Here is a 56,766-nt window from a genome sequence, read left to right on the forward strand (position 1 = left end):
GGGTTCCACCTGGCTATGGGCTCGCGCACTCAGCAGACCTCGCACGTTCTCGGCGATGATCAGCCGAGGGCGGAGGATGCTCGCGGCGTAGACCATCTGGGACCACATCCCCGAACGGTTGTCCGGGCGCAGGCCTGCCCGCTTGCCCGCTGCGCTCAAGTCCTGGCAGGGGAACCCGCCGAGGAGCACGGCGACGCGCTCGACCTGCTCCCAGTCCACGGCCGCGATGTCACCGAGGTTGGGCACGCCGGGAAACCGGTGCGAGAGCACCGCCGAGGCGTCTGGGTCGTTCTCGACGTGCCACGCGACGGTGCCGCCGAGTACCGCCTGCACGCCAAGGTCGAGCCCTCCGAAACCAGAGAACAACGACCCGATCGCCGGCCCGTCGTCGGACCAGCCCGCCGAGATAAGCCGGATTATGTCGGCAAGTTTCGCGCTCGCGAACCCGTCGACGAACGGGTGCGAAACCGGCCTTTCTGACCCCCGATAATCGAAACTTACCGGCGGCCAGTCCTCGTGCCGAGCAGCGTCGGCGAGGTCATCCTGTCTCACCGAAGTTGGCGCCGGGCCTGGTGAATCCGGCGCAGCCGCACGGCGTCTCACCGAACCTGGCGAGGCGTCGTCGTCGCGCTGCGGCGATGCCAGGTTTGGTGAGACCGGGCTCGCGTGCGCGCGGAGCGGCCCGCGACCGGTCGGTGCCGCCGCCCCAAAATCCTTGTGCGTGTCCATCTCGTCCCCCAGGTGGTCAGTCATCGCGCGGCCGTGAACGCCTCGGCGAGCCGGGCGTCGTGCGCGGGTTGCTTGGTGAGCGGCTTGCCGCCCGGTCCGGTGCAGCGGACGCCCGGTTGGGCCTTGCACCACGGGCAGGCCACGGCGAGGTACACGCGGCGGGCCTCGGCCTCGGCCTCGACGTGCTCGGGATCGGCGCCACGGGCGAGGGCGAGCGCGGCGGTGACGCGGGCGACGCCGGAGCGGATCGACCGCACGAGGTCCTCGGGCCGTTGCTCGATGGCACGGGCGCGCAGCGCGGCGCTGTGCTCGCGCTCGGCGTTCTCGCGCCGCGCGTTGCGCCACGACTCGACGATGTCGGCGGGCATCACGGTTTCGGTGCTGCGCCGGTAGTGCTCGCGCAGCGCCGGCTCGGCGGCGGAGTACGGCACGTCGTCGAGCACGTGCGCCCATGTCCGCACCTGCATCGTGCTTCCGGCGCTGATCTTGTTGTCGAGCGTCGACGCGATACCGAGCAGCCGGGCGACCTCGGCGGCGTTCATCGCCGAGCCCCATCGAGCATGAGCAGCTCGCCGTCGACGACCGGCCCGTCGTCCTGGCCCTCGTGCTCGAACTCGGCCGCGAGCGCAAACCACCCGGCGGCCTTGGCGTCCCGCTTGGACAGCCCAGCGGGCACGGCCGTCGCCTCGACGTGTCGAGCGCGGACGGCGTCGGCGTACAGGTGCGGCAGCAGACCGGGCGCGGCGCCGGGGCGGCCGTGCCACAGATCGAGCGCGGCCGTGACGGTGTCCGGGTCGGCGCGGTCGGCGAGCAGTCCGTCGACATGCTTGCCGAGCGCCCGCACGGTCTTCGTCGGGTATGGGGCACCGACCGAGCTGTGCCACCCGGCGGTGAGCCGGTAGGCCTCCGGTCGTACGGCGGTCGCGGCGAGAGTGGCCGCGGTGACCCCGGCGCCTCGCGTGCGTGTGCGCGCGTGACGCTTTTCTTGAGTTGGTAGTGAGTCTGGGTGACTACTCCCCTTACCCCCTACCCCCGCGTTTGACGGGAACCCTTCGGGGAAGGGTTCGGCGAACCCTTCCGACGGGCGTTCATCAGCAGTGGGAGCGGACGAGTTCGAACGTGAGCTCGTGGGTTCCGTCTGGTGGTAGGTGGATGTGCCGTCGAGGGTGTCAGCGACCGCGTCGGCGTGCACATGGTCGAGGCGGCGCAGCTCGTCGGCGAGCACAGCGCGCAGCCTCGGCGACTCGACCGCGAGGGCGAACCGGAAAGCGGCCTTAAGGACGTTGGGTTGCTTGGCTACGCCGTCCTTGCGCATGAACGCCCGCACGAGCACCTCGTCGGTGTCGGCGTCGACCAGTGCGAAGCGGGCACGGTCCAGCTCGGCGAGCGCGGCCTCGATGTCGGCGACGTCGGTCGCCGAGCAGCCGCGCGCCCACCTGCTCACCGTGAGCGGCAGAACTCCAGCCTGGTTGATGGTCGGCTGTGAGAGCAGCAGGAAGTACAGCCGTTGAGCCTCGGGCGAGAGGGCGCGGAAGTCGTCGTCACGCCAAATCGCGGTCAGGATGCGTGCGTGTTCGCGGCTCACGCAGACGCACCTCGCACGTGCCGCTCGGGCACCGTTGAGCCGGCGGACACGGTGATTGGGCCGGCGGTCGGGTCGGTTGTGGCTGCTCGGCGGCGCAGGATGCGCGTCACCTCGGCGGCCTCGGCGGCCTGCAACTGGTCGAGCGGACGGCGGCCGACGAGAGCGGCCTCGACGGCGAGCGCGTCGAGCAGCCTCGGCCCGGCGGGCACGCCGGTAGAGCTGACGGTCACGGTGAATCCCCCAGGAAGCGGCGAGCGCGGGCGTGCGCCATCGCGCCCGCCGCAAGATGACGACGGACTTCGGTGTTGTGGGGTGTGGGCGGCTACGCGGCCGAGGCGGCCGGGTTCGCTACCCAGACGCGGTTGCGGCTCGCTCGCCGACTACGGCGTCGGCTGCGGTACTCGCCGCAGGGCACGATTAGGCGTCGGGCGGCCCAGTTGCCGATCAGGCTCGGCAGCACGTTCGGCGAGTGCGGCTCGATCCCCGTAGGGACACCACGGCGGATGTCCTCGGCGGTGAATGGCTGACCCGAGGCGACCAACTCGTCGAGCACGATCTCGGCGGCCTCGCGGTAGCGGCGGTGCGCGGCCACGGCGGCGGCGAGGTTGGCCTCTTGTCCGCGTTTGCGGTCGGCGAGGCCGAGCTGAAGCTGATCAGTCACGAGGTACCTCCCATCGCGGCGGGTTGTGGTCGAGGTAGCGAGCCCACTCGCCGAGGTCGGCGAGCAGGCGGTGATGCCGGGCAATTTCGGCGGCGCGCTCGGCAGGGGCGAGCCCGGCGAGCACAGGACAGGTCGGGCACTCGGGGCAGCAGGGCACGCAGTCGACGGCCGCGCAGCAGCCGCCGGGGCGGTGGTCGCCGCAGCACGCGACGACCACCCCGGCAGCAACAAGACCAGCGGTCACGCAGCACCTGCCTGCATAGGTGATGGGCGCAGTGATGGCGCCGCACCGTTGCGACCAGGCACCCGGATCGCCACCGACTCACCGTCGACCAGTGCGCGCCGGTGCCGTCCGAGCGCGTCGAGCACCTCGGACGTTGCTCGCAGCTTCACGGCCTCGGCGCGCTTGTGGTCTGCGACCGCAGCCCGGTACTGCTCGGCGAGCCCTGCCTCGATCTCGACCTCGGTGTCGTCGATCTCGGGATGCAGTTCCCGCACCGCCCGATGCGTCGCGGCGTGCTCGTCGATCTCCGGTCGCACACCACGGTCGACCGAGTCGAGGAACTCACGGGCGGCGGCGCGCAGCGTCTCAGCCTCGGTGAGGTTCCACTCGACGAGGTACTCGCGGAACTCAAGGTTCGTGGTCAGCACCGCGACGTGTGCACGATTCAGGCCGAGCGTGTCGAGCTGCCACATGACCTGACACCGGACGTAGTCCGGCACCTCATCGGTGCCGCGCCTGCCCCACTCGAACAGGTCGGCAGCGGTCTTGACCTTGAGCAGCGATCGCTCGGCGAGCCCGGTCAGCATTCGGTCGGGCGTCGCGAGTTGCCACGGCCGTTGACGGTTTGCCCACATGCCCGTGCGGCGCACGCGGTACTCGGGATGCTGCTCCGCGAACCACTCGGCGACGACGGACTCAAGCCGATGACCACGGCGCATCGCGTCATTGCTCGGCGCCGCAGCGATGAGGCCCCTTTTCCTATTCCACAGAGAGAATGTCGATTCATACGGCGACATATTCATGACTGCGGCGATCTCTGAACCCCCCAGGCCCATCGACCGAACTGCGTTCCATTCACGAGAACCAGGCTCGAACGAGCCAACACGTACAGCGGAAGCCTTCATGCGGCAGCTCCATTGTCCGTCCCGTCGACCTCGAACACGTCCTCAAACGAAACGTGGAGCCTGCTCAAGGTGGCGGCGATTAAGGAGTTGCCCGGCAGCTGCTCTCCGTCTAGCACGCGACCAACGGTCGACTGCGACACACCAAGACGCTTGGCGAGCGCGTACCTCGATTTGAGCCCTTGTGCAATCCCGATTCTCTCCAGCGCGTCCGGGCGGACACGCACTTGCGCAGACATTCAACCCCCCAGGTCGATTCGTGCACGGAACGTTCCCGTTCACGATCACGACCCTACGTGCGCATCTGGACAGGGCTCAACGATTGCGTTAACGGAAGCACCTGACGAAACAGACCGAGGACGCACGTACTCGCGTAGGGGACTACGCCGAACGGGTCGAACTGGGTGCCGCACTGTCTGTGTCGCAGCGGTGACGCCCGGCAGGGTATTGCCGCAGCGTAACTGTAGGCAGCCCGCTTGGTTGAAGCGTCAAAGATCATGTGACGCAACGAGAAGATCGTGACTGCGGTGCAGATTCTGAAGATCCACTACAAGTCGTCTGCGTTCGAATGACTACATTGTGCTTACTTGCGTGCGCGGCACGGTTAGTCAACCCTTGGCGGGAATCTTGTTCCTTTGTAGTGGCTACATCGGACAGATACAGTGATGCAAAACACAGAGCCGATCCGTTTACGATCGGCGGCGTGCGTGCTGCGTCCCGCTTGGATGCCGACGCTAATTGTTGCCATCGCTAACCAATATGTGACGTTAGGTCGGTGCCCGAGCATTCCTCATGCGGGTTCATTTGGTCCGTGTAGTCACGATGGGCCGTGGTTCTTCGTGGCGCGAGGCGGGTCTTTCGGTCGACTCTGGGGGGTGTTTGAAGATCCACATCTCACCCCTCACACATGCCACTTGCGCTTGTCTGTATGCTGGCGTTTGACCAGGTAAGTACAGCGCTAGTGCTGGTACGCCTTGTAAGCGAAAGGTTAGGGGTTCGATTCCCCTCGCCGGCTCTTATCCGACGAGGGTTCGCCCAGGTGGGCGGGCCCTCGTCTCAATTCAACGTGACAGTTCGTCAGCTTTTGCGAACGAGTCCGGTAAAGCCCGCGACACTCAGTGTTGCGAAGCTCCATCCCAGGATCTGGATGACCCAGCCTGCTCCGGTCGCCCACTGCCCGGCTGGTCCGTTCGCCAGTTCGCACCTCGGTGTGCCGCCGAGCTTCACGAGCGGGATGGCGAGATCCGCCGCAAGACTGATTCTGTTCACCGGTGAACAGGCGTCCGGTCCGCGGTCTTTGGCCGGTGTCAGGCCGTTATAGGCATTCGTTGTCCACACGAGACAGAGCGCCAGGACGAACGTGATGAGCAGTCCGGCTACCGCTCTCGAGGGCTTGTAGCCGTAGCCGAGGGTAACTCCAAGGAACCAGTGCCACAGCTTGTTGCCCGGGTCGCCGCGGCGGCGGAGGTCCCGTTGCTGGGCGATCAACACCTTGCGGGCGGTGTGCTCGTGTCCGGCGGCGCGGTGCACGGCCGCAAGTTGCTGGTACGGCTGGGCGTGGTAGTTGAACGAGTGGTCGCGCAACATCGTGAGCCACGCGCCGGTGTCGTCGGGCGGATCCGGATAGGTCAGGCCGTCGACCGAGGCGGTGAAGATCTCGGCTTCGAGCAGTTCGGGAACGTCGAGCGCGAGCGCGTCCCCGACCTTGGTGCCCAGCAGAGCGAGCTCGTAGCCGGCGCCGTGGTTGATCAGTTTCCCGGGACGGAACACGAGTTCGCCGCTGACACGGGTGTCGCTGAACTCCACGGCGGGCATCGGACTGTGCGCCTCGACCTCCGCGTCGCTGAAGGTGACGCTCGCGCCGATCGACGTCTTGTGCACCAAGAGTGCCTGGCCGTCGCCGTTGCGCACCCTGCCGCTGACGATCAGGCCCGCTCCGATCTTCGTGTCGACCATGCGGACAGTGCCGGCCTGCGCGCTCTCGGAGAGCGCGTCGAAGCCTTCGGAGAGCCGCACCTCCTGCCGGAACTCCGCGCCGTCGAGGCAGAGCGAGGTGTCCGCGGCGCCGCGCAGCACCGCTCCTCGCATCCGCAGGCCACCGGCTGTGGCGTCGATCAGCTGCATCGCGGCGCCCTCGCCCGCTCTGATGAAGCTCAGGCTGAGCTGGACGACTCCGCCGATCTTCGCGTTGTTGGCGCGCAAGGCCTCGCCCGAGGCGTTGTCGATCACCGCCCCTTCCAGCTGGAGGTCGCCACCGATGTCGCAGCTGTCGAGCCAGAGTGTGCCGTCGACGAACATTCCGTCGGCCTGTACGTGACCTCTCACGCGCAGGCCGTTGCCGTAGAACATCCGCACACTCGTGCCGTGAAGGAACAACGTGCCGTCGATGTGCGCGTTGTCGAGGTCGAGAACGCCCGTGCAGCGGGCCTCCCTCAGGCCGAAGTAGCGCACCCGCATGCCTTCCGCGTGCAGCCCGGGCATCGTGGAGCCGTCGAAGGTCAACGAGTGCAGGGTGGCGTCGCAGAACCACATCGGTGCTTCGATCACGCTGTCGTCCAGCTCCAGCGACGTCGACGTCTCGAGGTTGCTCAGGTCGAGCTCGCCGGTGATCCGCGCCCCGCGCACCCTGATCCCTCGCGGATCGAGGCCATCCGCCCGCAGCAGGTCGCGGATGACCTGGCCGCGCAGCACGTTGTCGTGGCGGCGGCCGAGGTGGAGGATCTCGCCCGCTTCCGCGGCGCGTTTCATGTCCTGCTCTGTCTCACTAGGACGTGACATTGTGGGCACCATGTCCTACCTCGCGGATAGCGCGCGCTACGACCAGATGACTTACCGGCGGACTGGCCGCAGCGGTCTCAAGCTGCCGGCGATCTCGCTCGGTCTGTGGCACAACTTCGGCGGCGACCGGCCGTACGAGCTCGGCCGCGGCATCGCGCGGCGGGCGTTCGACCTCGGTGTCACGCACTTCGACCTCGCCAACAACTACGGTCCGCCGTACGGCTCGGCGGAGGTGACGTTCGGGCAGATCCTGAAGGATGATCTCAGGCCGTACCGGGACGAGCTGGTCATTTCGACCAAGGCCGGTTACGACATGTGGGCCGGGCCGTACGGGGAGTGGGGCAGCCGCAAGTACCTGCTGTCGTCGCTCGACCAGTCGCTGACCCGGATGGGCCTGGACTACGTCGACATCTTCTACTCGCACCGGTTCGACCCGGAGACTCCGCTCGAGGAGACGATGGGCGCGCTGGTCAGCGCGGTGCAGCAGGGCAAGGCGCTCTACGTCGGCATCTCGTCGTACTCGCCGGCCAAGACCCGTGAGGCGGCTGAGCTGCTCAGGTCCGCGGGCGTGCCGTTGCTGATCCACCAGCCGAGCTACTCGATGCTCAACCGCTGGATCGAGCCGGAGCTGCTGGACACCCTGGAGGAGGTCGGCGCGGGCTGCATCGCGTTCTCGCCGCTCGCGCAGGGCATGCTGACGGACCGCTACCTCAACGGCGTGCCGGCGGACTCCCGTGCGGCGCAGAACAAGTCGCTGTCGACGGACCTGCTGAGCGACGAGAACCTCGCTCGGATCCGGGCGCTGAACGACATCGCCGCGTCGCGTGGCCAGTCGCTGGCGCAGCTCGCGCTCACGTGGACGATCCGCGACTCGCGCGTCACGTCGGCGTTGATCGGTGCGTCGTCCGTCGACCAGCTGGAGCAGAACCTCGCGGCACTGCAGGCGCCGCCGCTGACCGACGACGAGCTCGCCGAGATCGACAAGCACGCCGTCGAGTCGGGCATCGACCTCTGGGCCACCAGCTCCCAGTCGGAGTGAGTTCGGGCGTCTGCAAGTACCGCCAACTCGGAGTTGGTGGTACTTGCAGACGCCGAAGAGCTAGAGCAGCCGGCGAGGGAGCCGGATCGTGAACGTCGTGGAGCCTGGGCGGCTGGTCAGGTTGATCGTGCCGCCGTGGGCGTGCACGAGGGACTGCACGACGGCGAGGCCGAGGCCGCTGCCGCCGCGTTGGCGGGTCCGGGAGTTGTCGACGCGGTAGAAGCGGTCGAAGATCCGCTCCTGGTCGGTCTCCGTGATGCCGGGGCCGGTGTCGCTCACCTGCACGACCGCCCAGCCGTCCTCGGCCCGCACGCGCACCGACACCGCGGTTCCGGCGGGCGTGTGCACGGCCGCGTTGGTCAGCAGGTTGTCGAGCACCTGCCGCAACCGCGTGGCGTCCGCGCGCATGGTCACCGTGTCGGCGTCGATCTCCAACGAGTGCGACGGACGGGCTGCGCGGAAGGCGTCTCCTGCCGCCTCGGCGACCTGCGCCAGGTCCAGCTCCTCCGGGCGCAACGGCGGTTCGGACTCCGCGGAATCCAGGCGTGCCAACAACAACAGGTCGTCGAGCAGCACGCTCATCCGCGATGCCTCCGACCGCAGCTTCTCCAGGTGCTTCTCGCGTTCGCCCGGTTCGTTGGCCGCCGCGTACCGGAAGAGGTCCGCATAGCCGCGCAACGACGTCAGCGGCGTGCGCAGCTCGTGTGACGCGTCGGCGATGAACCGCCGCAGTCGTTGCTCTGCGGCCGTGCGCGCGGCCAAAGAAGTGTCGATGTGCGCGAGCATCTTGTTGAACGCCTCGCGCAGCTCGTCGACCTCGACACCGCCGCCGGCGCCGTCCACCCGCACGGTGAGGTCCGCCGAGTCGGTCAGGTCCTGCGACGAGATGTCGTGCGCGGTGTCGGCCATGTCCGACAGGGGCCGCAGGCCGCGTCGCAGCAGCGCCTGGCCGCCGACGACCAGCGTGACCAGCGCCGCGAGGAACGCCGCCACGCTGACGGTGATCAGCTGGGAGATCGTGCCGTCCCGGTCGTCCATCGGCGCGGCGCTGACCAGGACGATCTCGTTCTCCCTGATCGGGCACGCGCGCAGCCGGAACTTGCCCTCGCCGCGCAGGTACCCGGTCTCGAGGGTGTCCTTGGTCAACGCCTTCTTCGCGATCTCGTCGAACTCCTCGCGGTCGTCCGGGTGCTGGTCGCCGGGCTGGGCGACCAGCTCGCCGTTCTCCACCTTGTAGACGACCGCGAACCAGGTCGGCGGGAGCTTGGTGACCTTGCCGTAGTACTCGACGTCGTGGGACGCGCCGGTCTGGCTCATGGCCATCTGGTCGTCGAGCCGCTTGTCGAGGAACGTCTTCATCGACGTCACCATGACCGCGCCGACGATCGCGAACACGGCGAGCGCCAGCGCACCCAGACCCAGTGCGAGCCTCGTACCGAGGCGCAGTGGCCGGTTCATTCCGCCGCTCGGCGGAGCACGTACCCCACACCGCGCACGGTGTGGATCAACGGCTCGCGGCCGTCGTCGAGCTTGCGGCGCAGGTGGGAGATGACCAGCTCGACCACGTTCGAGCGGCCGCCGAAGTCGTACTCCCACACGTGGTCGAGGATCTGCGCCTTCGTCAGCACGGCCGGTGAGCGACGCATCAGGTACCGGAGCAGCTCGTACTCGGTCGGCGTGAGGGTCACCAACTTGCCCGTGCGGCGGACCTCGCGCGTGTCCTCGTCCATCACCAGGTCTGCGACCTTCAGCACAGATCGCTTCCACGACGGACCTGTCGAGCGGCGCAGCACGGCCCGGAGCCGGGCCATCAGCTCCTCGACCGAGAACGGTTTGACGAGGTAGTCGTCGCCGCCGCGAGTGAGTCCCGCCACACGGTCCGCGGTGCCGTCACGAGCCGTCAGAAAGACCACCGGGACCATCGCCCCGGCTGCCCGCATCCGATCAAGAACGGTGAATCCGTCCAGGTCAGGCAGCATGAGGTCGAGCACGACGATGTCCGGCTGGAACTCGGCGGCCTCTCTCAAAGCCTCCTCACCGTTGAGCGCGGTAGCGGCCTGCCAGCCCTCGTACCGGGCGACCGTCGCGACCAGGTCAGCGATGTGCGGCTCGTCGTCGACGACGAGCAATCGAACCGAGTTCCCCTTGTCCACGTGCTCATGGTGCGTCACCTGGTGCTCACCTCGCTCGATCGACAGGAAGTCGACAGCGCGGGCATAGGGGAGCCACAGCTCGAACGCCAAGGATCGAGAAAGACCGAACCGACTGCCGACCCGCCCTGACCGAGGAGCCCGCCGTGACGACCACCCTGCAGCAACCCGTGCGACCGGCTCCGGCCGGCCGTGCGACGCCGCACAAGGTGCTGGCCAAAGCCGGCCTCTACGCGTTCCTCCTGGCCAACGCGGCGTTCGTGACGTACCTGTTCAACGCGGCCGGCGTCGGCTCGAACAAGCTGGTGAACTTCGGCAGGCTGGCCGGGCTGTACGGCGCGTTGGCGATGGCGTTCCAGCTGCTGCTGGTCGCGCGACTGCCGTGGCTCGACCGCCGGTTGGGCATGGACAAGCTCACCTCGTGGCACCGCTGGGTCGGCTTCACGATCTTCTGGATGCTGATCGGCCACCTGACCTTCATCGCGTTCGGCAACGCCGGGAACGACGGCCCGATCGCCGAGATCATCCGGCAGGCCACCGAGCTCGAAGGCATCCTCCGCGCGCTGGTCGCGTGGACGATCATCATGGTCGTCGGCGTGGTGTCGGCCCGGTTCGCGCGGCGCAAGCTGGCGTACGAGACTTGGCACTTCATCCACCTGTACACCTACATCGCGATCTTCCTGGCGTTCACGCACCAGGTCGCGGTCGGCAGCACCTTCCGCAAGTCCGCGCTCGCGACCGGCTACTGGTGGGCGCTCTGGGCGTTCGCCATCGGGTCTGTCGTGATCGGACGGTTGGTGCTCCCGTTCTGGTGCAACTGGCGTCACCAGTTCCGGGTCGCCGCGGTCGTGCCGGAGGCGCACAACGTCGTCTCGGTCTACATCGAGGGCAAGGACCTGGACCAGCTGGGAGCGAAGGCCGGCCAGTTCTTCCTGTGGCGCTTCCTGACCAAGGACCGCTGGTGGCAGGCCAACCCGTTCTCGCTGTCCGCGGCGCCGAACGGCAAGTACCTGCGGCTCACCGCGAAGGCACTGGGCACCGGCAGTGCCGACATCCGCAACGTCAAGGTCGGCACCCGCGTGTTCGCCGAGGGCCCGTACGGCGCCTTCACGACCATGCACCAGACCAAGCAGAACGCGCTCCTCGTGGCCGGTGGTGTCGGTGTCACGCCGATCCGCGCGCTGCTGGAGGAGATCAAGGGTCACGTCGTGGTGCTCTACCGGGTCACCGACCCGCGCGAAGCCGTGCTGCTGCGCGAGCTCGAAGGCCTCGCGCGGGCCAAGGGCGCGGTGTTGCGCCTGGTCACCGGGTCCTCGAAGACGATCACCGCGAACGGCCCGTTGCTCGGCCCGGAGAACATCGCCGCGCTGGTGCCGGACGTGCAGGACCGCGACATCTTCATCTGCGGCCCCAACGGCATGACCGACGCCGTGGTGCGCAGCCTTGACGAACTGGGAGTGCCCAGCAACCAGGTCCACGCCGAGCGCTTCGCGCTGGCCAACTGAGAGGTCGACGACGTGAAGAGGGCAATTCCCGTTCTGGCGCTGAGTGTCGCAGGCCTGGTCCCGGTCTGGTTGTACTCGCCGGGCCCGGCGCACGAGGGTGAGATCAGCGAGGTCGCCGCGCCGGAGACCCAAGCGCAGACCCAGGCACCCAAGACGACGAGTGCGGCTCCCAAGACGTCCGGAGCCGCGCCGACCACCCAGCAACAGCAACAGCAGACTCAGCAGGCCCAGGCCCGCACCGTGAACGGTCCGGCGGTGAACACGTCCGAAGGCACCGTGCAGGTCCAGGTCACGTTGCAGGGCAACAAGATCACTGATGTGAAGGCGGTGCGGGCGCCCAACAGCGAGCCGACCAGGATGGCGCTGCCGATCCTGAAGCAGGAGGCGCTGAAGGCCCAGAGCGCGGACATCGACACGGTGTCCGGCGCGACCGCGACCTCACAGGGCTACAAGCAGTCGCTGCAGGCCGCGCTCGACGGAGCGCAGTAGCGATGTCGTTCCGGGGCGTCGAGCAGATCATGGGCCTGCCGATCTCGGTCGACCTGCGTGACGGTGACGCCGCCCTGGCCGAACGTGCCTTCGCGTGGTTGCGGGAGGCAGATGCCCAGTTCTCGCCGTTCAAGCCGGACAGCGAGGTGTCGAGGCTGGACCGGGGTGAGCTCACCAGGGAAGAGCTCACCCCGGATCTGGTCGAGGTCCTCTCGCTGTGCGACTGGTACGAGGAGTCGACCGGCGGCGCGTTCACAGCGCAGGTGCCGGGACGCGGGCTCGACCCGTGCGCCGTGGTGAAGGGCTGGGCCGTGCAGCGCGCCGCCGACATCCTGCGCGAGGGCGGGGCGTCGTCGTTCTGCGTCAACGCCGGTGGCGACGTCGTGACGGCCGGCGAGCCCGAGCCCGGAAAGCCTTGGCGCGTGGGCGTTCGGCATCCAGACATCGCTGATCAGCTGTGTGTCGTGCTCGGCGTGCGGGACGGAGCTGTTGCCACGTCAGCGTTGTACGAACGCGGCCAGCACATCCTGGACGGCCGTACCGGTCGGCCCGTCACGGGAATCTTGTCGGTCACGGTTTTCGCGGACGATCTCGCCATCGCCGATACCACTGCCACAGCAGCGTTTGCGCTGGGCAAGGACGGGATCGAGTGGGCGGCGGCGCAGGAGGAGTGCGAGGTCTTCATCGTCGACGAAGATCGTCGCGTGTTCCGCAGCCCTGGACTTCCGGTACACATCTGTTAACATGCCCGGCCAACGGAGCTTCGACTCCGGGGCACGGATTTCGTTGATCAAGAGCTGATCGGAGCTCGCGCTCGGGGCAAGACCCGGCCAGCTGTTGACCAACACCTCGTGCGAGAGAGCCTGCTGGCGAGCGAATTCGGGAGCGCGCGCCGGCAGGCTCTTTCTGTATTTGCGACTCAGGCGTAGCGGTTCTCGTCGAACTCGAGGTTCACCGCGGAGCAACCCAGATCGCGGCCCATCGCGTCGAGCACGTCCACCAGCTCCAGGCTGCTCAGCCAGTCGCGGGGGATGGCTTCGGTGCCGTGCAGCGCGCCGAGGATGTTGCCGGTCAACGCCGCCGTGGCGTCACTACCACCGGAATGGTTGGCCGCAGCGCGCATGGCGTCCACGAACTGCACGGGCTTCGGATGCGTCAGCACCGTGTAGACCGCGATCGCCAAGGCCTCCGGGCCGGTCCAGCCGCTGCCGAGCCGGTCGACGCGCACCGAACCGGTGCCGTCGTGCTCCTCGGCCAGCACCACAGCGCGCGTGAGCACGGTGGCCGTGTAGGTGTCGTCGCGCAGGACCCGGCCGATGACCTGGTCGATCGCCTCGCGCAACGGCCTGCCCTTCACGGCGAGCAGGTGGATCAGCAACGACAGCGCGCCACCGGAGACCCAGCCGCCCGTGCCGCCGTGTGTCAAAGCAGCAAACCGGCAGCCCAGGTCGTACGCGATGGCCGCGGAAGGTGCGAAACCCGCGGGTGCGGTGCGCGTGACGCCGTTGCAGCCAGACGACTCGTTGTGCGGATCGGTCGGGGTGGACATGGTGTCCGCCGCGAGCGCGCGCAGGCACGTCAGACCCGGCGAACGGCTCTCGTACAGCCGTTCGTCTGCGAGCAGACCGGTCGCGCCCCGTTCCGGGGCCGGTTGCTGCTGGGTGACGAGCCAGCGCCGGTAGCTGTGCCACACCATCTCCGACGGCTCCCACTCGCCGGTCCGCTTCCCGCGCACCCACGCGCGCAGGTAGCCGTCGGCGGTGAAGAGCGTCAGCTGGGTGTCGTCGGTGAAGAGCGCGGGCTTCGGTGGTGCGAGCACACCTTCTGGGCCGTGTTCACGCTGGATGTCGGCCAGGCCGAGGTACTGCACGGGTGCACCCAGGGCATCACCGAGAGCGCCGCCGAGGAGGCACCCGGCGCCGCGGTCAACCACGGAGTTCCTGTCTCGCGGCACGCGTGAACAGTAGCGTCCCGCGAACTTCAGCCGTACTTGTATCTGAGACTCAGGCCATCGCACCTGTTGAAGTGACAAGGTCAGCGGGCGTGAGGGAGGGGCATGCGGAGCAAAACCGGACTCGAGTTCGGCGTGCTCGGTCCACTCCAGGTGCTCGCGGACGGCCGGCTGATCCAGCTCGGTCGCCGCGGCATGCGCGGACTGCTGGCCATGCTGGTCGTCGAGGCGAACCGACCCGTCTCGATCGACCAGATCGTCGACGCGCTGTGGACCGACTCGCCGCCGGCCACCGCGCGGACGATCGTGCACGGCTACGTCTCGCGGCTGCGCAAGGTGCTGGAGGAGGCCGACCCGTCGGCCTCGGCGACGATCCGCACCACGCCCACCGGGTACCAGCTGACCGTCGACCCGTGGCGCCTCGACCTGCACCGCGCCCGGCAGCTCGTGGCGTCTTCCCGCGGCAAGCCCGCCGCCATCAGGGCGGGCTTGCTGCGCGAGGCGTTGGGTCTGTGGCGCGGGCCGGTGCTGTCCGACGTACCGGGCGACCCGATGACCTCTGATCTCGAAGAGCTCCGGCTGTCCGCGCTGGAGGAGCGCATCGACGCCGAGCTCGAACTGGGCCGGCACCTCGAGCTCGTGGGCGAGCTGCGGGGGTTGTGCACCGAGTACCCGTACCGCGAACGCCTGGTGGCGCACAGCATGCGGGCTTTGTACCGGTCCGGGCAGCGAGCTGACGCGCTTGAGGCCTACCAGCGGTTCCAGCGTCGTGCGAGCGAGGAACTGGGCATCGATCCCGGGCCGCAGCTGCGGTTGCTGCAGGAGCAGGTGCTGCGCGACGACCCCGCTCTGAGTTTGATCGGCCCGGTCGAGTCGCGTCCCGTCGCGCCGCGTGCCGGAATCGTCGCTCCTGCTCTGTTGCCCGCTTCTGCTTCGCGGTTGTTCGGACGTGCCGACGACATCGCCTGGCTGGACAACGTTTGCGCGGCCCGGAACCTGCTCGGCACGACGGTGGCCGTGCTGACCGGTGCGCCCGGTGTGGGCAAGAGCGCGTTGGCGATCACGTGGGGGCATGAGAACGCCGAGATGTTCCCGCACGGTGTGCTGTTCGCTTCTCTGGGTGATGCCGAGCCGGGTGAGGTGCTGACCAGGTTCCTGGTGGCGCTGGGGGTTCCGGCCGACGGTGTCCCTGTCGGGGTGGAGGACCGCGTCGGGCTGTACCGATCGTTGCTCAACCGCCGCCGCGTGCTGGTGGTGCTGGACGACGCGACGGGCTTCGAGCAGGTGCAACCGTTGCTGCCGCCGGGTTCGGGCTCGGTGGTGCTGGTGACGTCTCGTTCGCACCTGGAGCGGCTGGTCGTCACGAACAGCGCTCGGGTGCGCAAGCTCGGCCCGTTGGACGACGAGGCCGCGCGGGAGCTGGTGGACGACGTGCTGGGGAGGCCGTTGTCCTCGGAGGACCCGGTGGCTTCCAGAAAGCTCGCTGAGTTGTGCGGCGGGTTGCCTTTGGCGTTGCGGGTGGCGGCCGCGAAGCTGGTGATCAGTCCGGAGTGGACGGTCGAGGAGCTGGTGGGGGAGCTGGCCGACGACGGGCACCGGTTGCGTGGCTTGGACCTACCTGAGGCAGGCGTGGGGGTGTCGCGGGCGCTGGACCTGTCGACCCGCGACCTGCCGTCCGAGCTCGGCGAGGTGTTCAAGTCCGTCGGCCTCGCGCCCGGCCGCTGGATGTCGTCGCACGCCGTTGCCGCCCTGACCCGGATCCAGCTGGAGTCCGCTCGTTCGCGACTGGCTCAGCTCGTCGAGGTGAACCTGCTGGTCGAGCCGTGGCCGGACGGGTTCACGATGCACGAGCTGGTGCGGCTGTACGTGCGGGGAGCCGGCCGTTCCGACCTGGACTCGTTGCGGCGCTTGGTGAACTACTACCTGGTCGCGTGCGACCACGTCCGCAGGGCCATCCGACCGGCGCGCGACGGCCTGGACTTCGCGTTGGGGGACAACGGTTCCACGTCGTTGCCGGCGTTCGGCGACCCGATCGACTGGTTCGACCAGGAATGGCCCAACATCGTCGCGGTCGTGCACGCGGCCGCCGAATCGGGCCTGCACGACCAGGTGTGGCAGCTGGTACGGCTGCTGCACACCTACGCGACCGTGCGCGCACTCACCGGGGAGTGGGTGGCGTTGGTCGGGTTCGGCCTGGCCGCGGCCGAGGTGACGGGGAGCCGCCTCGGACAGGTCCTGATGCTGGACACGACCTACACGACGAACGCCCGGCTGGGACGTCCTGTCCTGCTGCCGGACGCTCGCCGCGCGCACCGGATCGCGACCGAGCTGGGCGAGCGCCAGTACCTGGTGCTGACGCTCGCCCAGCTCGCGGACGTGCTGTTCCGGCTGAAGCACCACGACGAGGCGTTGCTGCACTTCTGGGAGTCGGTGCAGCTTGCGCAGCAGTCCGGTGACGTCGTCGGTGAGGGCCACGGGCTGAACAACGTCGCGCAGGTCGAACAGGCCCGCGGGCGGCTGGACGTGGCGTTGCAGCACCAGGCTCACGCCGTCGAGGTGTACCGGCGTTCCGGCGACCAGGTGGCGTTGATCCGCGGGCTGGCCAACCTGGCCGAGCTGTCGCTGGAAGCCGGGTCTTTGGACCAGGCCGAGTCGCTGGCGCGCCAGGTCGTCGACCAGGCGGCCGTCGCCGAGGTGACCTATCTGGAGGGATTTGGCCGCCAGGTGCTCGGCGGGGTGCTGCTCCGGCGGGCGGAATGGGTTGCTGCGGCAGCCGAATTGACGGAGGCGCTGCGCCTGTACGCGCAGGTCAACTCGGCGCGGGCGGTCGAGGTGCGGGCTGCTCTGGACTCGTTGTCGTCCGAGGTTTAGCCACTGTTTAGTCGTCTGGTCCCAAAACATGGGATGTTGGACGTGCAGGCCGCCGAGTGGGGGATTACCGAGGGGGTAAGGCGGCCGCGTTGAAGAGGCCCGACCGGCATTCGGGGGAGTTTGCCGGTCGGGCCGTTCTGCCTACTGGTAGTTCTCCTCGGTGCATCGCGCGAGCGGCAACAGCTCGGGCCGCTTCGGCGCCAGGCCGTCACCCATCGACTCGCCCCGCAGCGTCCGGCCGATCCACGGCACCACGTGCTCGCGCGCCCACTTCAGGTCGGCCTTGCGCTGGGTGACCCAGTCCGTCTGCTCGAGCGCCGGCCACGGTGCGTCCCACGAGTGGTCGTCGGTCAGGCCCAGCACTTCCGCTGCCCTCAGGGCTACCCGCTGGTGGCCTTCCGGGGAGAGGTGCAGCCTGTCCTCGCTCCACGCGCGACGGTCGTGCAACGCGTGCATGGACCAGAGATCGACCATGCGGCAGTGGTAGCGCTCGGCGATCGACCACAGGTGGGTGTTGTAGATGGCGATCTTGCCCCGCAGGCTCCTGAGGAGTGGGGTGGACCGGGTGTCGAACCCCGTGAAGATCACGACGTCCGAGCCGGCTGCTCGCAGGTCCGCCACTGCGACCTCGTACACCTCGGCCAGGGCGTCGGGATCGCTGTTCGGGACCATGATGTCGTTGCCGCCACCGCAGAACGTGACCAGGTCCGGTTTGAGGGAGATCGCGAGCGGGACCTGCTCGTCGATGATCTCCTGGAGCATCTTGCCTCTGATCGCGAAGTTGGCGTACCTGAAGTCAGGTGCCTTCTGGGCGATCATTCCGGCCAGGCGGTCGGCCCAGCCCACGTAGGTGTCTCCCGGGCCCGGGTCGTCCATGCCCTCGGTGAAGCTGTCCCCCAGCGACACGAGACTGTTCCATCGCAGCAGCACGTGCGTTCCCCCTACTCTTGCGACTCCCCTGCCTTGCCGTGCGTTGCCCGCGGCTCCCGATCGCAGACGACTGTTTAGCATGCACAACCAACTGGTGGTTGCGCCACCGTCGGTTACGGCATCGTAGTTTTTGTCGCTGTAGGTGACGATTCTTTTACCACTCGATCGAGCGAAACTTGAGCCTGTTCCAGGGGGTTCGTCTCATTCGGTCGCTAGCTTCTGCCGGGTGCGTTCTGGTTTGCCGCTTCCTACCGTTTCGTTGGGTGTCGCGCTTCTCACAGCCGGGGTTCTGGCTGGGGTGGCCATGTCCACAGGGGTGGTGACCGTGCCGGGGCCTGCTGGTGGCGGCTCCGATGCCGGTGAGCCCGAGGCGGCGCAGCTGGGCGGGGACGAGCCGCCCATGGAGTTCACGCCGGTGCCTTCCGCGGTGAAGGTGGCACCGTCCAGTTCCGCGGTGCGCGTGGTGGTCACTCCGCCGCCGCATTCGAATCCGGTGGTCACGCCGGAGAGGGCCGAGCCTTCGGCCAGCGTGGCGGGGACGACTGTGGTGCCTTCGGTGTCCCTGCCGGCGCTTTCCTCCGAGCCGCCTTCGAGCGCGCCTTCGACGTCGAACGTGGAAAACCCCCGCAGCGACATCGGCGCGTGATGTCGCTGCGGGGGCCGTGGGACCTTTCCGAGGGGGAGCGCCGCCGCCGATCAGCTCCCCCTCGGAAAGGGGTGGGACCACTGCTCGGGACGCCGCCGCCGATCTGCCCCGAGCAGTTGGGGTTGGGACCGTCTCAGGGGGCGCCGCCGCCGATCTACCCCCTGAGACGGGGTCTGTTGTCAGCCGCTGGCCACCACGTCCAAAGTGGACGGAGCAGTGGGCTGGTGATCGTCGTAGGCCGAGCGCAGCCTCAGCTCTGCGCCCGGCGAGGCACCGATGGTGTCGAGGCCCAGGAGGGCGGCACCGACTACCGGGGGTAGGTCGACCACGCGGATCTGGGCCAGCGGGGCCACTTCCAGGATCTGCCGGCGGATCGGGGCCAGGAGGAACTCGCCCTGGCCCGTCATCACGCCGCCGCCGAGGATCACGTCCACTGCTTCGTCCACCAGGTCGAGCTTCTTCAAGGACACGGTGGAGAGCAGGACGATTTCTTCGATCAGGCGGTCGACGACGGCTTGGGCCACGGCGTCGCCTGCGGCCGCGACCTCGAAGAGGATCGGGCTGAGGGGGTGCGGGTCGAACTTGATCTCCTCGAAGTGGAGCTTCTCCACGACGTCGGAGATCGAGGTCTCGCCGTAGTAGGAGAGGAGCGCGGGGAGCAGTTCGGTGGGCTCGCCCCGGCCGTCTTCCGCTCGGACGGCCAGCCAGAGGGCCTTCTCGCCGAGGTGGCCGCCGCCGCCCCAGTCGCCGGAGATCTGGCCCAGGGCCGGGAAGCGGTGGGTGCGGCCGTCTGCTGCCACGCCAACGGCGTTGATGCCTGCACCGCAGACGACTGCGACGCCGACACCGGAGGCCGTGCCGGAGCGCAGCAGGGCGAAGGTGTCGTTGCCGACCACGACTGACGGGGACCAGCCTCGCTTGGTGATCTCCCGCGTCAGGTCCTCCTCCTCGCGGGGCAGGTCGGCCCCGGCGAGGTAGGCGGCCGTGTGCGAGGCGATCGGCTCGTCGGGGGACAGGCCCGCTTGAGCGGCGGCTTCGCGTGCCAGTCCTTCGAACACGTCGAGGCCCCGCTTCATGCCCACGGTTTGCGGCGGGGCACCGGGGCCGCGCGTCTGCGCGAGCACCTTGCCGTCCGCGTCCACCAGCAGGACTGCGGTTTTGCTGTTCCCGCCGTCGATGGCGAGCACCCGGTCGGTCATCGGTTTCAGTTTCCCTTCACCCACGGCAGCAGATCGCGGTTCTGCGCGATCAGCTCGTCGGCCAGCTGGTCCGCGATGGCGTGCTGGCCGATCAGCGGGTGGGCGAGCAGTGCGTTCGCCACTCGGTCGCGACCGCCGTGGATCGCGGCCTCCAGTGCGAGGTACTCGTAGGCGGTCACGTGTGAGATGAGCCCGGAGATCGACGGTTCGACCGGGCGGACGGGCAGCGCGACGCCGCCGTTGGAGTCCACTGTGGACGAAACTTCGATCACGGCGTCGTCAGGGAGGAACGGGAGTGAGCCGTTGTTCTGGACGTTCACGACGTGCTTCTCGGCGCCGGCGCCGCCCGTCAGCGCGTGCACGAGCTGCACCGCCGCTTCGGAGTAGTAGGCGCCGCCGCGCTGGGAGAGCTGTTCCGGCTTGGTGACGACGGAGAGGTCGCTGTAGATGTCGAGCAGCTCCTTTTCCACCGTGGCCACGACTTCGGCGCGCGGGGGCTCGGTGAGCTGCTTCTTCACGACCTCGTCGTGGTTGTAGAAGTAGTTCAGGTAGTACGAGGGAACCATGTTCAGGCGCTGCATCAGCGAGGCGTCGATGCCGATGTGCTCGGCGAGACCCTCTGCGTGCTGGGAAAGAAGTTCCGGCAGGCGGTCCACGCCGTCCACGTAGACGCCGCGTTCCCAGGTGAGGTGGTTCAGGCCGACGTGCTCCAGTTCCACGGACGACGGGTCGACGCCGAGCAGGCCGGAGGTCCAGCGCTGGAACGTGATCGCCACGTTGCACAGGCCGATCGCCTTGTGGCCCGCCTGCAGGAGAGCGCGCGTGACGATGCCGACCGGGTTCGTGAAGTTCACGATCCAGGTGTCCTCGCCGGCGATGGAACGCACCCTGTCGGCGATGTCCAGGACGACCGGCACGGTCCGCAGGGCCTTGGCGAGGCCACCCGCGCCGGTCGTCTCCTGGCCGACGCACCCGCACGTGAGCGGGAACGTCTCGTCGGAAGCGCGAGCCGCCTGGCCGCCGACGCGCAGCTGGAGAAGCACCGCGGACGCGCCCTCGACACCCTGTTCCAGCGAGGTGGTGGTGCGCACCTTCGCCGGGTGGCCGGCGTGGTCGAGCAGACGCTGGCTGAACGGGCCGATGACGGACAGGCGGTGCTCGTCCGGGTCGACGAGGACGATCTCGTCCACCGCGAGGCTGGTGCGACGGCCCGCAATGCCGTCGATCAGCTCCGGTGTGTAGGTGGACCCGCCACCGACGACGGTGAGTTTCATCCCTTGACTCCTGTGAAGGTGATGCCCTTGACGAACGACTTCTGGGCGAAGATGAACAAGATGATCGCCGGGATCATCGTCAGGAACGTCACCGCCATTGCTGAGTTCCACTGCACGATGTGCATGCCCTTGAACGAGGCGAGAGCCAGCGAGAGCGTCCACTGGTCCTTCACCTCGCCGGTGTAGAGCAGCGGGCCGAAGTAGTCGTTCCAGGTGAACAGGAAGCAGAACAGCGCGGTGGCCGCGATGCCTGGCCTGGCCATCGGCACGATGATCCGCACCAGAGCCTGGAACTCCGAGCAGCCGTCCACCCGCGCCGCGTCCACATAGGACTGCGGGATGGTCAGCATGAACTGACGCAGCAAGAAGATGCTGAACGCGTCGAAGAGGAAGTACGGGGCGATCAACGGCACGAGCGTGCCGGTGAGGCCGAGCGACGACCACGTGTCGTACAGCGGCACCGCGACGACCTGCGGCGGCAGCATCATCGCGCCGATGACCAGCAGGAAGGCCACGTTCCGCCCGCGCCACTTGAGCTTCGCGAGCGCGTAGGCCGCCGGGATCGACGAGAGCAGCATGCCAGCGGTCGCCAGCAGCGAGTACGTGAGGCTGTTGAACAGGTACTGGAACAGCGGGGCCTTGTCGAAGACCTCGATGAAGTTCTCCCAGTGCCATTCGCGAGGCCACAGGTCCGCGGTGAACGCCTGGTTGTCCGACATCACCGCGGTGAGGAAGACGAACACCACGGGTGTCGCGAACATCAGACCCAGCGCGATGCCGAGCGCGTGCGTCGCGACCCAGTTGAGGATTCCCCTGACATCACGGGGTTTCTTCGGCTGTTCCGGCTCGGTGGAAACGTCCACCGGCGGCTTGGCGAGCGTGGCGGTCATGCTCCCGGACCCCCTTCTTCAGCCGAGGAGTTCTTGCGCATCCGCTGCACCAGAACGATGGTCACGCCGAACGAGATGATGAACAGCACCGTCGCCATCGCGGCGGCGTAGCCCATGTCGAACTGGCGGAAACCCTTGGTGTACAGGTAAACGGGGAACGTCAGCGTGGAGTTCTCCGGGAATCCCAGGTACTTCGTCGAACCGGTGGTGTCCGCGGAACCGGAGGCCGCCGACCCCGCGACGACGGCCTGGGTGAACAGCTGGAGCGCGAGGATCACCGAGTTCACGATGCCGAAGAGCAGCACCGGGGAGATCGTCGGCAGCGTGACGTGCCACCACCGGCGGATCGGGCCGGCGCCGTCGAGCTCGGCCGCTTCGTACTGCTCCTGCGGCACGTCGAGGATCGCCGCCAGGATGATGATCATCAGGTCACCGGAGATCCACAGCATGATCGCGGTGATGCCCGGCTTGGCCCACGACGGGTCGGAGAACCACAGCGGGCTCTGCAGTCCGAAGAGGTCGAGCAACTTGTCGAGCGGGCCGTCGTTGGGGCGCAACACCATGAAGAACACGAGTGTCGCGGCTACCGGCGGCGCCAGCGAGGGCAGGTAGCAGAGTGTGCGGATCAGGCCGACACCGGACTTGAGACGTGCGATGACCGACGCCACGCCCAGCGCGAACACCGTCCGCGCGATCGTGAGCACCAGGACGAACCACAGCGTGTTCGTGAGCGACTTGATGAGCAGGTCGTCCTTGAACATGAACGTGTAGTTGTCGAGGCCGGTGAACTCCGGTGCGTTGATCAGGTCGTACTTCGTGAAGGAGAAGACGACTGTGGCGATCAGCGGATAGCCGAAGAACAGGACGAACCCGATGAGGGCCGGGGCCATGAACCCGAGTACGGCGAGACGGTGGCGGGCACGAGCCCGCCCCCTGCCGGGGGCGGGTCGGGCGCCGAGCGTGGCGGTCATCGCGCAGATTCCCTTACTTGCCGCTCTTGGCGATCTGGTCGTCGATCGACTGGTCGACCTTCTTCAGGCCGGCCGCCAGATCCGGGACCTTGCCGGACGTGTACTCGGCCGCGAAGTCCGTGACGGCCTTGATGTGCGCGTCACCGATCGGGGTGACCGGGTTGCCCTTGAGCTTGTCGCTCTTGGCCAGGTCGATGAACGTCTTGAACTGCTCGTCGACTTCCAGCTTCGGGCTGTCCATCGCGGCCTTGGTGCTCGGGACGTTCTTGATGGCGTTCGAGAGGTCGACGATCGTGTCGGTGTCGAACGACAGGTGCTTGATCAGCTCCCACGCGGCGCCGGGGTTCTTGGCGCCCTTGGGAATGCCCATGATCGTGCCGGTGGTGAAGGCGGTGCCGTAGTCGGCGGGCTTCCAGGTCGGGAACGGAGCCGTGTTGAACTTGATCTGCGGCGCCTGCGCCTTGAGGAAGGCGGTGCGGTACTCGCCGTCCATCATGATCGCGATCTTGCCCTGGTGGAACGCGTGGTCAGCGGAGTACTCCTGGCCGAGGCCGGCGCGGAAGCGCTCCAGCTGGTCGAAGCCGTAGAAGTCCACGAGCTTCTTCTGGAACGTCATCATCTCGGTGAAGCCGGGCGAGGTGGAGAGGCCCGACTTGCCGTCCGCCGTGGCCCACTCGGCGCCGAAGTTCGGCGCGAGGATGGTCGGGCGGTTCGCGTAGAAGCCCATGGTGGGCAGGTAACCCGCGACCTCGATGTCGCCGTTCGCCGACTTCTTGGTCAGCTTCTTCGCGTCCTCGAACAGCTCGTCCAGCGTCTTCGGCGGGGCCGAGATCCCGGCGTCCGAGAACATGCCGGTGTTGTAGTACATGGCGTACACGTCGGTGAGCATGGGCATCGCGCAGCGGTTGCCCTTGTACTCGGTGTAGTCGCGCACGGCCGGCGAGATCTGGTTCAGGTCGACCTTGTCGCGGTCGAGGTACGGCTTCAGCGGCTGGAACGCGCCGGTGGAGCAGAACGAACCGATGTTGTCGGTGGTGAACGACAGCGCGACGTCAGGCGTGTTGCCCGACCGGATACCCGCCGTGATCTTGTCGTCGTCCTGCGAGCCCTCGTGCTTGATCTCGATGTTCGGGAACTTCTTGTTGAACGTCTTGAGGGCCTTGGTGACCTCTTCGTACTCGCGGTCGGAGTAGTTGCTCCAGACCGTGAGGGTCAGCTTGTCATCCTTGCCAGGAGCAGCTGCGGCGTCGGAATTGGCGCCGCCACCCTTGCCCGCCGCACATGCGGTGAGGGTCAGCGCTGCGGCGACACAGAGCAAGGCAGCACGGGTGTGCTTGCGCATGTGCACTCCTTCTCGATCAACGTGGGGACCCGGCGACCACAGGGCCGCGGAATGGAGCCGTGGTGGCTGCCGGGAGGCCGAACACCGTTTCGCGGGCGACGGCGAGTGCCGAGTGCAGTGCGCCACTGCGCACCGGCTTCCCGGTCACCAACGCCAGCTGGACGGGTGTCCTCGGCACCACCAGTTGCCGCAGTTCCGCGGCAACGAGGTCGTTGAGCGTCGTTCCGCCTGCCTGGGCGATGTCGCCGGACAGGAGGATGAGTTCCGGGTCGAGCACCGCGACGACGCTAGCCACGCCCGTGGCGATGCGCTTGGCGAGATCGACCATGAACTCCCGGCCCGCAGGCCCCGCGGCCAACGCCTTGCGCACGGCACCGTGACCGTTGCGCGCGGCGAGCCCGTGAGCCCTGGCGAGCTTGCAGATCGATGCGTTGCTGAGCAGCTCACCGAACGTGCCGCCGGAGCGGTCCGTGTCGGTGTCGGCCGACGCGCGGTCGGGGATCATCAGCCCGTCGATCTCGCCCGCGCCACCGGAGGCGCCGCGCAGCAGCACCCCGTTGATCACGACGGCGGCACCGACGAGGTCGGCGGGCCAGATGACGACGAAGTCGCGCACCTTCGTGGCCCGGCCGGCGACCATCTCCTCCAGCGCGACGAGGTTGACGTCGTTCTCGACGCTCACCGAGGTCGCGAGCTGCTCCCGCAACCGGCCAGGCATGTCGAAACCGCTCCAGCCGGGCAGATGTGGTGCGTAGGCGAGCTCGCCGTTCGCGGGGTTCACCGCTCCCGGACAGCCCACGACGACGTGCAGCAGTTGGTCGGGGGCGAGGCCTGCCTGCCCGCACGCCTTGCCGACCGCGCTGACGAACGCCTCGAGCACGCCGTGCTTGGCGGGCATCGGCGCCTTGTGCTCGGTGAGCACGGCACCGGAGATGTCCGCGATCGCGATGTCGACCGTCTCGGGGGTGAGGTCGATGGCGGCGATGTGCGCGAGGGCCCCGTTGACCGACCACAGCTGGGCACGCGGCCCGCGTCCACCGCCGCGCAGTCCGTTGCGGACCACGGAGTCGCCGGCTTCCAGCCGAGTGAGCAGCTGTGCGGTCGCCGGCTTGGAAAGACCGATCAGGCCTTCCAACTCCGACCTGGTCAGCGGTCCGTTGCGCAGCAAAGCCTCGATGGCTGCGCGGTCGTTGATCTCCCGCAGCAGTCGTGGGCTTCCGGCACGCATTAGGTCCGCTCCTGTCTGTTAACTTTCCAGACGATTTCCGGTGACGGTAGTGACCTGGTTCACCGGGGTCAATCCCCGATACGGGTCCGTTACCTGAGTTAGGTTCACCTAAGGCAGTCTGGAAGCATGACCGACGTGCGCCAGGAGTCGCTCGCATCACTGCTCGGAGGCCGGGGTGGCGCCGTCGACGCCTCGCTGCCTCCGCTGGCGTTCGTCGCAGGCTGGCTGCTGTGGGGCCACTCGATCGGCGCGGGTGCGGTGGTCGCCGTGCTGTGCGGCGTGGTGATCGGCGTCGTTCGCTTCGTACGCGGCGGGAAGCCCCGCGCTGTCGTGTTGTCCGTGCTTCTGGTCGTGGCCGCGGCTCTGGTGGCGGTGTACACCGGACGCGTCGAGGACTTCTTCCTCATCCAGCTGCTGTCCAACGCGGCCTCTGCCCTGGCGTGGGCGGGCTCGATCGCGGTGCGCTGGCCGTTGCTCGGCGTGGTGGTGGGGACGCTTCTCGGGCAGAAGACCCGGTGGCGGCGAGATCCTGCCCTTTTGCGCGCTTACTCAGTCGCGTCGTGGGCCTGGGTCGGGCAGTACGTGCTGCGGGTCGCCGTCTTCACTCCACTGTGGCTGGACGCTCAGGTCGTCTGGCTGGTCACGGTGCGGGCCGTCCTGTCGTGGCCGCTGCAGATCGTCTGCATCCTGGTGTCGGGGTGGCTGCTCCGGCGCGCGCTGCCTTCGGGCCACCCCGGCTTCCGTCATCCGCAGGTGCCTGAGTCCGCTGCTTAGTGCTGTGGCGGGTACTGCTGCTGGACCGGGTACTGCTGCTGTGGATAGGGGTGCTGCTGCGGCGGTCCGTACGGCTGCTGCTGCTGCCCGTACTGCTGTTGTTGCTGCTGCGCGAAGTACTGCTGCTGGGCCCAGTACTGCTGTTGCTGATGCGTCCGGCTCTTCCTGCGGCTGACGATGACGCCGATGACCGCCACGACGATGGCGAACGGGATGGCGAAGAACCCCATCAGGAAGAAGGGATCGGGGCCGGCTGCGAGTACGTGGATCACCGTGGCACCTTGGCACATTCGGACAGCCGCTGGCGGCAGAACGTCACGGCTCGTGCACGCTCCGCTGTGATCTGCAGCTCAACGCTTCTTCCGTTTCTTCCCGGACCCAGGCACGGTCCCGGTGTTCTTCGGCGGGCCGGGCGGCTCGGGGAATGCCTCGATGAAGTTCTGCCCCTCCATGAACCTGAAGAAGGGTTTGATCACGAATCGGTGAAGCAGGAACAAGAACCCGACGGACGCGACCCCGAGCGTGGCGATCCACCCGGGATTGATCGTCCCGCCGAACACGAGGAACTGCTTCTGCCACTTCGCTGAACCCGCGGCGAGCGAGAGCACCGTTCCAGCCAGCACCACGAGCGGCATCAACAGGAACGCGCCGACCAAAGCCATCTTGTACGGCCGGTAGTCGGTGCGGTGATGGGCGCCGGAGCGTCCCTCGGCGACACTGAGGGCATCGGTCTTGCGCACACCGCTCCGCCTCCACCAGCGATCGTCCGCGAGCGCTTTCTCCTCGATCTCCACACCCGCCGACCGGATCTCGACGGCCCGCAGGACAGCTCGCCCGACCTCCTCGGTGACCGGCACCAGAAGTTCGCGCGCCGTGCCGACGACGTGCAGCGCGGGACCGGGAGTCACGTCGAACTCACGTGTCGTGCCCTGCGGCAGCCCGGTGAAGACCACCACCTGGCACACCATCTCCTGGTCGACGTCGATGAGCTCGATCGAGCGCAGGGTCGTCCACGGAACGGCGATGACGTCACGCGACCGCTTCAGCCGTGAGACCAGGCTGTCCAGCACCAGCCTGTCGTCCCGCACGCACAACCGAGCCTTGAGTCTCCTAGTGGCGAAGGGAATTTCGAGGTTCGAGGCGAGGAGTCCCGCCGTGACGGGCCGGGTGGTGACGAGCAGGACCGCTTCGCCCAGCGTCCAGCACACCACTGCCAGACCGATCGCCACGGCCAGGGCGAGAGGCTTGCCGTGCCCGACCGCGAGCTGCACGCTCTCGACCAGTGCGATGAACACGCCGGGGAACGCGGCCCATCGGGCCCAGACCCGCCACATTGGCATGCGGCGGCGGTGCCACCACAGCCCGGAGATCGTCACCGCCCAAAACGCCACGCCACCGACGGCCAGCTCGCCGATTCCCAGCGGCTGCGCCGAAGCAGCGGCAGCCCACGCGGCAAGTCGAGCGGCGACGATCAGCGCGAGGGCTGCGGTGAGTGCGATCAGCAGCAGACCGGCGGCCCTGCGCGCGAACGACTCGGTCACAGATCGCCTTCCATGCGTTCGAACGGACCGGTCTTGCCCACGTTGCCCCGCTGCTGCTCCCAGTACTCGCGCCAGGCCTCGTCCTTGTCGTCCTGCTTGACCCGCTGGTCGGCCTCGCGGTGGGTCTGGTCGCTCCACTCCTGGACGCCGGCGTTCCCGATGATCTTGGGGGCTTTCGGGGCCGACGCGCCTCCGATGTCGCGTTCGAGCAGGTCGGCAGCGTCGTCCAGCCTGGGGTTGTCGGTGCCCCAGCGTTCGCGGAGGTTGGCGTTGCGCGTGTTCGCGAGGGATTCGGCAGCCTCGCTCTTCGCGGCTTTCAGATCGTCGCCGTGCTTGCCCAGCTCCTTGAGCTTGTCCAGATCGTCGGCACCGAGCTTCCCGGCCTGCGCCTTCTTCGCGGTGTTCAGCGCTTTCCGGGCGTGGTCGACGGCGTCCTTGTTGTACTTGGTGACCGTCTTCTCGAGGTTCTTGGTCGTGCCCTTGATCATGTTCCGCGAGTTCTTCGCCTCGTCGGCGACCTTCTCCAACTGCTTGACGACCTTGCTGATCTTCTTCGCGTTCTTGCCGGCGGTGATCGCGCCCTCCGCCACGGTGTCGGCGATGAACGCGGCCTCGGAAGCGCCGAAGGTGACCGGGGCCAGGGCCGTCGCCGCGGCGAACTTGATGATCGCGTTCGACACGAAGGACGCGATTGCGTCGCGGACCGCACCTCGGACGACGCCGACTGCAGACGCGGCGACGGTCATCGCCTTCGCCGCCGACTGGGCGTGACTGGCTCCGCCGGCGACGACGTTCGAGAAGTCCTGCACGGCCTTGCGGTAGCCGTTGATCGCGGCTCCCTGTGCGCCGCTCAACGTGTTGAGCGTGCCGGAGTACTTCTCCGCAGTCTCCTGCATGCGCTTGGCGATGTTGCTCCACGTCGTCGCCATCGCATTGACCGCGTCCGGGTCGCCGGCCAGCAGGTCGAGCCCTTCCTTGAGGAACCCGATGTGCTCGATCAGCCAGCCGATGCCCGCGGACAGCAGGCTGCCGAGCGGGTTGGTCACGAACCCGAGCAGGTCCATGCCGAGACCGGCCAGGTCGCCGAGGACGGCCGTCCAGTCGCCCTTGAAGCCGTCGTAGATCAGGTTCGCGGAACTGCTGAAGATGCCGGCCGCGTCCCACGCCTGCGTCGGGCTGTCGAAGTTCGAGAAGCCGGCGGCGTCCGAGAGGGAGGACGGCTCGCTCGCGTTGAGCGGATTCAGCTCGCCGATGTTCTGGGGCCCGTCCTCGCTCACGGCTGCACCCCGTCCAGGCCCTCGCGCAGCTTGCCGAACGCCTGCGCCATGGCCTCCTCGTGGTCGGCATAGGTCTGGCGCATGCCGGAGAACCTCTCCACCACGGAGTCGCCGGCTTCCTTCACCTTGTCGACGTACTCGCCCGCGTCGTTCGTCCAGTTCTGCATGATCTCGGCGAAGAACATGCCGACGATGCCCCACGCCTGCGGGTTGCCGATGTAGGAGGATGCCGCGTCGGCCGCGCCTGGCAGGCCTCCGATGAGGGCCTTCAGTTCGCGTTCGTGGACTTCCAGCGCTTGGAGGTCGATCTGGAAGCCGGACATCACCAGCCACCTTCCTTCTTGAAGAGGTCACGCTGGTCGTAGTCCGTGTCGTCGTCCTCGACCGGCCTGCGTGCCGGGCGGCCTGGGGGTGGCGGCTGGGTGGCGGCTGCGTCCTGCTGGTCCTCGTTCACGACGAACTGCTGCGGCGCGGGAGGCGTGTCGGCGGGCTCGTCTGGGAGGTCGATCCTCGGGATCTGCGATTCGACGAACCGCATCGCTTCGCTGTTCTCGCCGATGACCGGCGCCATGATCGTGGTGATCTGGCCGACGGCCTGCGCTTGGGCGCGCTTGGCCGTGGCCATGACCAGAGCGGCCAGGCGGTCTTTGGGCATGTCGTCGGCCTTCGAGCCGAACGACAGGCTGAGCAGCGCACCCCCGGCGCTGACGCTCACGGTCACGGCGCCGTCCGAACTGGACGCCGAGCCGGTCAGGTCGGCGATCTGAGCTTTGGCTTCCTCGGCTCGTTCGAGCAGCGCGGCAGTGCGCCGTTCGTAGTCCGAGAGCAGCTGGTGTGGATCAGTCATGCAGGCCCCCTTGCACGTACGTGAGGGGGACGCTACCGAGAGTTATCAGGCCGCGCCGTGGAAACGGGTCACGACTACTTCAAATTCGTGACCACGACCGCGGCGGTCTTCTCGGTCGCACTGCACGCGTCCGCGAGCTCAGGTGACACCTCGGGCTCTCCCACCACGGTCACCTGGATCGAGCTCCGGCTCGAACTGCGGACCACGGTGGAGCAGACACCCCCGATGTCGCTCCCGCTGTAACTGAAGGCGGGATATCCGGCGACCTCGGTCTCCCGGTACACCGGTGCGCCCTTCGTGTTCTCCCTGCCAGACTCGAACAAGGAGTCCTGCCTCACCGAGAGGCTGTATCCCGGCTTGAAGACCCGACGCGGGTTCAACTTGCACATCGACTTGCCCGGCTCCTGCTGCGGCACCGGGGTCTCGAAGTCGCCGAGCTGGTTCAGTTGGGAAGGCGTGATCAGACTGCAGGGCTTGTCGGTGAACCTGCTGACGTCGAGATCCGGCAAAGGCTTCGCGTGGCCGGCGACCGCGGTCGAGCATCCGGAGACCAGCGTTGCCAGGGTTGCGGAAACCAGCAGTGTTCGCACGGCGGGACTCAAGATCACCGAGGCAACATCCCACACTGAGTGATCTTGCGCGGCGGAATCCGTGAACTAGGCCGGGCGAGGAGCACCCGGCCCGAGCACGTCGACGGCCGCTAGCCAGGCCGCGCCCGCCGCGCCTTCGGTCGCCATGATCACCTGGGCGTTGCAGCGCGTGAGCAGTTCCTGCTTCAGGTGGATGCCGACCGGGGTCTTGATCAGCGAGCCGACCAGCACGATCGGTGAGGTGTCGGAGGGCTTGCGGACGGCGGAGGCGGTGTCGGCCAGCAGCCGGGCCGCGGACGCCACGATCGTCAGGGCCTCCGGGTCGCCGTGGTGGTAGGCCGAGCTGACCAGAGGGGCGTACTGCGCCAGGGCGATGGGCGGCTGGGCGTTGACGGCGTTGATCAGCTGGCCGCGGCCACGGGCGCCGGCGGCGGTCAGGACGGCGGTGGCCAGGCCTTCGAGTGGTGCGCCGAGGTCGAGCAACCTCAACGTCGCCCGCACGGCTTCGCGGCCCAGCCAGAACGCCGAGCCGTCGTCGCCGATCAGCCAGCCGTAGCCGCCCGACTGGCCGACCATGCGGTGGTCCACCACGCGCCCGGCGATGGAACCGGTGCCCGCCACCAGGACCGTGCCGTCGGGGGAGGAGGTGCCGGTGGCGAAGGCGGCCTCGCAGTCGGTGATCACGCGCATCGGGCAGTGCAGGCCCGCGTTCTCCCACGCCTGCTGGAAGAGCTCGAAGACCGCGGGGTCGGCCATCTTCGAGGCGCCCGCCATGCCCAGGACGCCGGAGCGGACCTTGCTGGTGTCCAGGCCGTCCAACGCTTCCGTCAGAGCCTCGCCGATGTGGGCGGCCGCGACCGAGGGCGGGTGCGAGTTCGGGTTGGCGCCGCCCGCGACGCCTTGGCCCAGGCGGGCGCCGTCGAGATCGAGCACCAGCGCCCTGGTCGACGTGCCGCCCGCGTCGAGTCCCACCACCAGATCCATACCGACCGAGTATGCCGAGAGTCGCTCAGCTCGGGCACGCCCAACCGGGTGGCTACCGGATCAGGGCGCGGTTACCGCTTGCGTTGTGGTGGAACAACACCAACGATCCAGGAGGAACTTGATCACCCGGATGGACCACAGTGGACAGTGACGGGACGGTCACCTCGTAGGAGAAGACGGCAGACGGAGCAACGTCGATCAGTTCGTCGGAGTCGGCCGGCGCGGTGTAGGGGCCGTCGACGCCCACCGTGTAGGTCACCGGGCCTGCCGGAAGAACAGAGCGCGAGACCGGCAGCACCACGACGTCGCTGTCGAAGACGTTCGTGTCGGAGGAGCCGTCCAGGCCGTTCAGCGGTTGCTCGTCGACGACCTCCTTCGTGCCGGCCACGACGGTGCGGGCCAGCCAGATGTCGGCCGTCACGTCGTCCTTGTCGTTCGTCGGCTTCACGGCGGTGGTCACGAAGTCCTTGCCACCCACGGAGAACTTCACCTGCGGCTTGGTGTTGCTGCCGAGGTTGGTCCAGGTGTCCCAGGTCGCGACGCCGAACGCCAGCAGTTCCGGGGTCGCCGTGGCGCCGACGTAACGCAGGTCGCCGCCGCGCGCCGTGCGGTTCACCGCGCAGTCGTCCTGGACGTCCTGGCCGCACGCGGGCAGGCGATCCGAGCGGGCGCCGAGCTGCAGCACGGTCATGCGCGCCTGGTAGCCCTGCTGATCAAGGCCCTGACCCACGACCCGGCCGGCCGCCACGGTCAGCCGCGACACCGGCTTCGGCGCCGCGTAGACCGGCACCCGCAGCGAGCGGTCGCCCGTGAACATCACCAGGCCCGACGCCTCCGCCAGGAACTGCCGGCCCTCGTCCAGCTTCACCGTGGGGTCCGGGGTCTTCCGCAACGCCGCCGGGTTCGGGATCCGCATCTGGACGCCCACCGACGCCGAACCGCCCGGCGGCAGCACCACGTGAGGCGCGGTGACCTGGAAGGACACCCCCGGCACCGACGTGATCGGCTCGTACTGGGCGTGCAGGCGGACTGAAGTCGTTCCCTTGTTCAACAATCGGATCGTTCGATTGTTCAACAACGGCCCACTCACCTCGACCGTGCCGAACGACGCGTCACCGACAGCAAGCACATCCGCGGACAGAGCCGCCAGTCCGTCCACCCGGCCGGCACCCACCCGCATCGGCGCCTCGCGGACACCGGCATCCGAGTGGATGACGCCATCAGCGGTGTTCATCAGGGCAGCCTTGACCTCCGCGACCGTCCACTGCGGATGAGCCTGGCGCAGCAACGCCGCGATCCCGGCGACGTGCGGCGAAGCCATCGAGGTCCCGCCCAGCGAGGTGCCGTCGGAAGCCGTCCCGGCGGCGGCCGAGAAGATCGTGTCACCGGGCGCGGCCACCGAGATCGACGACCGGGACCGCGAAGAAGAAGGAGTCATCGTGTCCGCGATCGCGGGTTCCAGCGACGGCACCTTGAGCTTCAAGGAAGAAGTCAGGTGCACCGACAACGTCCCGGCCTCCAGCGCCGGACGCAAAGCGGACGAAGCCGGCGCCGTCAGCTGGAACGCCGGAATGTGCGCATTGCCGGCGATCCCGGCCGCGAACACCGGCAGCGAGGTCGGCAGCAACACCCCGTCCGCTCCGGCCTTCCACGCGTTGTCGGTCCGGGCGGCGGAACCGCAGGCGCGCGTGGCGTCGTTGTCGTCCCACTCCAACCAGACGATCTTCCCGTGCAAGTCCTGAGAGATCGGCTTGCAACCATCCACATCGGACGACAGTCGCACCACGGGCCGAGTGAGGTCCACGGGACCCTTGAAGTTGATGCTGTACTGCCCCGGCCACTGCTTGCCCGCGACCTCCAGCCCGTCCAGCATCGAGAACGCGTCGCGGATGTTCGCCACCGAGATCGCATCAGGAGCGTTGCCCGGCGACCCGGCCACGTCGTAGAAGTCGCCACCATTTCCAGCAGCGGCAACGACAACGACCCCGTTCTGCGTCAGCTTGCGCACGAACAGGGCGTCAGGATCGTCCGGCGCACCGAAGTCGCTGCCCAGAGAAAGATTCACGACGTCGAGCCGGTCGGAGAAGTCCCCGTCCCCGTTCGGATCGAGCGCCCAGTCCAGCGCCTTCGCGGTCAGGTTCGTCCCGCCCTCGCACCCGAACACCTTCAACGCGTACAGCAACGCATTGGGCGCGGTACCAGGCCCGATCTTCAACGAGTCCAGGTCCACCGACGAGTACGACCCGCGGAAGGTCGAGCCGTCGGCGTTCACCCCGAACCCGGCCGCGGTCCCGGCCACGTGCGTGCCGTGCCCCTCGCAGTCCATCGGGTCGTTGTCCGGCTCGGGCACCGACCCGGACTTGCCCGTGTACGCGTCACCCGCGAAGTCGTAGCCGCCGACGACCTTCGCGGTCGGGTACGAGCCGCCTCCGAAGTCGGCGTGGTGGTAGTCGATGCCGGTGTCGATCACGCCGATCCGGACGCCGTCCCCGAACCGTCCGAACGACTTCCAGGCGTCGGATGTCCGGGTGAGACGGACGGCGTGCGCGTTGGTGAGCTTCTTGGGCTGCATCCGGTGGACCGCGCGGACCTCGGGCATGCGCGACAAAGCAGACAGGCGGGACTTTTCCGTCGACAGCACGACGCCGGGCACCGCATTGGACGTTCGGGCAACTTCCCGGCCACCTGACCGGGAAACGACCCGTGCGGCCGTGACGGAAGTGCGCTCACGGGCTGAACGCGCCTGTGTAACGCTCGCCGCGTCGACCGCAGCGGTCGAGGTCAGCTCCACGAAAACGGTTACGCGCTCGGCTGGGCCGGATGGCGTGAGCAGTGCGCCCACCAGGAGTGATGCGGCCACCATCTTCATGATCAAAGCCTCCTAGTCATCGGACGACTTCACGTCGGGACCTAGACGAACGTGCCCTCGCGGGGCTATACATCCGATGTATTTCGTGCGGTGTGACCAGAGGAGGAACGGCCGTGCAGTTTTTGCGCCTGGGGCCGGTCGGTGACGAACGTCCCGCAGTGAGGGCCGACGACGGGACCACATACGACCTCCTACCGGTCACTGCCAAGATCTCGACTAGCTCTGACATCGACGGCGCGTTCCTGGCGAACGACGGCGTGAACCGCGTCCGGGCAGCACTGGAAGCCGGCGAGCTCAGCGCGATCGAGACGGACGGCCTGCGCATCGGCCCGCCTCTCGCACACCCCGGCAAGGTCATCTGCATCGGCCTCAACTACCGCGACCACGCGGAGGAGACCGGCGCGGACATCCCCGGCGAGCCGGTGATGTTCCTGAAGACGCCCGACACGATCGTGGGCCCGTACGACGAGGTGCTCGTCCCGCGCCGGTCGGTGAAGACCGACTGGGAGGTCGAGCTCGGCGTCGTCATCGGGCGCACCGCTCGCTACCTGGAGTCCGAAGAGGACGCTCTGGCGTGCGTCGGCGCGTACGTGCTCTCGCACGACGTCTCCGAGCGGGAGTTCCAGATCGAGCGCGGCGGGACGTGGGACAAGGGTAAGAACTGCGAGACGTTCAACCCTCTCGGCCCCTTCCTCGTGCCCGCCGACGAGATCGCCGACCCGCAGAGCCTCGAGATGCGGCTCTGGGTGAACGGCGAGATCAAGCAGAACTCGTCCACCAAGAACATGATCTTCCCGGTGGCGGAGATCGTGCGCTACCTCAGCCAGTTCCTCGTCCTTCGTCCGGGTGACGTCATCAACACAGGTACACCCGCTGGAGTGGCGCTCGGCCAGCCGGAGCCCAAGCCGTACCTGCGCGCCGGCGACGTCGTCGAGCTGGAGATCGAGGGTCTCGGCAAGCAGCGGCAGACCCTGGGGCAGGCGTGATGCCCAAGATCACCGCACTGGACGTGCTGGACATCCGGTTCCCGACCTCGCGCGAGCTCGACGGCTCCGACGCGATGAACCCGGACCCGGACTACTCAGCCGCCTACGTCGTCCTGCGCACCGACGACGGACCTGAGGGCCACGGGCTCGCGTTCACGATCGGCCGCGGCAACGACGTGCAGGCCGCCGCGATCAAGGCGCTGGCACCGCACGTCGTCGGCAAGGACGTGCCGGAGACCGCGAAGGCGCTGGCGGAGCTGTACTTCGAGCTCATCGGCGACTCGCAGATCCGCTGGCTCGGGCCGGAGAAGGGCGTCGCGCACATGGCGATCGGCGCGGTCGTCAACGCCGCGTGGGACCTCGCCGCCCGCCGCGCCGGGTTACCCGTCTGGCGGTTCCTGGCCCAGATGTCGCCCGAGGAGATCGTCAGCCTCGTCGACTTCCGGTACCTGAGCGATGCACTGACGCCCGACGACGCGCTGCAGATCCTGCGCAAGATCGAGCACGGCAAGGCCGAACGCGTGGAAACCATTGCCCGCGACGGATATCCGGCCTACACGACCTCACCGGGCTGGCTCGGCTACTCCGACGAGAAGCTCGCCGGTCTCGCCCGGCAGGCTCTGGCCGACGGCTTCGACATGATCAAACTCAAGGTCGGCGGCAGCCTCGACGACGACGTCCGCAGGATGAAGCTCGCCCGCGAGGTCGTCGGCGAGGAGATCCGCGTGGCGGTGGACGCGAACCAGCGCTGGGACGTCGACACGGCCATCCGCTGGATGCGCGAACTGGCGCCGTACAACCCGTACTGGATCGAGGAGCCCACCTCGCCGGACGACGTGCTGGCCCATCGCGCGATCGCCGACGCGCTGGCCCCGATCAAGGTCGCGACCGGTGAGCACGTGCAGAACCGCGTGGTGTTCAAGCAGATGCTGCAGGCCGGCGCGCTCGACGTGCTGCAGCTCGACGCCTGCCGGGTCGCGGGCGTGAACGAGAACATCGCCATCTTGTTGCTGGCCAAGAAGTTCGAGGTGCCGGTGTGCCCGCACGCCGGCGGTGTCGGCCTGTGCGAGCTGGTCAGGCACCTGTCGTTCTTCGACTACGTCGCGGTCTCCGGCGAGGTCGGCGAACGCGTGATCGAGTGGGTCGACCACCTGCACGAGCACTTCCTGGACCCGGCCGTCGTCGAACGCGGCCGCTACCTGGCACCCACCGAGCCGGGATTCTCCGCTCAGCTCAAGGACGAGACGCTGTCCGACTACGTGTACCCCGAGGGTCCCGTGTGGACAGCACTGGAGGCCGAGAATGACTGACTTCGAAGGACTTGTCGCCGTCGTCACCGGCGGCGCGTCCGGCATCGGCCTGGCCACGGCGAACCTGCTGGCCAGTCGTGGCGCGACGGTCGTGGCGCTGGACCTCAACCCGGACGTCAAGGACCCGCTCGTCGGGATCCGCGCGGACGTGTCGGACGACGAGAGCGTGAAGGCCGCGATCGACGAGGTCGTGCAGCGGTTCGGACGGCTCGACGTCGTGGTGAACAACGCGGGCATCGGCTCGCAGGGCGACGTCTCGGCGAACGACGACGACGAGTGGCTCAAAGTGCTCAACGTCAACGTGCTCGGCATGGTGCGTGTCTCGCGAGCCGCGTTGCCGCACCTGCGGAACTCGCCGTCCGCGGCGATCGTCAACACCTGCTCCATCGCTGCCTGGGCCGGGCTCCCGCAGCGTGCTCTGTACTCGGCCAGCAAGGGCGCGGTGTACTCGCTGACGCTCGCGATGGCTGCCGACCACGTGCGCGAAGGCATTCGCGTCAACGCGGTCGCTCCCGGCACGGCGGACACCCCGTGGGTGGGCCGTCTGCTCGACTCGGCACCGGATCCGGCCGCCGAACGGGCCGCGTTGGAGGCACGCCAGCCGCACGGTCGGCTGGTCTCCGCTGATGAGGTCGCGGGCGCGATCGCCTACCTGGCGAGCCCGCTTTCCGGTTCCACCGCAGGCACGATCCTCGCCGTCGACGGTGGCATGTACGGCCTTCGCTTGCGTCCCAAGCAGTGATGAAAGGCAATGACACGATGAAGCGTCGCAACCTCACCGCCGCGGTGTGCCTCGCGCTGGCCGGTGCTCTCACCCTGACAGCGTGTGGCGGTGGTACCGGCGGGAGCAGCGCCAGTGGCGTCGGCCCGATCGGCGCCGACCACCCGCGAGCCGACTCCGACTTCTGGAACTCGTACATCAAGTACTTCCCGGACAAGGCCAAGGAACTCGGCGTCAACCTGCTGAACCCCACCAACTCGCAGAACAAGGTGGAGACGCTGGTCGCGAACGCCCAGTCGCTGCAGTCGCAGGGCGCCAAGGCGATCATCATGGCCCCGCAGGACACCGGCGCGATCGCGTCCACTCTGGACCGCCTGGACAAGGCGAAGATCCCGGTCGTCACCGTCGACACCCGTCCGGACAAGGGCAAGACCTACATGGTCGTGCGCGCGGACAACAAGGCGTACGGCGAGAAGGCCTGCAAGTTCCTCGGCGACAAGCTCGGCGGCAAGGGCAAGGTCATCGAGTTCCAGGGCGCGTTGTCGTCGGTCAACGGCCGCGACCGCTCCGAGGCGTTCGCCGCCTGCATGAAGAAGGACTACCCCGGCATCACGGTGTTCGAGGAGCCGACCGACTGGGAGGGCCCCAAGGCGTCCGCGGCCCTGCAGACCAGGCTCAACCAGCACCCGGACATCAACGGCATCTACATGCAGGCCGGTGGCGTGTTCCTCGCGCCGACGCTGCAGCTGTTGAAGCAGAAGAACCTGCTGGTCCCGCCGAGCGACCCGAAGCACATCTTCATCGTCTCCAACGACGGCATCCCGTCGGAGCTGAAGGCGATCCGCGACGGTGAGATCGACGCGACCGTCTCGCAGCCGGCCGACCTCTACGCGCAGTGGGCGCTCTTCTACGCGAAGGCCGCGGTCGAGGGCAAGACGTTCTCGCCGGGCAAGACCGACCACGACTCCAACATCGTCGACGTCGGCGGTGGCCGCCTGGAGGACCAGCTGCCCGCGCCGCTGATCACCAAGGAGAACGTGGACGACAAGGCGTTCTGGGGTAACCAGATCTGATGACCGACTTCGCTTCCGTCGGCGGTGCCGACAATCTGGCAGCAGCCGCGCGTGGCGTCACGAAGCGGTTCGGACGCACGCTCGCGTTGGACGACGTGGGCATCGAGATCCGGGCTGGTGAGTCGCACGCGCTCGTCGGTCGCAACGGCGCGGGCAAGTCGACGTTGGTCTCCGTGCTCACCGGCATGCAGTTGCCGGACGCGGGCGAGGTCAGCTTCTTCGGCGAGCCCGCACCGTCCGTCGCCGACCGTGCGGCGTGGCGGCGTCACGTCGCCTGCGTGTACCAGAAGTCGACGGTCGTGCCGGAGCTCTCCGTCGCCGAGAACCTGTTCATCAACCGGCAGGACCTCGGTGGCGGGATGATCAGCTGGAAGAAGCTGCGCGCCGAGGCTTCTTCGTTGCTGGAGACGTACGACGTCGCGGTGCACCCGGACTCGTTGGTCTCGACGTTGACGGTCGAGCAGCGCCAGCTCGTCGAGATCGCGCGGGCGCTGTCGATCGGCTCGCGGTTCGTGATCCTCGACGAGCCGACCGCGCAGCTCGACGGGCCGGCGATCGAGCGGCTGTTCGATCGCATGAGGTCGTTGCAGGACAAGGGAGTGACGTTCCTGTTCATCTCCCACCACCTGCAGGAGGTCTACGAGGTCTGCCAGACGGTGACGGTCTACCGCGACGCGCGGCACATCGTCACCGCGCCGGTCGCGGAGATGTCCAAGCCGGATCTGATCGAGGCGATGACCGGTGAGGCCGGTGGGCTGAACGTGCCCAGTGGTGATGACCGGCCGTCGTCCACGGACGAGGTTCTGGCCGTGTCCTCCTTGAGCGGGGACCACTTCTCGGACGTGTCCTTGGCGGCGACCCGTGGCGAGGTCATCGGGCTCGCGGGCAGTGCGTCGTCGGGCAAGCACGAGTTCGCCGAGACGATCTACGGACTGCGCAAGCCGTCCGCCGGCACGATCTCGGTGAACGGCTCGGCGGTGCGCGGCGGCGATGTTCCGGCTGCTTTGAAGGCCGGAATCGGCTGTGTGCCAAGGGATCGCCACCACCAGGGGCTCGTGCTGGACCTGTCGATCGCGGAGAACGCGACGATGAGCACCGCGCACGCGTTCGTGTGGCCGTCGGCGCAACGATCCGCGGGATCGACCGCGATCGCTTCTTACGACGTGAAGGCCGCTGGACCGGACCAGCCCGTGTCCGACCTGTCCGGCGGCAACCAGCAGAAGGTCGTGATGGCGCGGGCACTCGCCGGCGACCCGTCCGTGCTGGTGCTGATCAACCCGACCGCTGGTGTGGACGTGAAGTCCAAGGAGTCGCTGCTCGGGGTGGTCGACGCGCAGGCGCGCCGCGGCAAGGCGGCGATCGTCGTGTCGGACGAGCTGGACGACCTGCGGGTCTGCGACCGTGTTCTGGTGATGTTCCACGGCTCTGTCGTGCGCGAGTTCTCTCGTGGCTGGCGGGACCAGGAACTCATCGCGGCTATTGAAGGAATGAGCTCGGAATGACGAAGGCCATGACTCCGCCGGTCTCGGCTCCCACGCCGCCTGGGAAGCAGAAGTTCCAGTTCGCGCGGTACCAGGACCTCGCGCTGGTCCCGGTGATCATCCTCTTGCTGATCATCGGGGCGATCCTGTCACCGATCTTCCTGACGCCCGGCAACCTGATCGCGGTGCTGACCCAGCAGAGCGAGCTGTCGTTGCTGGTGCTGGGGCAGGCGATGATCCTGATCGTCGGCAAGATGGACCTGTCGCTGGAGTCGACGGTCGGTCTCGCGCCCGCGCTGGCGGTCGCGTTGATCATTCCGTCTGCTTCCGGCGGGCTCGACGTCGGTCTGGCCGCGTGGCTGGCGTTGCCGTTGTGCCTGCTGATCGGCGTCGTGATCGGTGGGCTGAACGGGTTCCTGATCCTGAAGGTCGGGCTGTCCGGGTTCATGGTGACCCTGGGCATGCTGACGATGCTGCGCGGTCTGCAGCTCGCGATCACCGAGGGCAAGTCGCTCATCGACGTGCCGGAGTCGTTCCTGTACCTGGGTTCCACGACCTGGCTCGGGCTTCCGGCGGCGGTGTGGATCTGCGTTCTCTGTTACGCGGTGGGCATCTTCGTGCTGAAGTACCTGCGTGCCGGCCGGTCGTTGTACGCGATCGGCGGCAACTCGGAGGCGGCCCGCGCGGCCGGTATCCGGGTGGACCGCGTGGTGTGGACCGTGCTGATCATCGGCAGCGTGCTGGCCGTCGTCGCGGGCATTCTGATGACCGGACGGCTCGGCTCGGTGGCGGCGACGCAGGGTGAGGGCATGATCTTCCAGGTCTTCGCGGCCGCGGTGATCGGCGGGATCTCGTTGCAGGGCGGCAAGGGCACGCTGTTCGGCGCTCTGTCCGGTGTGCTGATGCTCGGGCTCGTGGAGCAGATCTTGCGGCTGCAGGGTGTTTCGGGCTTCTACATCAAGGCCTCGTACGGTGCGGTGATCATCCTCGCGCTGATCGTCACCCGGTTCGCGACCGGTCAGAAGCAGGAGTGACTCTTGGAGACCGTTGCGCTGCACACCCGGCTTCGTGAAGGGCGAGAGGCTGACTATGACCGCATTCACGCCACCATTCCGGTAGAGCTGGACGGCGCGTTGCGCGAGGCCGGGGTGCACTCGTGGCGGATCTGGAGGTCCGGCCGCGAGCTGTTCCACCTGGTCGAGGTGGACGACTACCAGGCCATGAGGGCGTTTTTGGCTGAGCACCCCGCCAACGTTCCGTGGCAGGCTCAGATGGCCGAACTGCTGGAGGTCGAGGACGACTACTCCGGTGCCGAACCCGATGTGCGACTCGTGTGGGAGCTGCCGTGAAGGTTGCTGTTTCTCGTCTTGGCTTCGGTGCCGCGCCGATCGGAAACCTGTACCGGGAGATCTCCGACGAGGAGGCCTTCGGGGCGGTCGAGGCGGCGTGGCAGACCGGGGTCCGGTACTTCGACACCGCGCCGCACTACGGGCTCGGGCTGTCGGAGCGGCGGTTGGGCGTCGCTCTGGCAGGCCGTCCGCGGGACGAGTACGTGATCTCCACCAAGGTCGGACGGCTGCTGGAGCCGTTCGACGGAGACGGCCTCGATGACGAGGGTTTCGCGGTTCCTCGGCATTTCAGGCGCGTGCGGGACTACTCGGCGGATGGTGTTCGACGGTCCATCGAGTCCTCCTTGGAACGTCTCGGGACCGATCGCGTGGAGATCGTCTACATCCACGATCCCGATGACTACTGGGATGTGGCTTTCGGCGAGGCCTATCCGGCGTTGGAAGAGCTGCGGTCACAGGGCGTTGTGGGTGCGATCGGAGTCGGCATGAACCAGTGGGAGATGCCGGAGCGGTTCGTCCGCGAGACCGACATCGACGTGGTCATGCTGGCCGGGCGGTACACGTTGCTGGAGCAACCTTCGCTGGCCTCTTTCCTGCCCGCGTGTGTCGAGCGCGGTGTTTCGGTGGTGGCGTGCGGGGTCTTCAACTCCGGGCTGCTGTCCAAGCCTGTGGTCGCCGTTGATGCGAAGTACAACTACGACCACGCGCCTCTTGCGCTGGTGCAGCGGGCTCGTTCCATCGCGGCGGTGTGCGAGGGACACGGCGTGACGTTGCCGGAGGTGGCGATCCAGTTCGCTCTGGGCCACCCCGCGGTGGTGTCGGTGGTGATCGGCTCGCGGACGGCTGAGCAGATGTACGCCAACGCCGAGTACTTCGACAAGCCGATCCCTGATGAGCTGTGGGCCGAGCTGAAGTCGCTGGGATTGCTGGGTGTGGAGGTTCCGACGCCGTGATCGTCGACGCTCACCACCACCTGTGGGATCTGTCGGTTCGCGACCAGGACTGGATCACCGACCCGCCGATGGGAGTGATCCGGCGGTCGTTCTTCGAGTCGGACTACCGGGCCGCGGCTCCTGAGGTGTCGGCTTCTGTGCTGGTGCAGACGATTCCGGTGGCCGAGGAGACGCCGGAGTTCCTGGCTGTGGCAGCTGGTTCCGATGTCGTCGGTGCCGTGGTGGGCTGGACCGATCTGACTTCACCCGGCGTTGCCGACGCGTTGGCGGCTTTGCAGGGTGGGCAGGACGGCTCGTGGCTGCGCGGGATTCGGCACGGGGTGCAGGCCGAGCCGGACCCGGAATGGTTGTGCCGCAAGGACGTCTGGCACGGGCTCGCTGCCGTTGGCGCTGCCGGGCTGGTGTACGACCTGCTGACGTTGCCGCACCAGCTTCCGGCCGCGCGCCGGACCGTGGCGGCGTTGCCTCAGGTTTCCTTTGTGGTGGACCACTGTTCGAAGCCCGCGATCGGGTCCGACGTCGGTGAGTGGGCCGAGCTCATGCGGTCGCTGGCGGCGCACGAGAACGTGACGTGCAAGCTGTCCGGGCTGGTCACCGAGGCCGACTGGAAGGCATGGGACGTCGCTGCTCTGCGGCCGTACTTCGAGGTCGTGCTCGACGCGTTCGGCGCGGATCGGCTGATGTTCGGCTCGGACTGGCCGGTGTGCCTGCTGGCCGCTTCTTACTCCGAGTGGCTCGGAGCCGCTCAGGAGCTGGTCTCCGAGCTGTCACCCGACGAGCAGGCTTCGATCTTCTCGGGCACTGCTCGCCGGGTGTACTCGCTCTAGAACAGCGCCTTCAGCTCACTGATCAGCTTCGGCGTGGCCCCGGCGAGCGGTTCGCGGACGGGGCCCGCCGGGAGTCCGAGCAGGTTGAGCGCGGCCTTCACGGCGACCGCACCAGGCTCGCGGGTCATGATCGCGGTGATCACCGGCAGCAGGGCCTGGTGCCTGCGCAGGGCTTCCTTGTTGTCGCCCTCGTCGTAGGCGTCGAGCATCGCCCTGATCTCGCTGCCGACGACGTGGCCGACGGTGCTGACCGTGCCGACGCCGCCGATCGAGTACAGCGGCAGGATCAGCTCGTCGTTGCCGGAGTAGAAGTCGAGCCCGGTCTCGGCGATGACCTTCGCCGTCGCCAGCAGGTCGACCTTGCAGTCCTTCACGCCGACGATCCGCGGGTGCTCGCTCAGCCTGAGCAGCGTCTCGGTCTCGATCGCCGTGCCGGTGCGGCCGGGGATGTCGTAGAGCAGCGCGGGCAGGCCGGACGCGTCGGCCACCTGCTTGAAGTGGTTCTCGACGCCTTCCTGGGTGGGCTTGCTGTAGTACGGCGTGACGACGAGCAGCCCGTCCGCGCCGTTCTCCTCGGCTTGCTTCGAGAGCTCGATGGTGTGGCGGGTGGAGTTGGTGCCGACGCCCGCGAGGACGTGGGTGTCGCCGACCGCTTCCTTCACGGCCTTGATGACCTGCGCCTTCTCGGCGTCGGTCGTCGTGGGCGCCTCTCCGGTCGTGCCGTTGACGACCAGGCCGTCCACTTTCTGCTTGTCGACGAGGTGCGCCGCCAGCTCCTGCGCACCCTTGAGGTCCAGGTCACCGTCGGGGGTGAACGGGGTGACCATCGCTACCAGCACTCGTCCGAACATGACTCCAGCGTGGCTCTAGTCTTCGCAAAGTTCCAGTTAGAAGTTCTGCTCGGAACGTTAAGCTGAGCTTTGTGTTGGATGTGCGACGGTTGCGTTTGCTTCATGCGTTGTCGGTCCACGGCACGGTTACGGCCGCCGCCGAGGCTCTGCACGTGACCTCTCCGGCGGTCTCCCAGCAGTTGGCTGCTCTGGAGCGCGAGGCCGGTGTTCCGCTGGTCGAACGGGACGGCCGCCGGCTGGCGTTGACCCGCGCCGGGCATGTGCTGGCCGCGCACACACAGCTCGTACTGGATCAGCTGGCCGCTGCGGAGGCTGATCTGGCGTCTTTGCGGACTTCCGTGTCCGGAGTGGTTCGGGTTGGCGCGTTCGTGTCCGTCGCCGCGTTGCTGCCGCGCGTGATCCAGGTGCTGCGGTCGGCGCACGGGTCCGATGTGGAGCTTTTCGTGCACGAGATGGAACCCGAGGCGTCACTGCCTGCGTTGCGGCGCGGGGACATCGACATCGCGGTCATCCACTCCTACAACATCATGCCGCGCTCGCTGCCTGAGTCCTGCGAGTCGTTCGAGTTGTTCGTGGAGCCTGTGAACGTGGCTCTGCCGCTGTCGGATCCGTTGGTGCAGCAGGATTCCGTTGATTTGGCGTTGTTGGCTGACCGTCCGTGGATCATGCCGCGTACGGATGCTTCGTGCCACGAGCTGACGCAACGGGCGTGTGGTGCGGCTGGGTTCGTGCCTCGTGCGCAGGCCTATTGCGATGATTTCGGCGTTATGTGCGGGCTTGTTGAGGCTGGGTTGGGCGTTGCGTTGGTGCCTTCGGTGGCTCGGCGGCCCGGGGTGGCGTTGCGGCCGTTGAAGCAGCAGGTGTTCCGGACTGTGTCAGCCGTGGTCCGGAATCGGGCGGATGGGCAGCCTGCCGTGCGTGCGGTGCTGGAGCAGCTGCGCCAGGTCTGAGTGCCGGTAGTAGCCGGGGCCGGTTCGTCGAACTCCAGGCATCGAGGTCCCAGAGCAGCCAGGTGTGCCGCAGTACGACACCGATCAGGCCAGGTCGGACAGCCACTGCTCGACGCCCGCCACGTGCACCGTCGACCAGCTGCGGGCCAGTTCCGGCTGGTGGGCGGCGAGAGCGTCGACGATGGCGCGGTGCTCGGCGACGGTGCGGTCCACGGCGTTGGACTGGGTGATGCCTCGCCAGATGCGGACGCGGACGGTGGGACCGGCCAGGGTGTCGAGGAGCTGGGCCAGGTAGGCGTTGCCCGAGCACTGGGCGATGGCGCGGTGGAAGTCCAGGTCGTGTTCGACCAGTTCCTCGACCGACTTCGCGGACTCGGCGGCGTCGCACAACGCGCGCAGCCTGGCGATCTCCTCCTGGTCCACCCTTTGGGCAGCCATGGCGGCTGCCGCGGGTTCCAGGATGCGACGGACCTGGAGGACTTCGAGGACCGAATCTTCGCCTCGGTGGAGATCCAGGACGAAGGAGAGGGCGCCGAGGAGGTCGTCGGCGCGCAGGGACGAGACGTAGGTGCCGTCGCCCTGGCGGACGTCGAGTACACGAACGAGTGACAGTGCCTTCACGGCCTCGCGCAGGGAGTTGCGCGAGAGTCCTAGGCGTTCGGCCAGGTCAGCCTCACGCGGGAGGCGGTCGCCGGGCTTCAGCTCGCCCGAAACGATCATCTCCTTGACGCGCAGGATCGCATCGTCAGTGACTGCCACGGCACCCTCAACTCGTCGTAGACCTCGGATGTCTGAGGACCAGTATGCGCCACGGATGGTCATCTGCCGTGCATCGTCCGGGTATCCCGGTCCGAATGGCCGCGATTCACCGATTGGTATGTGAGATGGTTATCTCTTAACGATACGTGACGGGAACCCCTGTTGTCGCCATAATGGTCTGGACCATTCTAGGAGGGATCTTGGACGCCGTTGTCGCAGCACCGCGCGCTTTGCTCGGTCGCACGATCGTCGGTCCTGCCTCGGTGCGGATCAGAGATGGCCGCATCGTCGAGGTGACCACCGGTGAAGCACCGCCCGGCGCGGAGGTCCTCTCCGATGGACTGCTCACACCGGGGCTCGTCGATGTTCAGGTGAACGGGGCCGTTGGGGTCGACTTCGCCGAGGTGGACGCCGACAGCATGCGGTTCGTGGCCGAAGCCTTGCCGTCCACCGGTGTGACCCGGTTTCTGCCCACGCTGATCACCGCGCCGGTGGACGTGGTCCTGAGGCAGGCACGGGCTGTGCTCGCCGCTTCGGCCGCGTTGCCGGACGGGGTCGGGGCCCGGCCGCTCGGTGTGCACCTCGAAGGGCCGTTCCTGTCGCCCAAGCGGGCCGGGGTGCACGATCCGTCGTTCATGATCGAGCCCGGGCCGGACCAGATCTCGGCGTTGCTGGAGGACGACACGCTTCGCCGTGCGTTGCGGATGGTCACGTTGGCGCCTGAGCAACCCGGTGGGCTCGAGGCCGTTCGGCGGCTGGTCGAGGCCGGGGTGCTCGTCGCTGTGGGGCATTCGGATGCCACTGGTGAGCAGACCCGTGCGGCTGCTGATGCCGGGGCGCGGATGGTCACGCATCTGTTCAACGCCCAGCGGCCGTTGGGGCATCGGGAACCGGGTGTGCCGGGCGTTGCGCTTGTCGACGAACGCTTCACTCTCGGACTGATCGCGGACCTCGCGCACGTCGGACCGGACGTGTGCCGGTTGGTGTTCAACGCGGCCGGTGAGCGGGTGGCGCTGGTGACCGATGCCGTCGCGGCCGCTGGGATGCCGCCGGGCCGCTACCACCTGGGTGGGGCAGACGTGCTGCTCACCGAGGAGGGCGTGCCGCGTTCGCCGGAAGGCACGATCGCCGGCTCGGCGCTCACCCTCGACCGCGCGGTCCGCAACATCGTGTCCGTCGGCGTGCCGATGGCTGATGCTCTCGCCTCCGCCACCATCGTGCCGGCCGAGGTGATCGGCGAGTCCGGCCTGGGCCGCCTCGCTCCCGGAGCCGTGGCGGACCTCGTGTGGTGGGACGACAACCTCCGCCCCAAGAAGGTCTGGGTGGACGGCCAGGTCGTCTTCGACGCCGAGGTGCGGACCACGCCTGTGTCCGCCGGCTACGCCACTGCCGGTCAGTAGGAGCGCATGCTGAAGCAGGGGTCCCCTTGATCTGGGAACCCCTGCTTCACAACGTACTCAGCCGGTGCGTCGTCCCGCGTGTTGCGCGGCGTGTCGGCGAGGTGATCATGAGTTGGTTGTAGTTGGCGTGATCAGCAAACGATTGCGCGGGCGGCTAACTACCACCAACTCAAGATCACCGGCCGCTCACGCCAGACGCGCACAGCTCCGGCCAGCCACAACAGGATGGAAAGGGCTCACCACCACCCCAACATCAACAGGCCTCCAACCACACCCAACTCACCGTCCCTGACCACAGCCAGTTGGGTGTAGTTATCGGCGATTCGATCATGAGTTGGTGGTACTTGCAGACGCCCCACAAGCCAGCAGGGCGGACACGGTGGACGTGTCCGCCCCTGGTCACGAGCAGGTAGAACCCAACGTACCCAGCCGGTCTGACGGTTTCAGAGGGTGCGGGTGACCTTGTTCAGGCCGCGTGGGGCGTCCGGGTCGCCGCCTCGGGCAAGCGCGAGGCCGTGGGCCAGGCGTTGGACCGGGAGGATCTCCAGGATCGGGGCCACTTCCTCGGCCGTTTCCGGGATTGTGATGGACAAGGCCGACGGAACCTTCTCCGAGGCCGAGCCGACTGCCACCACGTCTGCGCCGCGTTCGTTCACCACTGCCAGTGCGTCCAGCAGTGAGTCGCCGCCCTTGCCCAGTGACGTGATCGCGAGGACTGCCGTCTCGCCGTCCACTGCGGCTACTGGGCCGTGGAGGAGGTCGGCGCCGCTGTAGGCGCGGGCCGCCAAATACGACGTTTCGGCGAGCTTGAGCGAGGCTTCCAGGGCGGTGGCGTAGGAGTAACCACGGCCCGTGGTGAGGACGCGGTCCACGAAGCGGTACCGGCGGACTGCCTCTTCCACGGTCGGGGTGGACTGGTCCAGCGTCACCTGGGCCAGGTCGCCCAACGACGCTGCCGCCTCGCCGTTGCCACCGCGCACCGCGTCGATCAGCAAGTACAGGGCCAGCAAAGTCGCCGAGTAGGTCTTGGTGGCCGCCACGGCGTGCTCTACGCCTGCGGAGACGTCCACCGAGAGTTCGGCGGCCGCGTTCAGAGGCGAGGAGGCGGTGTTGGTCACGGCCACGGTCAGTGCGCCGCGGCGACGGTAGGAGGCGGTGACCTCCAGGAGGTCCGGGGAGCCGCCGGACTGCGAGACGGTGATCAGCAGGACGTCGCGGAGGTCGGGTTCCGCGCCGTACAGCGTGGTCGTCGAGGCGGAGACCAGGCCCGCCGGGAGCTGCAGGAGGATCTCGGTCAGGTACTTGGCGTAGATCGCGGCGTGGTCGCTCGAGCCGCGGGCGGCGAAGAGCACGAAGCGCGGTGCGCGTTCCCGGATCACCTGGGCGACCGCCGCGATGTCGGCACGGTTCGCGTACAGGGAAGAGAAGATCTGCGGCTGGGCCGCGATCTCCGCTGCCATGTGCTGGCCTGGCTGGGGCGTGGTCATGTGGTGCCTTTCAGGATCAGCTCGGCCGCGGCTCGGAGGCTCACCCGAGAACCGCCGTGGGTGTCGATGCGGGCGACGCTGCCCAGGTCTGGACCAGGCACGCCGGTTTCGACGTGCACCACGTCCAGATCCAGATTAGTTAAGTTTGTTACCAGTTGTCGAGCGCTCGTGTGGCGGTGGGCGTCTCGGGTCACGACGACAATCGTGCGGTCACCTGCGGCTTTCGCAACTTCTTCCGCCGAGATGTCGCGGGAGGCGATCACCTCGGTGGCCGGGAGCATGTCGCGCAGGTACGGGCCCAGGCCCCACGGGACGTCGCCGACCGCGATCGACGCGTCCACGACCAGGTCGACTACTACCGGGTCGGTACCGACACTAACCCGGCCACGCGCCTGAACTGCACGTCGTGCGGCCGTGAGACCGATCTCAGCGTCGTGAGCGTCCACCGATGACGGAGGTAGGCCCAGGGCGAGGGAGCGGGCTGCGGCTTGGGTCAGGCGTTCTTCGGAGAGTTCGCCGGACTTCACGGCGGCGACGATCGAGTCGATCAGCCACTGCAGGTCGGTGTCGTCCAGCGCCATGCCGCCGAGGCACATCGCGTCGACTCCGGCGGCGAGTGCGCGAACTGCGCCCTGGGCCAGGTCTCCGCCCACCGCCTTCATGTCGAGGCCGTCGGTGATCACGGCGCCGGTGAAGCCCAGCTCGTTGCGGAGCAGGTCGATCGCGTGCTTGTTGAGCGTGACGGGAGCGCTGCCCCACTCGGGGACGACGAGGTGGCCGGTCATGATCGAGCGGACGCCCGCGTTGACGGCCGCCCGGAACGGCACCAGTTCCACCGCGCGGAGCTGTTCCTCCGTGCGCGGGAGAACGGGAAGCTGCTCGTGGGAGTCCTCAGTGGACGCTCCGTGGCCGGGGAAGTGCTTGGCACACGCGGCAACGCCGACGGCCTGGAGGCCTTCGACCCACGCGGCCACGTGGCGAGCGGCCAACTGGGGATCCGAGCCGAACGCGCGGACGCCGATGATCGGGTCGTCCAGCGTCAGCACCAGATCCGCGGACGGCGCCAGGTTCAGCGAGATCCCGCACTTGGCCAGGCGGGAGCCGATGGACGCGGCGACCGAGCGGGTGAGGTCGAGGTCGTCCGCCACGCCCAGGGCGTGGTTGCCGGGGACCTCGGAGCCGCGGCCCGCGTCGAGACGCGTGACGTCGCCGCCCTCCTCGTCGATGCCGATCACCACGTCCGGGCGCACCGAGCGGAGCTCACTGCACAGCGCGGTCACCTGAGCGTCGTCGACCACGTTGCGGCCGAAGAGGACCACACCGCCGAGTCCGTCAGAAACCCGCCGCAGCAACCAGTCGGGGGCGGTCGTTCCGTGAAATCCGGGCAGCAGAACGGCAGCGGCCAACTGATCCACTTGTCATCCCTTCACTGCACCGGCGGTGACGCCGGCGACCATCTTGCGCTGGACGATGAGGAAGAAAACGAGCGCGGGCACGGTGAACAGCACCGAGGCGGCCATCGCGCCGCCCCAGTCGGTGCCGAACGCCGTCTGGAAACCGGACAGCCACACCGGGAGGGTTTCCCTGTCCTGGCTGCGGATCAGCACCTTGGCGAACAGGAACTCGTTCCACGCCGTGATGAACGCGAACACCGACGTGGCGACGAGACCAGGGCCCAGCAAGGGCAGAGTCACCTTCTGGAACGCGCCCCAGCGGCCGCAGCCGTCGACCATCGCGGCTTCCTCGAGCTCGATCGGGATGCCGTTCACGAAGCCGCGCAACGTCCACGCGCAGAACGGCAGCGTCACGGCGAAGTACACGAGCACCAGCGAGGTCAGGTGTTCGTAGAGCTGAAGGTCCCGCATCATCAGGAACATCGGGATCAGCAACGCCTCGAACGGTGCCATCTGCGCGACGAGCATCAGCAGCACGAACGATTTGCGGCCGCGGAAGGAGAAGCGCGACATGGCGACCGCGGCCGTGATGCCGACGATGATCGAGGCCAGCACCGCGGTGAGCGTCACCATGAGGCTGTTGCCCAGCGAGGACAGGAAGCCGGGCTTCGTCCACGCGGTCACGAAGTTCGACATCGTCACGGAGAACGGGACGAGGTCGTAGTCCGACGTGATCGTCGAGCCCTTGGGCTTCAACGCGGACGTGATCATCCAGTACGTCGGGAAGAGGAAGAACAGCGCGAGCACGAGGCCCGCGACGTTCGCTGCAGACTTCTTGAGCATCAGATCTTGCCCTCCTCGGTCTGCAGCAGCTTGCGCAGGTACTGGAACGTGATCAGGCCGAGAATGATCATCATCAGCACGCTGATCGCGGCCGCGACACCGAAGTGACTCTTCGCGATGCCTTCCAGGTACTGCATCACGGCGAGCGTCGTGCTCTCACCGCTCGGGCCGCCCTCCTTGAAGACCCAGATCTGGGCGAAGACCTTGAAGTCCCACAGGGTCGACAGGAACGTCACCATCATCAACAGCGACTTGATCTCCGGCCAGGTCACCGCGCGGAACGTCTGCCAGGCCGTCGCCCCGTCGATGCCCGCCGCCTCGTAGAGGTCGCGCGGAACGCCGAGAACGCCGGCGTAGAGGGAGAACGCCAGGAACGGGATCGCCTGCCACACGATGAGCAGGCCGACCACGGCCAGCGTGGACGTGCCGGAACCGAACCACGAGTGCCCGTTGAACTGCTCGAAACCGAGCTGTACCAGCGTTTTGTTCAGGATTCCGTAGTTCTGGTCGAACATCCAGATGTACACGGTCGCGGACGCGAGGATCGGCATCGCCCACGCGCACAGCATCGTGACCTGGAGCGCGACCCGGACCCACCCGGAGAGCTTGCGCATCAGCAACGCGATCATCAGACCCGCGCCCACCGACACGCCGACGACGGCGACGGTGAACACGACGGTCCGCAGCGTCACGGTCCAGAAGCGCTCGTCCTGCAGGACGGCCACGTAGTTGTCGAGGCCGGTCCACACGATCTCGCCACGGACCAGCTCGCCGAGGTTGAGCTTGCGGAAGCTCGTCACGAAGACCGAGACGACCGGAAAACCGATCAGCCACAGAATCGCGATGAGCGCCGGAGCCAGCAGCAGGTAGGGCAGCGCCCGGTCGAAGGCGCCGCCCCGGCGGCGACGCTTGCGCGCCCCACCCGTCACGGCAGGCGGCAGCGCCGGCGGGGTCTTGCCCCCGGCCGGCGCTGCCGTTTCGGTCGTCTTGACGGCCGTCATCTCAGCTGGGTTATCCCATGGCCTTGGTGACGGCGTCGCTCGCGTCCTTCGTCGCCTGGTCCAGCGTCTTCGCGCCGGTCAGGTACGCGGTGAGCGCGTCCTTCAGCGGGTTCTGGCCCGCCTCGACGGCCGCCCACTTCGGCGTCACCGGGGTGACCTTGCCGTTGGGGGACGACTCGGCCATGGCCTTGCCGAGCGGAGTGCTGCCGAGCTTCGAGGTGTCCTTCGAGGTGCCGGGAACCGCGCCGCCCTCGGCGAGCATGTCCTGGTACTTCTTGGACGACAGCAGCGCCAGGTACTTCTTGGCGGCGTCGGCGTTCTTGCTGCCGGCCGGGATCGCGAGGTTCGAGCCACCCAGGAACACCGGCGCGGTCGAGCCGGCCTTCTTGGACGGGATCGGGAACGCCGAGGTCTTGTCCTTCAGGTCCGCCTTGGCCTTGACGGCGCCGGCGAGCTCCCACGGGAGGCCGATCATCATGCCGACGTTGCCCGTGCCGAAGACCTCCATCTGCTGGGGCTTCGCCTCGTCGATGTCAGCCGGGGCCTTCTTGGTGGCCGACGCGTCGTAGAGCGCCTTGTAGGCCTCGAAGCCCGCCTTGGCCTGCGGCGTGTCGAGCGTGCCGGTCCACTTGCCGCCGTCCTGCTTGGCGATGTCGCCGCCCTCGTCCCAGATCAGCGAGAGCAGGAAGTACCAGGACTGACCGGGCAGGTACAGCGCCTGGAAGTCCGGGTTGGACGCATTCGCGGCCTTGAGCTTGTTGATCGCGTCGATCCACTCGGCACGCGACGCCGGCGGCTTCGCGACGCCTGCGGCCTGCAGCAGGTCGGTGCGGTAGATGACGGTGCGGTTCGCGGCGTAGAACGGCACGCCGTACTGCTTGCCGTTCAGCGTCAGCGAGTCCTTGAGGCCGCCCAGCCACTCGCCGCCGTTGAACTGGCTCGCGTCAGCGGTCAGATCCGCCAGCGTGTTGGTGTCCGCGAAGCTCGCCGTCTGGGTGTTGCCGAGCTCGATGACGTCGGGCGGGGTGTTGCTGGCCAGCGCCGTGGTCAGCTTCTCCTGGATACCGGTCCACTTCTGGACCTCGTACTTGACCTTGATGCCGTTCGCGCTCTCGAACTCCTTGTTCAGAGCGTCGGTCAGGGTCGTCGGCGCGGAGCCGTCCATGAGCCACACGGTGATCTCTTTGGTCTCCGTGCCGCTACCGCTGTTCGTGCTCGTGCCACATCCCGACACGGCCACTGCCAGTGCGGCGGCACCAGCAGCGAGTCCTCTCCAGCCCTTCACAGTCGCGCCCTTTCAGCAAGCCCGGCCCCTCGGCCGGAACGCCCAAGTGGTGTAGACCAATGCGGAACAGCGTGTGCTGCGTCACCGAGTCTGTCAAGCGCGTTGCCAAAGCGTTGCGGAGTCATCGGAGCAATTTCGTGTCGATTGGCGGGGGTTCGAACGCACGAATCGACACGGACAAGGCATCCTTGTGGTGCGTGACATGGAGTGCGAGGAGGAGGCCATGCTGGAGACGACGCCTGCATCAGGCGTGGACGCCAGGACGCGTGCACAGCGCGAGCCGAAGTACTGGGGTCTCAAGCGGCACCTGCTCGACCTGTTGCGAGCGCTGCCGCCTGGTTCGCCAATCCCCACGGAACGGTCGCTGGCCGCGGAGTTCGACGTCTCCAGGACGACCGTTCGCCAGGCTCTCGCCGAGCTGACGGTCGAAGGGCGACTGCTCCGGGTGCAGGGCAAGGGCACCTTCGCGGCGGAACCCAAGGTCGCCCAGAGGTTGCAGCTGTCTTCGTACACAGAGGACATGCGCGCCCAGGGCCGCGTGCCGTCGTCGAAGCTGATCGAGGCTTCCGAGATGCCCGCGGAGGCAGAGCTCGCGCGGCTGCTCGGCGTGCGTCCCGGTGCCAAGGTGCTGCGTCTGCACCGCCTGCGTCTCGCGGACAACGAGCCGATGGCGATCGAGACGACGCACCTGGCGCTCGGCCGGTTCCGCGGGCTGCGGCGCTACCTGGCGCCCGGTGCCTCGCTGTACCAGGTGCTGTCCGAGCGGTTCGGCGTCGAGATGGGACACGCCGAGGAGACGATCGAGACCGCGCTGGCCTCGCCTGAAGAGGCAGAGTTGCTCGGTGCCGACATCGGCCTGCCGATGCTGCTGCTGTCCCGGCACTCGTTCGACACCGAGGGCAACCCGATCGAGTGGGTTCGCTCGGTGTACCGCGGTGACCGGTACAAGTTCGTCGCCACGCTCAACCGGCCGTCTTGATCGCCTGGGGCACGCCGCGCGCTCGTGCGGTGCTGGCCACGACGATCCTCGGCTCGGGCATGGCGATGCTCGACGGGACGATCGTCAACGTCGCGCTGCCGCGGATCGGTGCCGAGTTCAAGGCGTCGGTCACGGATCTGCAGTGGATCCTGAACGGCTACATGCTCGCGCTGGCCTCGTTGATCCTGGTCGCGGGATCATTGGGTGACCGGTTCGGCCGGCGCCGGGTCTACGTGGTCGGCGTGATCTGGTTCGGCGTGTCGTCGCTGCTGTGCGGCGTCGCGTGGGACGTGCCGGTGCTCGTGGCCGCGCGCGTGCTGCAGGGTGTGGGAGCGGCGTTGCTGACGCCGGGTGCTTTGGCGATCCTGCAGTCGTCGTTCAACCGGGAGGACCGCTCGCGCGCGATCGGTGCCTGGTCGGGGCTGTCCGGTGTGGCCACCGCGATCGGGCCGTTCGTCGGCGGGCTGCTCGTGCAGGCGTGGTCGTGGCGGCTCGCGTTCCTGGTGAACCTGCCGGTGGCCGCGCTGTGCGTGTTCCTCGCGCTGCGGTCGGTGCCGGAGTCGCGGGACGAGACCGCCGGGCACCCCAACTACCTGTCGGCGCTGGTCGGAGCCGTTGGGCTTGCTTTGATGACCGGCGGCCTGGTCGAGCAGTCGTACCTGGTGGCTGGGCTCGGGCTGGCGGCGATGATCGCGTTCGGCGTGGTCCAGGTGCGGTCCGCGGACCCGCTGGTGCCACCGGAACTGTTCCGCAACCGCACGTTCCTCGTGGCGAACCTGCTGACGTTCCTGGTCTACGCGGCACTCGGCGGCGTGATGGTGCTGCTCGTGCTGCAGCTGCAGGTGTCGCTCGGCTACTCGCCGACGGCGTCCGGCCTGGCCAGCGTGCCGCTCACGATCATCATGCTGCTGCTGTCGTCGACGTCGGGGAAGATCGCGCAGAAGTACGGCCCGCGCTGGCAGTTGGTTCTCGGGCCGATCGTGATCGGGCTCGGCATGCTCCTGCTGCGCAACGCCGCACCCGGTTCGAGCTATGTGACGGGCGTGATCGTGTTCGGTCTGGGCCTCGCTGCCGTGGTCGCGCCGGTCACCGCGACCGTGCTCGCGTCCGCCCCTGATCACCACGCGGGCGTCGCGTCGGGCGTCAACAACGCGGTGGCGCGCACCGGCAGCCTGCTGGCGATGGCCGTGCTGCCAGGGGCGGTCGGGCTGATGGGTGAGGACTACACGAACCCGGCGGTCATGACCTCCGGGTGGCAGATGGCGCTCGTGCTGTGCGCGGTGGCGGCGATCATCGGTGGCGTGCTCGCGATCGGCGTGAACAACGACGTGCTGGCCGCGGCGCCTGATCAACCCGAAGCGCCGCATCCCGGCGACTGCCTGCACTGCGGCGTGGAGGGTCCGCCGACCCACATGCGGTCAGGTCCGCAGCACGCGAACAAGTAGCGCGGGGTCGACGTTGCCGCCGGAGACGACGGCAACGCCACCTCCGAGCTTCGCCTGGGCCGCGACCGCGACGGCACCGCTGGGTTCGGTGATCAGCCGTGCGCCGCGGGCCAACTGGGCCATCGCGTCGAAGATCTCTTCTTCCGACACCGTGATCACGTCGTCGACGAGCTTGCTGATGTGTTCCCAGGTGAGGGCCGAGGGCTCGTCGCGGAGGGCGTCAGCGGCCGTCTGAGCGCGTTCCACCGGGTCCCAGCGGGTGAGTTCGCCTCGGTGGAGCGAGTCGGCGATGTCGGCGGCCAGAGCTGGTTCCGCGCCGATCACTCGGACGTCCGGGCGCAGCGTCTTGATCGCCGTGGCGACGCCGGAGATCAGGCCGCCGCCCGACATCGGCACGACGACCGCTTGCACGTCCGGCAGGTCTTCGAGGATCTCGAGGCCGATCGTGCCCTGGCCGGCGATCACGTCCGGGTGGTCGAACGGCGGGATCAGCGCCGCACCTCGTTCGGCGACGAGGGCTTCCGCCCGTTCGACGCGTTCGGTGATGCCGACGATGAAGACCTCGGCTCCCAGCGCTTTCGTGGCCTCGATCTTGACCGCGGGAGTGTTTGAAGGCATCACGATCGCCGCCGGAACGCCGTGCAGCCGGGCCGCGAACGCCACGGCCTGGGCGTGGTTGCCGCTGGAGTACGCGACCACGCCGTTCGCCCGGTTCTCCAGGCGTGCCAACGCGTTCAGCGCGCCGCGGAGCTTGAACGCACCGATCGGCTGCAGTGATTCGGGCTTGAGCCAGCCAGGACCGAACGGCAGCAGCGGCGTGCGCACCACGTGCGGCGCGATCACCGTTGCCGCCGAACGGATGTCGTCGAGCGAGATCATCCGACTAGTTCCGCGAACAGCTTCGGTTCGATGTTGCCGCCGGACACGACCGCGACCGCCGGGCCGGCGGGCAACGAGCGGTTCAGGTACGCCGCAACGGGAACAGCGCCGCTCGTCTCGGACACGACGCGGGTGCGGCGGGCAATTTCCCTGACAGCGTCCCGAATCTCGTCCTCGGTCACGGTGACGATGTCGTCGACGTACTCGCGGATGTGCGCGAACGTCAGCTCGGACGGCTCGGCGCGCAGGCCGTCGGCGATGGTGCGGGCGCGGTCGTGCGCGTCCCACCGGACCAGCGAACCGGCGGCGAACGACGCGGCGGCATCGCCGGCCAGCTCGGGTTCGACGCCGATCACGCGGACGTTGGGGCGCAACGACTTCACGGCCGTCGCGACGCCGGCGATCAGGCCGCCGCCGCTCACCGGGACCAGGATCGTGGCGACGTCGGGCAGGTCCGCGCAGATCTCCAGGCCGATCGTGCCCTGGCCGGCGATCACGTCCGGGTGGTCGAACGGCGGGATCAGCGTGGCACCGCGTTCCTCGACCAG

General features: G+C 67.9%; 56 protein-coding genes and 1 tRNA gene (1 of these 57 only partly in view). 21 read left to right on the forward strand and 36 right to left on the reverse strand.

The features are described 5' to 3' along the window. From UK23_RS11505 to UK23_RS54970, 8 genes are all read right to left on the reverse strand, one after another. Nucleotides 1-753 (reverse strand): DNA cytosine methyltransferase (locus UK23_RS11505; protein ID WP_231114463.1); only part of this gene is annotated, 753 nt, incomplete at its 3' end. Beyond that, the gene (locus tag UK23_RS48540; RefSeq protein ID WP_052684579.1) at nt 750-1,271 is read right to left on the reverse strand and encodes a hypothetical protein; all 522 of its coding nucleotides are present in this window, start codon (nt 1,269-1,271) and stop codon (nt 750-752) included. The genes UK23_RS48540 and UK23_RS11505, both read right to left, overlap by 4 nt. Then, nucleotides 1,268-2,314, reverse strand: a complete 1,047-nt coding sequence (locus UK23_RS48545) for a hypothetical protein (RefSeq protein WP_052684580.1) — start codon at nt 2,312-2,314, stop codon at nt 1,268-1,270. The genes UK23_RS48540 and UK23_RS48545 overlap by 4 nt, the downstream gene beginning before the upstream one ends. Further along, on the reverse strand, nt 2,311-2,544 hold the full coding sequence (locus UK23_RS11520) for a hypothetical protein (protein ID WP_045311438.1): 234 nt from the start codon (nt 2,542-2,544) through the stop codon (nt 2,311-2,313). Before UK23_RS11520 ends, UK23_RS48545 begins: the two co-directional genes overlap by 4 nt. A gap of 92 nt (nt 2,545-2,636) precedes the next feature. Next, nucleotides 2,637-2,975, reverse strand: a complete 339-nt coding sequence (locus UK23_RS11525) for a hypothetical protein (protein WP_045311439.1) — start codon at nt 2,973-2,975, stop codon at nt 2,637-2,639. After that, a complete protein-coding gene (locus tag UK23_RS51445; protein WP_156213037.1) occupies nt 2,968-3,219 on the reverse strand; it encodes a hypothetical protein in 252 nt (83 codons plus the stop codon). Before UK23_RS51445 ends, UK23_RS11525 begins: the two co-directional genes overlap by 8 nt. Then, nucleotides 3,216-4,103 carry a YqaJ viral recombinase family protein gene (locus UK23_RS11530; RefSeq protein WP_045311440.1) on the reverse strand — a complete coding sequence of 296 codons (888 nt, stop codon included), beginning with the start codon at nt 4,101-4,103 and terminating at the stop codon, nt 3,216-3,218. Before UK23_RS11530 ends, UK23_RS51445 begins: the two co-directional genes overlap by 4 nt. Further along, entirely contained in the window at nt 4,100-4,339 is a 240-nt protein-coding gene (locus tag UK23_RS54970) for a helix-turn-helix domain-containing protein (RefSeq protein ID WP_045311441.1), read from the reverse strand. Before UK23_RS54970 ends, UK23_RS11530 begins: the two co-directional genes overlap by 4 nt. 691 nt (nt 4,340-5,030) lie before the next feature. On the opposite strand from UK23_RS54970, the gene UK23_RS51450 reads away from it, so the two are divergent. Next, nucleotides 5,031-5,115, forward strand: a tRNA-OTHER gene (locus UK23_RS51450). 62 nt (nt 5,116-5,177) lie between these two features. Here the strand turns inward: UK23_RS51450 and UK23_RS11540 are convergent. Next, the gene (locus UK23_RS11540; RefSeq protein ID WP_045311442.1) at nt 5,178-6,848 is read right to left on the reverse strand and encodes a hypothetical protein; all 1,671 of its coding nucleotides are present in this window, start codon (nt 6,846-6,848) and stop codon (nt 5,178-5,180) included. A gap of 40 nt (nt 6,849-6,888) precedes the next feature. Here UK23_RS11540 and mgrA point away from each other — a divergent pair, with 40 nt between their 5' ends. Next, the gene (mgrA, locus tag UK23_RS11545; RefSeq protein WP_045311508.1) at nt 6,889-7,917 is read left to right on the forward strand and encodes an L-glyceraldehyde 3-phosphate reductase; all 1,029 of its coding nucleotides are present in this window, start codon (nt 6,889-6,891) and stop codon (nt 7,915-7,917) included. 60 nt (nt 7,918-7,977) lie between these two features. On the opposite strand, the gene UK23_RS11550 is transcribed toward mgrA, so the two are convergent. Then, nucleotides 7,978-9,375: a sensor histidine kinase gene (locus UK23_RS11550; RefSeq protein WP_045311443.1), complete on the reverse strand. Its 1,398-nt coding sequence runs from the start codon at nt 9,373-9,375 to the stop codon at nt 7,978-7,980. Next, the gene (locus tag UK23_RS11555; protein ID WP_045311509.1) at nt 9,372-10,088 is read right to left on the reverse strand and encodes a response regulator transcription factor; all 717 of its coding nucleotides are present in this window, start codon (nt 10,086-10,088) and stop codon (nt 9,372-9,374) included. Before UK23_RS11555 ends, UK23_RS11550 begins: the two co-directional genes overlap by 4 nt. A gap of 125 nt (nt 10,089-10,213) precedes the next feature. On the opposite strand from UK23_RS11555, the gene UK23_RS11560 reads away from it, so the two are divergent. Genes UK23_RS11560 through UK23_RS11570 form a run of 3 tightly spaced genes read left to right on the forward strand, consistent with a single transcriptional unit; the run spans nt 10,214 to nt 12,804 of the window. After that, a complete protein-coding gene (locus UK23_RS11560) occupies nt 10,214-11,572 on the forward strand; it encodes a ferric reductase-like transmembrane domain-containing protein (RefSeq protein ID WP_082114586.1) in 1,359 nt (452 codons plus the stop codon). Nucleotides 11,573-11,584: 12 nt separating this feature from the next. Beyond that, nucleotides 11,585-12,061, forward strand: coding sequence for an FMN-binding protein (locus UK23_RS11565; protein WP_045311444.1), 477 nt, complete (start codon nt 11,585-11,587; stop codon nt 12,059-12,061). Nucleotides 12,062-12,063: 2 nt separating this feature from the next. Continuing rightward, a complete protein-coding gene (locus UK23_RS11570; protein WP_045311445.1) occupies nt 12,064-12,804 on the forward strand; it encodes an FAD:protein FMN transferase in 741 nt (246 codons plus the stop codon). Between the two features lie 176 nt (nt 12,805-12,980). On the opposite strand, the gene UK23_RS11575 is transcribed toward UK23_RS11570, so the two are convergent. After that, on the reverse strand, nt 12,981-14,015 hold the full coding sequence (locus UK23_RS11575) for an ADP-ribosylglycohydrolase family protein (protein ID WP_045311446.1): 1,035 nt from the start codon (nt 14,013-14,015) through the stop codon (nt 12,981-12,983). Nucleotides 14,016-14,117: 102 nt separating this feature from the next. On the opposite strand from UK23_RS11575, the gene UK23_RS11580 reads away from it, so the two are divergent. After that, nucleotides 14,118-16,883, forward strand: coding sequence for an AfsR/SARP family transcriptional regulator (locus UK23_RS11580; RefSeq protein ID WP_045311447.1), 2,766 nt, complete (start codon nt 14,118-14,120; stop codon nt 16,881-16,883). A gap of 141 nt (nt 16,884-17,024) precedes the next feature. Here UK23_RS11580 and UK23_RS11585 read toward each other — a convergent pair whose 3' ends face one another. Continuing rightward, nucleotides 17,025-17,813, reverse strand: coding sequence for an SGNH/GDSL hydrolase family protein (locus UK23_RS11585; protein WP_052684583.1), 789 nt, complete (start codon nt 17,811-17,813; stop codon nt 17,025-17,027). Between the two features lie 304 nt (nt 17,814-18,117). Between UK23_RS11585 and UK23_RS11590 the strand changes: the two genes are divergently transcribed. Beyond that, the gene (locus UK23_RS11590) at nt 18,118-18,459 is read left to right on the forward strand and encodes a hypothetical protein (RefSeq protein WP_156213038.1); all 342 of its coding nucleotides are present in this window, start codon (nt 18,118-18,120) and stop codon (nt 18,457-18,459) included. 179 nt (nt 18,460-18,638) lie between these two features. Here UK23_RS11590 and UK23_RS11595 read toward each other — a convergent pair whose 3' ends face one another. The 6 genes from UK23_RS11595 to UK23_RS11620 are packed head-to-tail and all read right to left on the reverse strand — an operon-like array spanning nt 18,639 to nt 25,363. Then, entirely contained in the window at nt 18,639-19,658 is a 1,020-nt protein-coding gene (locus UK23_RS11595; protein ID WP_045311449.1) for an N-acetylglucosamine kinase, read from the reverse strand. A 5-nt stretch (nt 19,659-19,663) separates the two neighbouring features. After that, nucleotides 19,664-20,932 (reverse strand): 6-phospho-beta-glucosidase, encoded by a 1,269-nt coding sequence (locus UK23_RS11600; RefSeq protein ID WP_045311450.1) that lies wholly within the window; start codon nt 20,930-20,932, stop codon nt 19,664-19,666. Beyond that, a complete protein-coding gene (locus UK23_RS11605) occupies nt 20,929-21,822 on the reverse strand; it encodes a carbohydrate ABC transporter permease (protein WP_045311451.1) in 894 nt (297 codons plus the stop codon). The genes UK23_RS11600 and UK23_RS11605 overlap by 4 nt, the downstream gene beginning before the upstream one ends. Beyond that, a complete protein-coding gene (locus UK23_RS11610) occupies nt 21,819-22,793 on the reverse strand; it encodes a carbohydrate ABC transporter permease (protein ID WP_045311452.1) in 975 nt (324 codons plus the stop codon). Before UK23_RS11610 ends, UK23_RS11605 begins: the two co-directional genes overlap by 4 nt. Before the next feature lie 13 nt (nt 22,794-22,806). After that, nucleotides 22,807-24,135: an ABC transporter substrate-binding protein gene (locus UK23_RS11615; protein ID WP_045311453.1), complete on the reverse strand. Its 1,329-nt coding sequence runs from the start codon at nt 24,133-24,135 to the stop codon at nt 22,807-22,809. Nucleotides 24,136-24,151: 16 nt separating this feature from the next. Continuing rightward, nucleotides 24,152-25,363 carry an ROK family protein gene (locus UK23_RS11620; protein ID WP_052684584.1) on the reverse strand — a complete coding sequence of 404 codons (1,212 nt, stop codon included), beginning with the start codon at nt 25,361-25,363 and terminating at the stop codon, nt 24,152-24,154. Between the two features lie 126 nt (nt 25,364-25,489). On the opposite strand from UK23_RS11620, the gene UK23_RS11625 reads away from it, so the two are divergent. Next, nucleotides 25,490-26,137: a DUF3159 domain-containing protein gene (locus tag UK23_RS11625; RefSeq protein ID WP_045311454.1), complete on the forward strand. Its 648-nt coding sequence runs from the start codon at nt 25,490-25,492 to the stop codon at nt 26,135-26,137. On the opposite strand, the gene UK23_RS11630 is transcribed toward UK23_RS11625, so the two are convergent. From UK23_RS11630 to UK23_RS11665, 8 genes are all read right to left on the reverse strand, one after another. Then, a complete protein-coding gene (locus tag UK23_RS11630; RefSeq protein ID WP_156213039.1) occupies nt 26,134-26,409 on the reverse strand; it encodes a hypothetical protein in 276 nt (91 codons plus the stop codon). The genes UK23_RS11625 and UK23_RS11630 overlap by 4 nt on opposite strands. Nucleotides 26,410-26,487: 78 nt before the next feature. Next, entirely contained in the window at nt 26,488-27,678 is a 1,191-nt protein-coding gene (locus UK23_RS11635) for a hypothetical protein (RefSeq protein ID WP_045311456.1), read from the reverse strand. After that, complete coding sequence (locus tag UK23_RS48550) at nt 27,675-28,955, reverse strand: hypothetical protein (protein WP_052684585.1); 1,281 nt, start codon at nt 28,953-28,955, stop codon at nt 27,675-27,677. The genes UK23_RS11635 and UK23_RS48550 overlap by 4 nt, the downstream gene beginning before the upstream one ends. Continuing rightward, nucleotides 28,952-29,278, reverse strand: coding sequence for a hypothetical protein (locus tag UK23_RS11645; RefSeq protein ID WP_045311457.1), 327 nt, complete (start codon nt 29,276-29,278; stop codon nt 28,952-28,954). Before UK23_RS11645 ends, UK23_RS48550 begins: the two co-directional genes overlap by 4 nt. Further along, nucleotides 29,278-29,802 (reverse strand): YbaB/EbfC family nucleoid-associated protein, encoded by a 525-nt coding sequence (locus tag UK23_RS11650; RefSeq protein WP_045311458.1) that lies wholly within the window; start codon nt 29,800-29,802, stop codon nt 29,278-29,280. The genes UK23_RS11645 and UK23_RS11650 overlap by 1 nt, the downstream gene beginning before the upstream one ends. A gap of 74 nt (nt 29,803-29,876) precedes the next feature. Continuing rightward, entirely contained in the window at nt 29,877-30,392 is a 516-nt protein-coding gene (locus UK23_RS11655; protein WP_045311459.1) for a DUF3558 family protein, read from the reverse strand. A gap of 66 nt (nt 30,393-30,458) precedes the next feature. Beyond that, on the reverse strand, nt 30,459-31,376 hold the full coding sequence (locus tag UK23_RS11660) for an N-acetylglucosamine kinase (protein ID WP_045311460.1): 918 nt from the start codon (nt 31,374-31,376) through the stop codon (nt 30,459-30,461). Nucleotides 31,377-31,428: 52 nt separating this feature from the next. Further along, entirely contained in the window at nt 31,429-34,245 is a 2,817-nt protein-coding gene (locus tag UK23_RS11665; protein WP_196777705.1) for a S8 family peptidase, read from the reverse strand. A 113-nt stretch (nt 34,246-34,358) separates the two neighbouring features. Here UK23_RS11665 and UK23_RS11670 point away from each other — a divergent pair, with 113 nt between their 5' ends. The 9 genes from UK23_RS11670 to UK23_RS11710 are packed head-to-tail and all read left to right on the forward strand — an operon-like array spanning nt 34,359 to nt 42,945. Then, nucleotides 34,359-35,231, forward strand: a complete 873-nt coding sequence (locus tag UK23_RS11670) for a fumarylacetoacetate hydrolase family protein (protein WP_045311461.1) — start codon at nt 34,359-34,361, stop codon at nt 35,229-35,231. Continuing rightward, nucleotides 35,231-36,541, forward strand: a complete 1,311-nt coding sequence (locus tag UK23_RS11675; RefSeq protein ID WP_045311515.1) for an enolase C-terminal domain-like protein — start codon at nt 35,231-35,233, stop codon at nt 36,539-36,541. The genes UK23_RS11670 and UK23_RS11675 overlap by 1 nt, the downstream gene beginning before the upstream one ends. Next, the gene (locus UK23_RS11680; RefSeq protein WP_045311462.1) at nt 36,534-37,283 is read left to right on the forward strand and encodes an SDR family NAD(P)-dependent oxidoreductase; all 750 of its coding nucleotides are present in this window, start codon (nt 36,534-36,536) and stop codon (nt 37,281-37,283) included. The genes UK23_RS11675 and UK23_RS11680 overlap by 8 nt, the downstream gene beginning before the upstream one ends. A gap of 17 nt (nt 37,284-37,300) precedes the next feature. Next, the gene (locus UK23_RS11685; RefSeq protein WP_045311516.1) at nt 37,301-38,335 is read left to right on the forward strand and encodes a sugar ABC transporter substrate-binding protein; all 1,035 of its coding nucleotides are present in this window, start codon (nt 37,301-37,303) and stop codon (nt 38,333-38,335) included. Further along, a complete protein-coding gene (locus UK23_RS11690) occupies nt 38,335-39,837 on the forward strand; it encodes a sugar ABC transporter ATP-binding protein (protein WP_045311463.1) in 1,503 nt (500 codons plus the stop codon). Before UK23_RS11685 ends, UK23_RS11690 begins: the two co-directional genes overlap by 1 nt. After that, the gene (locus tag UK23_RS11695; protein ID WP_052684587.1) at nt 39,834-40,850 is read left to right on the forward strand and encodes an ABC transporter permease; all 1,017 of its coding nucleotides are present in this window, start codon (nt 39,834-39,836) and stop codon (nt 40,848-40,850) included. The genes UK23_RS11690 and UK23_RS11695 overlap by 4 nt, the downstream gene beginning before the upstream one ends. A 3-nt stretch (nt 40,851-40,853) precedes the next feature. Further along, entirely contained in the window at nt 40,854-41,165 is a 312-nt protein-coding gene (locus tag UK23_RS11700; RefSeq protein WP_045311464.1) for an L-rhamnose mutarotase, read from the forward strand. Further along, complete coding sequence (locus UK23_RS11705) at nt 41,162-42,118, forward strand: aldo/keto reductase (RefSeq protein WP_082114590.1); 957 nt, start codon at nt 41,162-41,164, stop codon at nt 42,116-42,118. Before UK23_RS11700 ends, UK23_RS11705 begins: the two co-directional genes overlap by 4 nt. After that, on the forward strand, nt 42,115-42,945 hold the full coding sequence (locus tag UK23_RS11710) for an amidohydrolase family protein (protein ID WP_045311466.1): 831 nt from the start codon (nt 42,115-42,117) through the stop codon (nt 42,943-42,945). The genes UK23_RS11705 and UK23_RS11710 overlap by 4 nt, the downstream gene beginning before the upstream one ends. Here the strand turns inward: UK23_RS11710 and dapA are convergent. Then, nucleotides 42,942-43,796: a 4-hydroxy-tetrahydrodipicolinate synthase gene (gene dapA / locus UK23_RS11715; RefSeq protein WP_045311467.1), complete on the reverse strand. Its 855-nt coding sequence runs from the start codon at nt 43,794-43,796 to the stop codon at nt 42,942-42,944. The two genes, UK23_RS11710 and dapA, sit on opposite strands and share 4 nt — an antisense overlap. A gap of 89 nt (nt 43,797-43,885) precedes the next feature. Between dapA and UK23_RS11720 the strand changes: the two genes are divergently transcribed. After that, nucleotides 43,886-44,746, forward strand: a complete 861-nt coding sequence (locus tag UK23_RS11720) for a LysR family transcriptional regulator (RefSeq protein WP_196777706.1) — start codon at nt 43,886-43,888, stop codon at nt 44,744-44,746. A gap of 84 nt (nt 44,747-44,830) precedes the next feature. Here UK23_RS11720 and UK23_RS11725 read toward each other — a convergent pair whose 3' ends face one another. After that, nucleotides 44,831-45,505 carry a FadR/GntR family transcriptional regulator gene (locus UK23_RS11725; protein ID WP_045311469.1) on the reverse strand — a complete coding sequence of 225 codons (675 nt, stop codon included), beginning with the start codon at nt 45,503-45,505 and terminating at the stop codon, nt 44,831-44,833. A gap of 200 nt (nt 45,506-45,705) precedes the next feature. Here UK23_RS11725 and nagA point away from each other — a divergent pair, with 200 nt between their 5' ends. Continuing rightward, on the forward strand, nt 45,706-46,905 hold the full coding sequence (gene nagA, locus UK23_RS11730) for an N-acetylglucosamine-6-phosphate deacetylase (RefSeq protein ID WP_052684588.1): 1,200 nt from the start codon (nt 45,706-45,708) through the stop codon (nt 46,903-46,905). A 443-nt stretch (nt 46,906-47,348) separates the two neighbouring features. Here nagA and UK23_RS11735 read toward each other — a convergent pair whose 3' ends face one another. Genes UK23_RS11735 through UK23_RS11755 form a run of 5 tightly spaced genes read right to left on the reverse strand, consistent with a single transcriptional unit; the run spans nt 47,349 to nt 52,915 of the window. Continuing rightward, nucleotides 47,349-48,392 (reverse strand): SIS domain-containing protein, encoded by a 1,044-nt coding sequence (locus UK23_RS11735; protein ID WP_045311471.1) that lies wholly within the window; start codon nt 48,390-48,392, stop codon nt 47,349-47,351. Further along, nucleotides 48,389-49,807, reverse strand: coding sequence for a glycoside hydrolase family 3 protein (locus tag UK23_RS11740; RefSeq protein WP_045311472.1), 1,419 nt, complete (start codon nt 49,805-49,807; stop codon nt 48,389-48,391). The genes UK23_RS11735 and UK23_RS11740 overlap by 4 nt, the downstream gene beginning before the upstream one ends. A 3-nt stretch (nt 49,808-49,810) precedes the next feature. Beyond that, complete coding sequence (locus tag UK23_RS11745) at nt 49,811-50,629, reverse strand: carbohydrate ABC transporter permease (protein ID WP_045311473.1); 819 nt, start codon at nt 50,627-50,629, stop codon at nt 49,811-49,813. Further along, the gene (locus tag UK23_RS11750) at nt 50,629-51,630 is read right to left on the reverse strand and encodes a carbohydrate ABC transporter permease (protein WP_045311474.1); all 1,002 of its coding nucleotides are present in this window, start codon (nt 51,628-51,630) and stop codon (nt 50,629-50,631) included. Before UK23_RS11750 ends, UK23_RS11745 begins: the two co-directional genes overlap by 1 nt. Nucleotides 51,631-51,640: 10 nt before the next feature. Then, nucleotides 51,641-52,915: a sugar ABC transporter substrate-binding protein gene (locus UK23_RS11755; RefSeq protein ID WP_045311475.1), complete on the reverse strand. Its 1,275-nt coding sequence runs from the start codon at nt 52,913-52,915 to the stop codon at nt 51,641-51,643. A gap of 223 nt (nt 52,916-53,138) precedes the next feature. On the opposite strand from UK23_RS11755, the gene UK23_RS11760 reads away from it, so the two are divergent. Then, nucleotides 53,139-53,894 carry a GntR family transcriptional regulator gene (locus tag UK23_RS11760; RefSeq protein ID WP_030470948.1) on the forward strand — a complete coding sequence of 252 codons (756 nt, stop codon included), beginning with the start codon at nt 53,139-53,141 and terminating at the stop codon, nt 53,892-53,894. A gap of 59 nt (nt 53,895-53,953) precedes the next feature. Continuing rightward, the gene (locus UK23_RS11765; protein WP_082114591.1) at nt 53,954-55,339 is read left to right on the forward strand and encodes an MFS transporter; all 1,386 of its coding nucleotides are present in this window, start codon (nt 53,954-53,956) and stop codon (nt 55,337-55,339) included. Here UK23_RS11765 and UK23_RS11770 read toward each other — a convergent pair. Both UK23_RS11770 and UK23_RS11775 read right to left on the reverse strand, forming a co-directional pair. Further along, on the reverse strand, nt 55,313-56,218 hold the full coding sequence (locus UK23_RS11770; protein ID WP_045311477.1) for a threonine ammonia-lyase: 906 nt from the start codon (nt 56,216-56,218) through the stop codon (nt 55,313-55,315). The genes UK23_RS11765 and UK23_RS11770 overlap by 27 nt on opposite strands. Beyond that, nucleotides 56,215-56,766 carry the 3' portion of a threonine ammonia-lyase gene (locus UK23_RS11775; protein WP_045311478.1) on the reverse strand. It continues 378 nt past the right edge of the window, so only the last 552 of its 930 coding nucleotides appear in the window; its start codon lies beyond the right edge, outside the window; the stop codon is at nt 56,215-56,217. Before UK23_RS11775 ends, UK23_RS11770 begins: the two co-directional genes overlap by 4 nt.

The organism is Lentzea aerocolonigenes, assembly GCF_000955955.1.
GTDB lineage: Bacteria > Actinomycetota > Actinomycetes > Mycobacteriales > Pseudonocardiaceae > Lentzea > Lentzea aerocolonigenes_A.

Coding starts and splice junctions, on each gene's coding strand:
- UK23_RS11760 (WP_030470948.1), top strand. CDS start 53,139: ATGCTGGAGACGACGCCTGCATCAGGCGTGGACGCCAGGACGCGTGCA.
- UK23_RS11625 (WP_045311454.1), top strand. CDS start 25,490: ATGACCGACGTGCGCCAGGAGTCGCTCGCATCACTGCTCGGAGGCCGG.
- mgrA (WP_045311508.1), top strand. CDS start 6,889: ATGTCCTACCTCGCGGATAGCGCGCGCTACGACCAGATGACTTACCGG.
- UK23_RS11750 (WP_045311474.1), bottom strand. CDS start 51,630: ATGACGGCCGTCAAGACGACCGAAACGGCAGCGCCGGCCGGGGGCAAG.
- UK23_RS48540 (WP_052684579.1), bottom strand. CDS start 1,271: ATGAACGCCGCCGAGGTCGCCCGGCTGCTCGGTATCGCGTCGACGCTC.
- UK23_RS11595 (WP_045311449.1), bottom strand. CDS start 19,658: ATGACCGACCGGGTGCTCGCCATCGACGGCGGGAACAGCAAAACCGCA.
- UK23_RS54970 (WP_045311441.1), bottom strand. CDS start 4,339: ATGTCTGCGCAAGTGCGTGTCCGCCCGGACGCGCTGGAGAGAATCGGG.
- UK23_RS11610 (WP_045311452.1), bottom strand. CDS start 22,793: ATGACCGCCACGCTCGGCGCCCGACCCGCCCCCGGCAGGGGGCGGGCT.
- UK23_RS11765 (WP_082114591.1), top strand. CDS start 53,954: ATGGCGATGCTCGACGGGACGATCGTCAACGTCGCGCTGCCGCGGATC.
- UK23_RS11605 (WP_045311451.1), bottom strand. CDS start 21,822: ATGACCGCCACGCTCGCCAAGCCGCCGGTGGACGTTTCCACCGAGCCG.
- UK23_RS11645 (WP_045311457.1), bottom strand. CDS start 29,278: ATGTCCGGCTTCCAGATCGACCTCCAAGCGCTGGAAGTCCACGAACGC.
- UK23_RS11745 (WP_045311473.1), bottom strand. CDS start 50,629: ATGCTCAAGAAGTCTGCAGCGAACGTCGCGGGCCTCGTGCTCGCGCTG.
- UK23_RS11690 (WP_045311463.1), top strand. CDS start 38,335: ATGACCGACTTCGCTTCCGTCGGCGGTGCCGACAATCTGGCAGCAGCC.
- UK23_RS11735 (WP_045311471.1), bottom strand. CDS start 48,392: ATGACCACGCCCCAGCCAGGCCAGCACATGGCAGCGGAGATCGCGGCC.
- UK23_RS11615 (WP_045311453.1), bottom strand. CDS start 24,135: ATGCGCAAGCACACCCGTGCTGCCTTGCTCTGTGTCGCCGCAGCGCTG.
- UK23_RS11695 (WP_052684587.1), top strand. CDS start 39,834: ATGACGAAGGCCATGACTCCGCCGGTCTCGGCTCCCACGCCGCCTGGG.
- UK23_RS11540 (WP_045311442.1), bottom strand. CDS start 6,848: ATGAAACGCGCCGCGGAAGCGGGCGAGATCCTCCACCTCGGCCGCCGC.
- UK23_RS11685 (WP_045311516.1), top strand. CDS start 37,301: ATGAAGCGTCGCAACCTCACCGCCGCGGTGTGCCTCGCGCTGGCCGGT.
- UK23_RS11650 (WP_045311458.1), bottom strand. CDS start 29,802: ATGACTGATCCACACCAGCTGCTCTCGGACTACGAACGGCGCACTGCC.
- UK23_RS11530 (WP_045311440.1), bottom strand. CDS start 4,103: ATGAAGGCTTCCGCTGTACGTGTTGGCTCGTTCGAGCCTGGTTCTCGT.
- UK23_RS11620 (WP_052684584.1), bottom strand. CDS start 25,363: ATGCGTGCCGGAAGCCCACGACTGCTGCGGGAGATCAACGACCGCGCA.
- UK23_RS11770 (WP_045311477.1), bottom strand. CDS start 56,218: ATGATCTCGCTCGACGACATCCGTTCGGCGGCAACGGTGATCGCGCCG.
- UK23_RS11680 (WP_045311462.1), top strand. CDS start 36,534: ATGACTGACTTCGAAGGACTTGTCGCCGTCGTCACCGGCGGCGCGTCC.
- UK23_RS11570 (WP_045311445.1), top strand. CDS start 12,064: ATGTCGTTCCGGGGCGTCGAGCAGATCATGGGCCTGCCGATCTCGGTC.
- UK23_RS11665 (WP_196777705.1), bottom strand. CDS start 34,245: ATGAAGATGGTGGCCGCATCACTCCTGGTGGGCGCACTGCTCACGCCA.
- UK23_RS11580 (WP_045311447.1), top strand. CDS start 14,118: ATGCGGAGCAAAACCGGACTCGAGTTCGGCGTGCTCGGTCCACTCCAG.
- UK23_RS11660 (WP_045311460.1), bottom strand. CDS start 31,376: ATGGATCTGGTGGTGGGACTCGACGCGGGCGGCACGTCGACCAGGGCG.
- UK23_RS11675 (WP_045311515.1), top strand. CDS start 35,231: ATGCCCAAGATCACCGCACTGGACGTGCTGGACATCCGGTTCCCGACC.
- dapA (WP_045311467.1), bottom strand. CDS start 43,796: ATGTTCGGACGAGTGCTGGTAGCGATGGTCACCCCGTTCACCCCCGAC.
- UK23_RS11600 (WP_045311450.1), bottom strand. CDS start 20,932: ATGAAACTCACCGTCGTCGGTGGCGGGTCCACCTACACACCGGAGCTG.
- UK23_RS11590 (WP_156213038.1), top strand. CDS start 18,118: ATGTCCACAGGGGTGGTGACCGTGCCGGGGCCTGCTGGTGGCGGCTCC.
- UK23_RS11550 (WP_045311443.1), bottom strand. CDS start 9,375: ATGAACCGGCCACTGCGCCTCGGTACGAGGCTCGCACTGGGTCTGGGT.